Origin of the sequence: Daejeonella sp., from assembly GCF_036405355.1 — a bacterium.
In the GTDB taxonomy this organism is placed as follows: Bacteria; Bacteroidota; Bacteroidia; order Sphingobacteriales; family Sphingobacteriaceae; genus Daejeonella.
Genome location: NZ_DASWXT010000139.1, coordinates 1 through 57671 on the forward strand (window position 1 = coordinate 1; position 57671 = coordinate 57671).

At 39.9% G+C, this 57671-nt stretch carries 51 protein-coding genes and 5 tRNA genes (1 of these 56 running past the window's edge); 20 read left to right on the forward strand and 36 right to left on the reverse strand.

Going from position 1 to position 57671, the window contains the following annotated elements:
• Positions 1-548 precede the first annotated feature (548 nt).
• The gene (locus VGE44_RS17245) at positions 549-1301 is read left to right on the forward strand and encodes a hypothetical protein (protein WP_331081486.1); all 753 of its coding nucleotides are present in this window, start codon (positions 549-551) and stop codon (positions 1299-1301) included.
• Between the two features lie 51 nt (positions 1302-1352).
• Here the strand turns inward: VGE44_RS17245 and cfa are convergent, their stop codons facing one another.
• A complete protein-coding gene (cfa, locus tag VGE44_RS17250; protein ID WP_331081488.1) occupies positions 1353-2471 on the reverse strand; it encodes a cyclopropane fatty acyl phospholipid synthase in 1119 nt (372 codons plus the stop codon).
• A 618-nt stretch (positions 2472-3089) separates the two neighbouring features.
• Between cfa and VGE44_RS17255 the strand changes: the two genes are divergently transcribed.
• On the forward strand, positions 3090-3419 hold the full coding sequence (locus VGE44_RS17255; protein WP_331081489.1) for a helix-turn-helix transcriptional regulator: 330 nt from the start codon (positions 3090-3092) through the stop codon (positions 3417-3419).
• Between the two features lie 11 nt (positions 3420-3430).
• Positions 3431-4732 carry a type II toxin-antitoxin system HipA family toxin gene (locus tag VGE44_RS17260; protein ID WP_331081491.1) on the forward strand — a complete coding sequence of 434 codons (1302 nt, stop codon included), beginning with the start codon at positions 3431-3433 and terminating at the stop codon, positions 4730-4732.
• 212 nt (positions 4733-4944) lie between these two features.
• Here VGE44_RS17260 and VGE44_RS17265 read toward each other — a convergent pair whose 3' ends face one another.
• The gene (locus VGE44_RS17265; protein WP_331081493.1) at positions 4945-6369 is read right to left on the reverse strand and encodes an MATE family efflux transporter; all 1425 of its coding nucleotides are present in this window, start codon (positions 6367-6369) and stop codon (positions 4945-4947) included.
• A 328-nt stretch (positions 6370-6697) separates the two neighbouring features.
• On the opposite strand from VGE44_RS17265, the gene mdh reads away from it, so the two are divergent.
• The 4 genes from mdh to VGE44_RS17285 are packed head-to-tail and all read left to right on the forward strand — an operon-like array spanning position 6698 to position 9928.
• A complete protein-coding gene (mdh, locus tag VGE44_RS17270) occupies positions 6698-7636 on the forward strand; it encodes a malate dehydrogenase (protein ID WP_305365761.1) in 939 nt (312 codons plus the stop codon).
• Between the two features lie 7 nt (positions 7637-7643).
• Complete coding sequence (locus VGE44_RS17275; RefSeq protein ID WP_331081497.1) at positions 7644-8072, forward strand: retropepsin-like aspartic protease; 429 nt, start codon at positions 7644-7646, stop codon at positions 8070-8072.
• Between the two features lie 53 nt (positions 8073-8125).
• The gene (locus VGE44_RS17280) at positions 8126-9037 is read left to right on the forward strand and encodes a hypothetical protein (RefSeq protein ID WP_331081499.1); all 912 of its coding nucleotides are present in this window, start codon (positions 8126-8128) and stop codon (positions 9035-9037) included.
• Between the two features lie 9 nt (positions 9038-9046).
• Positions 9047-9928, forward strand: a complete 882-nt coding sequence (locus VGE44_RS17285) for a hypothetical protein (protein ID WP_331081501.1) — start codon at positions 9047-9049, stop codon at positions 9926-9928.
• 37 nt (positions 9929-9965) lie between these two features.
• Here VGE44_RS17285 and gyrB read toward each other — a convergent pair whose 3' ends face one another.
• Positions 9966-11924 carry a DNA topoisomerase (ATP-hydrolyzing) subunit B gene (gene gyrB, locus VGE44_RS17290; protein ID WP_331081503.1) on the reverse strand — a complete coding sequence of 653 codons (1959 nt, stop codon included), beginning with the start codon at positions 11922-11924 and terminating at the stop codon, positions 9966-9968.
• 162 nt (positions 11925-12086) lie between these two features.
• Between gyrB and VGE44_RS17295 the strand changes: the two genes are divergently transcribed.
• The 3 genes from VGE44_RS17295 (at position 12087) to VGE44_RS17305 (ending at position 14097) form a co-directional block, all read left to right on the forward strand.
• On the forward strand, positions 12087-12680 hold the full coding sequence (locus tag VGE44_RS17295) for an OmpH family outer membrane protein (protein ID WP_331081505.1): 594 nt from the start codon (positions 12087-12089) through the stop codon (positions 12678-12680).
• A 106-nt stretch (positions 12681-12786) separates the two neighbouring features.
• Positions 12787-13269, forward strand: coding sequence for a nucleoside deaminase (locus VGE44_RS17300; protein WP_331081507.1), 483 nt, complete (start codon positions 12787-12789; stop codon positions 13267-13269).
• Positions 13270-14097, forward strand: a complete 828-nt coding sequence (locus tag VGE44_RS17305; protein WP_331081510.1) for a metallophosphoesterase — start codon at positions 13270-13272, stop codon at positions 14095-14097.
• 211 nt (positions 14098-14308) lie between these two features.
• On the opposite strand, the gene VGE44_RS17310 is transcribed toward VGE44_RS17305, so the two are convergent.
• Positions 14309-14704 carry an RNA-binding S4 domain-containing protein gene (locus VGE44_RS17310; RefSeq protein ID WP_331081512.1) on the reverse strand — a complete coding sequence of 132 codons (396 nt, stop codon included), beginning with the start codon at positions 14702-14704 and terminating at the stop codon, positions 14309-14311.
• 79 nt (positions 14705-14783) lie between these two features.
• Between VGE44_RS17310 and VGE44_RS17315 the strand changes: the two genes are divergently transcribed.
• The 6 genes from VGE44_RS17315 (at position 14784) to miaA (ending at position 20589) form a co-directional block, all read left to right on the forward strand.
• Positions 14784-15602, forward strand: coding sequence for a 2,3,4,5-tetrahydropyridine-2,6-dicarboxylate N-succinyltransferase (locus VGE44_RS17315; protein WP_331081514.1), 819 nt, complete (start codon positions 14784-14786; stop codon positions 15600-15602).
• Positions 15603-15677: 75 nt separating this feature from the next.
• Positions 15678-16796, forward strand: a complete 1119-nt coding sequence (locus VGE44_RS17320; RefSeq protein ID WP_331081516.1) for a glycosyltransferase family 1 protein — start codon at positions 15678-15680, stop codon at positions 16794-16796.
• Entirely contained in the window at positions 16790-17356 is a 567-nt protein-coding gene (locus tag VGE44_RS17325; protein WP_331081518.1) for an L-threonylcarbamoyladenylate synthase, read from the forward strand. The genes VGE44_RS17320 and VGE44_RS17325 overlap by 7 nt, the downstream gene beginning before the upstream one ends.
• 139 nt (positions 17357-17495) lie before the next feature.
• Positions 17496-18908: a CCA tRNA nucleotidyltransferase gene (locus VGE44_RS17330; protein WP_331081521.1), complete on the forward strand. Its 1413-nt coding sequence runs from the start codon at positions 17496-17498 to the stop codon at positions 18906-18908.
• Between the two features lie 74 nt (positions 18909-18982).
• Positions 18983-19630 carry an IS1096 element passenger TnpR family protein gene (locus VGE44_RS17335; protein ID WP_331081523.1) on the forward strand — a complete coding sequence of 216 codons (648 nt, stop codon included), beginning with the start codon at positions 18983-18985 and terminating at the stop codon, positions 19628-19630.
• Between the two features lie 29 nt (positions 19631-19659).
• Positions 19660-20589, forward strand: a complete 930-nt coding sequence (gene miaA / locus VGE44_RS17340; RefSeq protein WP_331081525.1) for a tRNA (adenosine(37)-N6)-dimethylallyltransferase MiaA — start codon at positions 19660-19662, stop codon at positions 20587-20589.
• Here the strand turns inward: miaA and VGE44_RS17345 are convergent.
• The 23 genes from VGE44_RS17345 to VGE44_RS17455 all read right to left on the reverse strand — a co-directional run bounded on the left by VGE44_RS17345 (position 20534) and on the right by VGE44_RS17455 (position 41644).
• Entirely contained in the window at positions 20534-21232 is a 699-nt protein-coding gene (locus VGE44_RS17345; protein WP_331081527.1) for a potassium channel family protein, read from the reverse strand. The genes miaA and VGE44_RS17345 overlap by 56 nt on opposite strands.
• Positions 21233-21547, reverse strand: coding sequence for a DUF3467 domain-containing protein (locus tag VGE44_RS17350; protein WP_331081528.1), 315 nt, complete (start codon positions 21545-21547; stop codon positions 21233-21235).
• Positions 21548-21663: 116 nt separating this feature from the next.
• A complete protein-coding gene (gene rpoC / locus VGE44_RS17355) occupies positions 21664-25950 on the reverse strand; it encodes a DNA-directed RNA polymerase subunit beta' (protein WP_331081530.1) in 4287 nt (1428 codons plus the stop codon).
• A gap of 84 nt (positions 25951-26034) precedes the next feature.
• On the reverse strand, positions 26035-29844 hold the full coding sequence (rpoB, locus tag VGE44_RS17360) for a DNA-directed RNA polymerase subunit beta (protein ID WP_324485505.1): 3810 nt from the start codon (positions 29842-29844) through the stop codon (positions 26035-26037).
• A gap of 150 nt (positions 29845-29994) precedes the next feature.
• Complete coding sequence (gene rplL / locus VGE44_RS17365) at positions 29995-30375, reverse strand: 50S ribosomal protein L7/L12 (protein ID WP_305365742.1); 381 nt, start codon at positions 30373-30375, stop codon at positions 29995-29997.
• A gap of 58 nt (positions 30376-30433) precedes the next feature.
• Positions 30434-30952, reverse strand: coding sequence for a 50S ribosomal protein L10 (rplJ, locus tag VGE44_RS17370; RefSeq protein WP_331081533.1), 519 nt, complete (start codon positions 30950-30952; stop codon positions 30434-30436).
• 2 nt (positions 30953-30954) lie between these two features.
• Complete coding sequence (gene rplA, locus VGE44_RS17375; RefSeq protein ID WP_324485511.1) at positions 30955-31653, reverse strand: 50S ribosomal protein L1; 699 nt, start codon at positions 31651-31653, stop codon at positions 30955-30957.
• 22 nt (positions 31654-31675) lie between these two features.
• Positions 31676-32119: a 50S ribosomal protein L11 gene (gene rplK / locus VGE44_RS17380; RefSeq protein ID WP_324485513.1), complete on the reverse strand. Its 444-nt coding sequence runs from the start codon at positions 32117-32119 to the stop codon at positions 31676-31678.
• 117 nt (positions 32120-32236) lie between these two features.
• Complete coding sequence (nusG, locus tag VGE44_RS17385) at positions 32237-32779, reverse strand: transcription termination/antitermination protein NusG (protein ID WP_305365738.1); 543 nt, start codon at positions 32777-32779, stop codon at positions 32237-32239.
• Positions 32780-32784: 5 nt separating this feature from the next.
• The gene (secE, locus tag VGE44_RS17390) at positions 32785-32979 is read right to left on the reverse strand and encodes a preprotein translocase subunit SecE (RefSeq protein WP_331081538.1); all 195 of its coding nucleotides are present in this window, start codon (positions 32977-32979) and stop codon (positions 32785-32787) included.
• Between the two features lie 17 nt (positions 32980-32996).
• Positions 32997-33067, reverse strand: a tRNA-Trp gene (locus tag VGE44_RS17395).
• A 113-nt stretch (positions 33068-33180) separates the two neighbouring features.
• Positions 33181-34368, reverse strand: coding sequence for an elongation factor Tu (gene tuf, locus VGE44_RS17400; protein ID WP_331081541.1), 1188 nt, complete (start codon positions 34366-34368; stop codon positions 33181-33183).
• Positions 34369-34427: 59 nt separating this feature from the next.
• Positions 34428-34499 (reverse strand) — tRNA-Thr (locus VGE44_RS17405).
• 73 nt (positions 34500-34572) lie between these two features.
• Positions 34573-34645 (reverse strand) — tRNA-Gly (locus VGE44_RS17410).
• A 133-nt stretch (positions 34646-34778) separates the two neighbouring features.
• Positions 34779-34859 (reverse strand) — tRNA-Tyr (locus VGE44_RS17415).
• A 10-nt stretch (positions 34860-34869) separates the two neighbouring features.
• Positions 34870-34942 (reverse strand) — tRNA-Thr (locus tag VGE44_RS17420).
• Positions 34943-35145: 203 nt separating this feature from the next.
• Positions 35146-35487 carry a ribosome hibernation-promoting factor, HPF/YfiA family gene (hpf, locus tag VGE44_RS17425; RefSeq protein ID WP_331081543.1) on the reverse strand — a complete coding sequence of 114 codons (342 nt, stop codon included), beginning with the start codon at positions 35485-35487 and terminating at the stop codon, positions 35146-35148.
• 94 nt (positions 35488-35581) lie between these two features.
• On the reverse strand, positions 35582-36463 hold the full coding sequence (locus tag VGE44_RS17430; protein WP_331081545.1) for a tyrosine-type recombinase/integrase: 882 nt from the start codon (positions 36461-36463) through the stop codon (positions 35582-35584).
• A gap of 69 nt (positions 36464-36532) precedes the next feature.
• Positions 36533-36724: a 30S ribosomal protein S21 gene (rpsU, locus tag VGE44_RS17435; RefSeq protein WP_305365734.1), complete on the reverse strand. Its 192-nt coding sequence runs from the start codon at positions 36722-36724 to the stop codon at positions 36533-36535.
• Positions 36725-36899: 175 nt separating this feature from the next.
• Complete coding sequence (locus VGE44_RS17440; RefSeq protein WP_331081547.1) at positions 36900-38705, reverse strand: ATP-binding protein; 1806 nt, start codon at positions 38703-38705, stop codon at positions 36900-36902.
• 172 nt (positions 38706-38877) lie between these two features.
• Complete coding sequence (locus tag VGE44_RS17445) at positions 38878-40017, reverse strand: acyl-CoA dehydrogenase (RefSeq protein WP_349256861.1); 1140 nt, start codon at positions 40015-40017, stop codon at positions 38878-38880.
• A 170-nt stretch (positions 40018-40187) separates the two neighbouring features.
• Positions 40188-40718: an adenine phosphoribosyltransferase gene (locus VGE44_RS17450; protein ID WP_331081551.1), complete on the reverse strand. Its 531-nt coding sequence runs from the start codon at positions 40716-40718 to the stop codon at positions 40188-40190.
• Entirely contained in the window at positions 40715-41644 is a 930-nt protein-coding gene (locus tag VGE44_RS17455; protein WP_331081553.1) for a helix-hairpin-helix domain-containing protein, read from the reverse strand. The genes VGE44_RS17450 and VGE44_RS17455 overlap by 4 nt, the downstream gene beginning before the upstream one ends.
• Positions 41645-41876: 232 nt before the next feature.
• Between VGE44_RS17455 and VGE44_RS17460 the strand changes: the two genes are divergently transcribed.
• Positions 41877-43640 (forward strand): lysophospholipid acyltransferase family protein, encoded by a 1764-nt coding sequence (locus VGE44_RS17460; protein ID WP_331081555.1) that lies wholly within the window; start codon positions 41877-41879, stop codon positions 43638-43640.
• A 53-nt stretch (positions 43641-43693) separates the two neighbouring features.
• On the forward strand, positions 43694-44905 hold the full coding sequence (locus tag VGE44_RS17465; RefSeq protein ID WP_331081557.1) for a hypothetical protein: 1212 nt from the start codon (positions 43694-43696) through the stop codon (positions 44903-44905).
• A gap of 72 nt (positions 44906-44977) precedes the next feature.
• Here the strand turns inward: VGE44_RS17465 and VGE44_RS17470 are convergent, their stop codons facing one another.
• Entirely contained in the window at positions 44978-46360 is a 1383-nt protein-coding gene (locus tag VGE44_RS17470; protein ID WP_331081559.1) for a hypothetical protein, read from the reverse strand.
• Positions 46361-46442: 82 nt separating this feature from the next.
• Positions 46443-49247 (reverse strand): TonB-dependent receptor, encoded by a 2805-nt coding sequence (locus VGE44_RS17475; protein ID WP_331081561.1) that lies wholly within the window; start codon positions 49245-49247, stop codon positions 46443-46445.
• A 243-nt stretch (positions 49248-49490) separates the two neighbouring features.
• Between VGE44_RS17475 and VGE44_RS17480 the strand changes: the two genes are divergently transcribed.
• Positions 49491-49946, forward strand: a complete 456-nt coding sequence (locus VGE44_RS17480; protein WP_331081563.1) for a DUF6428 family protein — start codon at positions 49491-49493, stop codon at positions 49944-49946.
• 56 nt (positions 49947-50002) lie between these two features.
• Here the strand turns inward: VGE44_RS17480 and VGE44_RS17485 are convergent, their stop codons facing one another.
• The 7 genes from VGE44_RS17485 to rpsT form a co-directional block, all read right to left on the reverse strand.
• The gene (locus VGE44_RS17485) at positions 50003-50515 is read right to left on the reverse strand and encodes a DUF962 domain-containing protein (protein WP_414649347.1); all 513 of its coding nucleotides are present in this window, start codon (positions 50513-50515) and stop codon (positions 50003-50005) included.
• Positions 50516-50594: 79 nt separating this feature from the next.
• On the reverse strand, positions 50595-52157 hold the full coding sequence (gene rny, locus VGE44_RS17490) for a ribonuclease Y (RefSeq protein WP_331081567.1): 1563 nt from the start codon (positions 52155-52157) through the stop codon (positions 50595-50597).
• 214 nt (positions 52158-52371) lie between these two features.
• Entirely contained in the window at positions 52372-52662 is a 291-nt protein-coding gene (locus VGE44_RS17495) for a cell division protein ZapA (protein ID WP_324485546.1), read from the reverse strand.
• A 21-nt stretch (positions 52663-52683) separates the two neighbouring features.
• Positions 52684-52992, reverse strand: a complete 309-nt coding sequence (locus VGE44_RS17500; RefSeq protein WP_331081570.1) for a hypothetical protein — start codon at positions 52990-52992, stop codon at positions 52684-52686.
• A gap of 149 nt (positions 52993-53141) precedes the next feature.
• On the reverse strand, positions 53142-55541 hold the full coding sequence (pheT, locus tag VGE44_RS17505) for a phenylalanine--tRNA ligase subunit beta (RefSeq protein ID WP_331081572.1): 2400 nt from the start codon (positions 55539-55541) through the stop codon (positions 53142-53144).
• Positions 55542-55634: 93 nt separating this feature from the next.
• Entirely contained in the window at positions 55635-56336 is a 702-nt protein-coding gene (radC, locus tag VGE44_RS17510; RefSeq protein WP_331081574.1) for a RadC family protein, read from the reverse strand.
• Positions 56337-56415: 79 nt separating this feature from the next.
• Entirely contained in the window at positions 56416-56670 is a 255-nt protein-coding gene (gene rpsT, locus VGE44_RS17515; protein ID WP_305365718.1) for a 30S ribosomal protein S20, read from the reverse strand.
• A 252-nt stretch (positions 56671-56922) separates the two neighbouring features.
• On the opposite strand from rpsT, the gene VGE44_RS17520 reads away from it, so the two are divergent.
• Positions 56923-57671 carry the 5' portion of a zinc dependent phospholipase C family protein gene (locus VGE44_RS17520; protein ID WP_331081576.1) on the forward strand. The gene runs 214 nt beyond the window's last position, so the window shows 749 of its 963 coding nt (coding positions 1-749); the start codon lies at positions 56923-56925; its stop codon lies off the right edge, out of view.

Sequence of the window (57671 nt, forward strand, 5' to 3'; positions counted from 1 at the left end):
GTTTTATCGAGAATAGGAGGCTGGAAAGGTTATACCTCACAGCGAAAACCCGGAATGACAACCATGTTCAGAGGCTTGACCAAATTCTATGATATTTATAATGGCTGGAACCTACAAAAAGATGTGGGTACACGATAGCTCTATAGCCGGGAGGGCCAATTTCTTTTGTAGGCCAAAAGAAACAAAAGCCTTATTCAATGCCTAGGTGCCTCTGGCCACAAGGCCCCTTCACATTCATAAAACATTCTCGCTGGTCTTGCGGCTTGTGCAATATGAATGCATTCCAGATATGATCCGCAATCCCTATGCTCGGTAATGCTTTTTAAAAGAAAGGGAAACTGTTTTATGAATTTGCTGGCACTGAGGATTGAATCGCCCTTCGGAAGCTTTTATTGGTTATGATTGTTAGCTGGAACAGTGCATGTGGTCACACTTATTCATTAATCAAACACCTCTGATAATGGCAAAGCATTTACCTGTATCTGTCTCGAAAATTAAATCAAGGCATATTATTTGCTTCAAGCTGAACCAATGTAAATCCAATCAGAATGAATACGACCCGATCTATTAGCATCATTGCATTAATACTAATACTAAACAGCTGTGCTTCCCTATACATGCCCAACGTTCCAAATACCCCGATGCTAAGTGCAAAGGATGAAGTACATGCCTCCGGCCATCTGACTTTAAAAGGAAACTTTTCTTTCAACTCAGCCTACGCATTTTCGGACCATTGGGGGGTACTTTTGAATGCTTCTGTAACCAATCAGGAAAGGGCAAGAAAGGAATTTAAACAAAATCTGCTGGAAAGTGGCATTGGCTATTTCACAAAAATCGGGGCCGAGCAAAACCGGATCCTGGAAATTTATGCCGGACTTGGTACTGGAAATTCAGAACGTATTTACCTGACAAACACCAGCAGTGGACTAATTGCCGATGAGACACAGGAGATTAATTTTGGCAAGAAATTCCTGCAGGTCAACTACAGCACGAAGAAAAAGAAAACCCTCAATTTATTCGGAGCAAGGTTCCCCTTAAACTATGGCACCGCATTACGCATCAGCCATATCCGCTCGAACAAATTTCAAATCAACGGACTGAAACAATTACCAGAGGATAATATTTTCTTTGAGCCTGTATTTTTTACCAGAATGGCTGTCAGCAAAAACCTGCAGCTTCAATACAGCAGCGGCAGTAATTTTGGTTTAAAAAACCGGAAATACCTGCAGGCGGGGAATGGGGTATTGAGTATTGGATTGGTTTGGAATATGGGTGGGAATAATGTGGAGAGGGTGGATTGAGCTTGTTTTATAGCCTGTGTGTATTCTTTTTCCCTGCATGGGATTAGATCCTTATCTCACTGCTTGATAAACATTAAAATTTTGTCGTTTAGTTAATACAATATGCCATAGCTGATTATAGCGTGCGCGGAAAGTCGCCGCACTTGCACAGAGGTAATAGCGCCACATGCGATAAAAGGTTTCGTCATAGTCTGCCTTAATGCTACCCCAACTTTCTTCAAATTTTTTGAGCCAGGCCATTAGTGTGGAGTCATAATAAAGACCGAAATTATGCCAGTCTTCCAAAACAAAAAGTCCCTGCCAGGATTTGGACAACTGACTCGCCGATGGAATAACCCCATTGGGGAAAATATATTTATCTATCCATGGGTCGGTAGTTTTGGCATCATGACCACCTCCTATCGTATGAATCAGGAACAACCCATCATCCTTAAGGCATCTGGATGCAACTTCCATATACTCCCTGTAATTACGGTAGCCCACTGCCTCCAACATCGCGATGGATACCACCCTATCAAATTTTTCATTTACATCACGGTAATCCTGTAATCTGATCTCAACAGGAAGACCTTCATTTAATTCACGGGCAAGAATAGCCTGCTGTTCAGATATGGTTATTGCTGTAACTGAAACACCGTAATTTTCAGCTGCATATTTAGCAAAACCACCCCAGCCGCAACCTATCTCTAACACCTTCATGCCTTTTTCCAGTTTCAACTTTCGGCAAATCAAATCAAGCTTGGCCTTTTGTGCTTCCTCAAGATTGTTCGCCTTTTCCCAATAGCCGCATGAGTACATCATCCGTGAATCAAGCATTTTTTCAAAAAGCCCATTACCTATATCATAATGTTTAAAAGCAACCTGCTTCGCCCGACCCTTGCTTTGCAGGTTTTTTAATTTTGCTGCCGCCGCTAAAAAAAGAAAACCATAGTTAAAGATTGGTAATTTTTTATGCAGGCGATGGTGAAATACTTTGAAAAAAAATTGATCCAGAGCTTCACAATCCCACCATCCATCCATATACGACTCACCAAAAGCCAAACTACCCCCACCGACAACCCGCTCATAAAAATTGGAATTATGCACTTGTATATCCCAGGGTTTATCGCCGTTAACTGTAATATCTATACCAGCAAATGCATCCCGAAAAATTTGTTCAAGTGATCTCATGAATTAATCCTTTTTGAGGTCAAAAATATAAATTTCATCAGCATTTTAAATTAAAACATATGAATCAGCTTAAGAAATTCGATTGCTTAAGAGGGTTAAATATTTCTGACTCCCGGATTTGACTAATAAACAAATAAGTATTCTTTGCACAGATCAAACATCGGAACTGATGCAAGGGAATTCAAAATTCTGACCCAATTTGGCGCGATTTGGCCCCGTTTGGCTCATCTCTAAGTACCAGACTTCCGGGGATTTAAAGCAGAATAATAGGAGAAAAATGTACACTTTGTTCGACGAGTCTTCGACTGTTGTTCGACTACGCTTCGACAAAAGGACCTCCCGGTCGAAGAACTGTCGAAGCCGTGTCGAAGAACTGTCGAACACTTCCCGAACACTTCTGCAACACTTCCTGAACACTTCTCGAACACTTCCTGAATCGAATTCAGGATGACAGACTCATTATCACTTAACTTTAAAAGAGCCTAATTGAATTATAAATCATTCATTATTATTAAAATTAGCAATTATTGAATTATATTCCATTCAATATTTTTTATTGCAAATTAAATAATTATATTTGCATGAATTATCATACATTAAATAGATAATTGAATATTTATGACTGAAATATCATACACAAATTATAATTCAATGAGCGATAAGGCTTTGGCCGGGCAGATCGCTGCATTTGTAAAGCACCATCGCCTGGAGCAGAATAAATCGCAGGAGCAATTGGCTACTGCTGCAGGAATCAGTCGCTCGACCTTGAGCCTGCTGGAACGGGGAGAAACCGTTACCATCGCAACCCTGATCCAGGTTTTGAGGGTTTTGGATTTATTGCATATCATGGATGTGTTTACCGTTCAGCAGAGTATTAGTCCGCTGGCACTTGCAAAAATGGAACGGAACAAGCGTAAACGTGCAGGTGGAAGAAAACTGAATCCTTAATCTGTAGTGCAATGAATGTAGCGGAAGTAAAAATTTGGAATGAATTAGTCGGGGCTGTTGCCTGGGATGAAAAAAACGGGCTGGCGAGTTTTGAATATGAGCCTAAATTTAAAAAACTGGGCTGGGAACTTGCTCCACTAAAAATGCCGCTTAATTCAGGCAGGAGTGTGATTAGCTTTCCTGAATTGCGCCGGAATAAAAACACTGAACACGATACCTTCAAAGGGCTGCCCGGCTTGCTGGCCGATGTATTGCCTGATAAATATGGAAATCAGCTAATTAACCTTTGGCTCGCACAGCAAGGACGGCCTCAGGACAGTATGAATCCTGTCGAAATGCTTTGCTTTATAGGCAGCAGAGGTATGGGCGCTCTGGAATTTGAACCAACAAGCCTGAAAGAGAACGTCAGAACCTTTTCAATTGAAATTAATAATCTGGTAGATATTGCCCAGAAAATGCTATACAGCAGGGAGTCCTTCGCGACAAATCTGCAGAAAGATGAAGAAAAAGCGGTCCTTGAGATCTTAAAAATTGGCACTTCTGCCGGTGGTGCCCGCCCCAAAGCGGTTATTGCCTATAATGAAAAAACGGGAGAGGTAAAATCAGGACAAACGCGGGCTCCACAGGGATTTGAACATTGGCTGATCAAACTGGATGGGGTGAGTGATGTGCAATTGGGAGCAACAAAAGGCTACGGCCGCGTGGAAATGGCTTATTATAATATGGCCATTGCCTGCGGCATTGACATGATGCCCTCTATGCTTTTGGAAGAAAACGAGCGGGCACATTTCATGACCAAACGATTTGACCGGGAAGGCGGAGAAACAAAACATCATATTCAAACTTTTTGTGCGCTGAAACATTTTGATTTCAACCTGGTCAGCAGCTTTAGCTACGAACAGTTATTTCAAACCATGCGCGAGTTGAAACTGGATTATCAGGCTATGGAGCAATTATTCAGAAGAATGGTATTCAATGTGCTCGCCCGGAATTGTGATGATCATACGAAGAACTTTGCTTTCAGGCTAAAAAAGGAAGGCAAGTGGGAACTGGCTCCGGCCTATGATATTTGCCATGCCTACCGTCCCGGAAGCGATTGGGTGAGTCAGCATGCCCTGAGTATCAATAATAAACGGAAGGATATTTCAAAAGAAGACCTTCTCATTATTGGTGAATCGATCAAATGCAAAAAGTCTGCTTATATTATTGCAGAAATAAGTGATACTGTAGGTCGATGGAGGGAGTTTGCAAAAGAGGTGGAAGTGAATAAGACATTGGCAGATGCGATTGGGGGAACCTTGCTACGTTTTTAGTTATCTGTTGTCGGTTATCTGTTGCCGGGGATTGAAGAATCACACTAATCAAAAAAATCACAGTTCAGACTGGAATGACTCGCTAATTGTCTGAACTGTGATTTATATGATTGAAATGATTAGAATGAGAATCTCCCTTTTTAATTTTCAACTCTCCACCAGATAACTAACAGGTCTCAACTGTCAATTATCAACTGTCAATTATCAATTATTTAAACCTTAATCCTCTTCCACTTCCCCCTCTTAAACAACACATACCCAGCAATGGTGATCACGATTTCTGTGACCGGGATAGCAATAAAAACGCCCTGAGGTCCCATTTGAAAAAACTTAGCCAGCAGGTAAGCCAGCGGGATCTGGAAAAACCAGAATCCGAAAAGATTAATCCAGGTTGGGGTCCAGGTATCTCCTGCCCCATTAAAGGCATTTATTAGAACCATACCCACACCATAGAACACATAACCGGCACCGATAATTCGCAAAGCCTGCACCGCAACATCCTGCACACCAGGATCATTGGTAAAAAAAGACACCATAATCCTCGCCCCGGGTATCGATACAACAGATATGAAGATCATGAAGACCACATTATATTTGGCTGTTTTGAAGACCGAAAGCTCGGCACGCTCGATCTGTTTGGCCCCAAGGTTCTGTCCGACGAGTGTTGATGCTGCATTACTCAGTCCCCAGGCCGGAAGCATAAAGAACATGAACAAGCGCAAAGCGGTCTGATAACCGGCTGAACCCTCATCCCCGCCAGTGGTTGCCACCAATTGAGCCAGGAAAATCCAGCTGCAGGATGCAATTACAAACTGCAGAACTCCCGGACCAGATATCTTCAAAAGGGCGACAATCTGTTCCCATTGTGGCTTCAGATAGGCTAGTTTCATTTTCAGGTATCCGCTGCCATCAAACAGATAGTAAAGCTGGTAGCAAACTCCCAGACCACGTCCCAAAGTGGTCGCCATAGCCGCCCCGGTGAGTCCAAAAGCCGGTACCGGACCGAATCCATTGATAAAAATCGGACATAAAATAATATTGGCCAGATTAGCCAGCCAGAGACTTTTCATTGCAATTGCTGCATTTCCGGCCCCTCTAAAAATACCATTGATCAGAAACAAAAGCATAATGAAAATACTGCTGCCCATCATGATCCGGGTAAAGGCAGTCCCATGAGCTGCCGATTCTGCAGAGGCTCCCATCAGCATCAGGATATCAGTGGCATAGATAAATCCGGGGATACTGATTATGGTATTGATCAATATCGCGATCAGAATTGCCTGCATCCCTGCTTTGGAGGCTGCTTTCGGATCTTTTTCTCCGATACGTCTCGCGACCACAGCGGTTGCAGCCATACTGATACCGATCGCAATTGAATAAATGATGGTTAGTACCGATTCGGTCAGGCCAACAGTCTGGATCGCATAGCTGCTATTCTCGAGGTGACCCACAAAATAGAGATCAACCAGAGCAAAGACAGATTCCATGATCATTTCGAGCACCATTGGAATGGCTAGCAAAAGAACTGATAATCGAATGCTTCCCTGGGTATAATCGCGCTCTTCTCCTTTGAGCGATTGTTTTATAATAGATAATATAGCCGGAATATTACCGGAATTTTGTACGGTTTCAGACATGATAAAAGATTGATGATTAAAATAAGATATAAGCAGATAAAATCTGCATAATGATTTTTTGTGGAAGGGGAACCCTAGCGTATACGGAGGGTGGCTACTACTATCATCTTTTTGGCGTTGAAATTGAGAAACAAATATATTATAATTTTCAAATTAGAAACAAAAAACTTACATAACAATCGCTAATAATTTCATAAAAAAGATTGAATTATCTATCTTCGGCTTGTCATTTCAAATATGCTTACAAAGGCGCTTTTGAATACAAAAAAGGCAGATTTTAATTAAAATCTCAAACAGGTCTGATCTCAAATTAAAAACAAATCATAAAATGAAAATTACAGTTGTAGGAGCCGGTGCAGTAGGTGCAACCTGTGCTGATAACATCGCCAGAAAGGAATTAGCAGAAGAACTTATTTTATTAGACATCAGAGAGGGTTTTGCCGAAGGTAAAGCGATCGATATGATGCAGACTTCAGCCCTTTTGGGTTTTGATACAAAGATTAAAGGTGTAACCAATGATTATGCTGCTACTGCTGGATCTGAAGTGGTTGTAATTACTTCAGGATTGCCACGTAAACCAGGAATGACCCGTGAGGAGCTGATTGGTACCAATGCAAACATTGTAAAAAGTGTTACAGAAAACATCCTGAAACATTCTCCGAATACGATCATCATCGTGGTTTCTAACCCTATGGACACCATGAATTACCTTACACTTCAAACTTCAGGTCTTCCAAAGAATAAAATTCTGGGAATGGGTGGAGCATTGGATTCTGCAAGGTTCAAATATTACCTGAGTGTTGAACTGGGTTGTTCTCCTGCAGATCTGAACGCAGTGGTTATCGGCGGACACGGTGATACTACGATGATTCCATTGATCAATCATGCTACCTGGAACAGCATTCCGGTTACTCAGTTATTAACTAAAGAGCAGCAGGAAAGAGTAGTTTCTTCAACTATGGTTGGTGGCGCTACTTTAACAAAACTGATCGGCACTTCTGCATGGTACGCTCCGGGTGCAGGTACAGCAGCAATGGTCGAAAGTATTGTACGTGATGAGAAAAAATTAATCTCTTGTGGTGTTGCCCTTGATGGTGAATACGGACAGAAAGATATCTCTCTTGTTGTTCCGGTTATTATTGGTAAAAACGGATGGGAAAAAATTCTTGACTTCAAACTTTCTGATGCTGAGCAGGCTGAATTTAACAAGAGTGCAGATGCAGTACGGAATATGAATCAGGTTCTAAGAGATTCTAACCTTATCTAAACGCTTAATGAGCGAAACAAGAGTTCCTTTAGAACTTGTAAATTTACACAACGACGGCTTCCACCTATTGGTGGAAGTTGTTGTTTTCGGGCAATCCTTTAATGTGGTGCTCGATACCGGAGCTTCGAAAACAGTTTTTGATAAAACCGTGATCGAAAAGCATATGAAAGATGCTGAATTAATGAGTTCAGAGCTTTTATCTACCGGTTTGGGGACGAACAGCATGGAAAGCCATACAATCATGCTACCTGTTTTGAAGATCGGGAAATTTAAATTAAAGAATTTCGAGGCAGCCGTGCTCGACCTAAGCACGATAAGCCATGCTTATTCAAGCCTGAACCTTCCCCCTGTAATTGGAGTATTGGGCGGGGATATTCTTATGCGTTACAAGGCAATTATCAATTACAAAAAACTACACTTAAAACTTTTTCGTTAAAAGACTGTATTAAAACCAGTTAAAAATCATTAACTTGATTTAAAATAGCTGGTATGAAATGCTTCCTGCTCATTTTCTTATCAATCCTTGCACAGGACATCCTGGCTCAAAACATTAGCGGGAAATGGTTTGGCAAAATCACCCAGGGTCCCGGCGGCTACAGTGAACTCTATGACCTCGAATTAGATCTCAGTCAGAGAAAAAATATATGGGGCGATTCCTACGCCTTTAAAGATAATTCGGTCCGGATACGCATAGGCTTATCTGGCAAATTCGATCGGGACAGCATCAGACTTTATGAGAGTATCGAATGGATACGGGAAGATTTCGTCCCATGGGATTGGGTTGCCTGCGTAAAAAAATTCGATCTTGCCTATCGCAGTGATGGTGCTTATGAATATCTCGAGGGAACATGGAACGGGATCAGCAAGGATGATCCAAACGAAGCTTGCATCCCAGGTAAAGTTATCCTATCCCGAACCATTGAAGGTCTCAATAAATTTCTTGAACAACGTAAAGACTCAGTAATCAATACTATTGCTCATAATCCCGAAACGGCAGCTCCTGTTTTAGTAGATTTCAACTCGAATTTTCTCGAAACTGAACCTAAAAAAGTAACGGAAATCGACGTTTACAATGCTGATCTGCAGATTCAGTTATTGGACTACATGAAACCGGATAATGATACGGTATCGGTTTACCTTAACCGGGAGATTCTGGCAAAAAACGTTCAGATCTCAAAAAGGCCGGCCCTCATCAAATTCAGGATTGATAAGCGGATTGTGCTTCATGAATTGCTTTTATATGCGGAGAATCTTGGACTAATACCTCCAAACACCTCAGAACTTATTTTAATTGACGGCGAAACCAAACACAGGGTGATGATCGTATCTGATAAACAAAAAACTGCAGCGATTTATTTAAGATATAAACCGGCAGAAAATAAAAGAAAGACGAGTAAATAAGGATTGCTTATGAAATACCTGCTCATACTTTTCACAATATTTGCTTCAATCTCAGGTTTTGCCCAGGATTTTAAAGGGGTATGGCTTGGCTATATGGACACCGATCTTCAGCATATAAGAACCCTGAATGTGAATTATATTTTGCATGTGAAGGAGCAGGACAATAATATAGTCAACGGGAAGGCCTACATCTACCGTGATAATCCACTCAGGGCCGAAGGTATTCTGGACTTTATCGGCGTGATCAATAAAGGTAGCCTGAGGATAAATGAACTAAAGATATTGCACTCCAAAATACCAAGTGACACTGCCCGGTTTCTATGTATCAAAGACCTTAAACTTAACCTGAGCAAGGAGGAAGGTATTGATAACCTGACCGGTACCTTCACCGGCGCTGGTGAAAATTCATTACCCTGCTATCCCGGAAATGTGTATCTGCAACGCTTTACGGATGCAAACAAGCAGAATATACCTCAAAACTACCTGACCAGTATTTTGCTGGATGCCAGGGATCCAAATGTATTTCTCCAAACCAAACTAGCCCGGCCGATTGTAATTGAGATTACTGAAAATGTAGTCAGGCTGGAACTAAAGGATTATTTGCGGGAGGATGGAGATATTATATCTGTCTATCATAACCGAAGGCCATTTATCAGAAATCAGCTGATTGTGAATAAGCCTACAAACCATACACTTCGCTTAAACAGAAACCAGGAACTGCATGAAATTATTCTCTATGCCGAAAATCTGGGTAAGATCCCTCCTAACACTTCCAATCTGAGAATTTATGATGGAGTTAAGGAACATCAGGTTTTGATCAGATCGACCAAGGAAGTTAGTGCTGTGGTCTATTTACGATATGCCCCTGAACCAAAAAGCCCTCCACAATAAGTGAAGGGCTTTTTTATCTTCTTAATCCAGAATTGAATTAAATATCAATACGTGCGTATTTGGCATTTTTCTCAATAAACTCACGTCGTGGTGCAACTTCGTCGCCCATCAGCATTGAGAATATATGATCACATTCTGCTGCATTTTCAATCGTAACTTTTCTCAGGGTACGGGTTTCAGGATTTAGAGTGGTATCCCATAATTGTTCTGCATTCATCTCTCCCAAACCTTTGTAGCGCTGAATGTTGACGCTCTCTTCTTTTCCTGCACCTTTCAATGCCTGTACTGCTGCATCACGCTGATCATCATTCCATGCATATTGAAACTCTTTACCCTTTTTTACAAGGTAAAGTGGCGGCGCTGCGATATAGATATATCCAAATTCAATCAGAGCCTTCATATAACGGAAGAAGAAGGTCAGAATCAGTGTAGTAATGTGGGAACCATCCACGTCAGCATCCGTCATGATGATAATCCTGTGGTAACGAAGTTTCTCCATATTCAATGCCTTGGCGTCTTCGGCTGTACCAATACTAACTCCCATGGCCGTGAACATATTCTTGATCTCGTCGTTCTCATAGATCTTATGCTCCATTGCCTTCTCTACGTTAAGGATCTTACCCTTTAATGGAAGAATAGCCTGAAAATTCCGATCCCTGCCCTGCTTGGCTGTTCCACCCGCAGAGTCTCCCTCCACCAGGTATAATTCGCAAGCTGCAGGATCATTATTTGCACAATCGGCGAGTTTTCCCGGCAAACCGGAACCACCCATAACCGTTTTACGCTGAACCATTTCGCGGGCTTTGCGGGCAGCTGCTCTCGCTGTTGCTGCCAGAATCACCTTATTGACTATCATTTTAGCCTCACGCGGGTTTTCTTCAAGGTAATTACCAAGAATTTCACCAACAGCAATGTCCACAGCCCCCATCACCTCATTATTTCCTAATTTGGTTTTGGTTTGCCCCTCAAACTGAGGTTCCTGAACTTTCACTGAAATTACCGCTGTTAATCCCTCACGGAAATCATCACCGGTAATTTCAATTTTCATATTCTTCAGCATGCCTGATTTCTCGGCATAGGCTTTCAGCGTACGGGTCAAACCACGACGGAATCCGGCTACGTGAGTGCCTCCTTCATGGGTGTTGATGTTGTTTACATAAGAATGGACATTCTCGGTATAGGTATCATTGTACTGGAGTGCCAGTTCTACTGGAATTCCCTGTTTAATTCCCTCTACATAAATAGGCTCAGGAATTATAGAAGTACGCATTCCGTCAAGGTATTTGACAAACTCTTTCAAACCACCTTCAGAATAGAATTCTTCTTTCAGGAAAGTGCCATCATCGGTAGTTTCACGCTCATCAACAAGCGATAAACGGATACCTTTATTCAGATAAGCCAGTTCTCTCAAACGGGCTGCAAGGGTATCAAATTTGTATTCAGTGGTTAAGGTAAAGATCTCTGGATCGGGCTGAAAATTAACAATCGTACCGGTCCTGTCGCTTTCACCTATAACTTTAACATCGAACAGGGGCTTTCCACACTCATATTCCTGTGTAAATATTTTACCATCACGATGAACTACAACTTTTAATGGCTTTGAAAGTGCGTTCACGCAACTTACACCAACACCGTGCAAACCACCGGAGACTTTATAAGTGTCCTTATCAAATTTACCTCCGGCATGAAGAACAGTCATAACTACTTCTAGCGCCGACTTCTTTTCTTTGGTATGCATGGCGGTAGGAATTCCACGGCCATTATCTTCAACTGTAATAGAATTCCCCTTGTGTATAGTTACATTTATATCAGTACAGTAACCTGCGAGAGCCTCATCAATTGAATTATCTACAACTTCATAAACCAGATGATGGAGACCTTTAAACCCTGTATCACCGATGTACATGGACGGGCGTTTTCTAACCGCTTCCAATCCTTCTAATACCTGTATATTATCCGCTGAATAATTTGATTTGTCTTCTGTTTCTTCGCTCATATATGATTATTACAACAAAGATCAAAAATAACCATTTTAGCTGGATTTTGCTACATTGTGGATAAATTAACGAGGCTTTTCTTTAGCCCGTTTGCTTCCTAAATTAAATGGTTGAGAAAATGATACGAAAGTTTATATTTGCTTAAATTTTTATTAAAAATTATGAAGAAATTAATAACAAGCATCAGTAAAATAGCAGTTATTTTAACACTATCGGCGATAGTAGTATCCTGTAATAAAGAACAAACTAAAAGTACTGGAAATACTGCCTCAAGCTCAGCAGCTGCTGCAGAAGGCATCGTATATGTCAATTCAGATTCCCTATTAAGTAATTATGACTATTACAAAGCGGTTAGAGATAAATTTCAGGAAAAATCAAAGAAAGCACAAGCAGATCTTACTGCAAAAGGAACTGCTTTTCAGCGTGAAGTTGCTGCCTATCAGCAAGGTGCAGCCAATTTAAGTGCTGAACAAAGGGCTACAACTGAAGAGCGTCTGGCAAGAAAGCAGCAGGAACTTGCTACCTATAATCAAAATGCAGGTAATGCTCTGGCAAACGAAGAAGCCGCTGAAAATGACAAATTATACAATAAAGTATCTGATTATCTGAAAGGATATGCTAAGTCAAAAGGCTATAAAATTGTACTTACTTATTCAAAATCAAACCCGGCAGTATTATATGCAGACGAGAGTCTGGATGTAACCAAGGCTGTTGTTGATGGTTTGAATGCAGATTATAAAAAAGAAAAAAAATAAGGATAGTTTAAAAGCTTCTTTTTCTTAAAAACCCCGGTCAATCGCCGGGGTTTTTATTTTTCAGAATAATTTGAAGATGAAAGGATTTTGAGGATATTGAACGAGTATGTCAGCGACCGAACTACACAATAAATTCATGCGTATAGCCATCAGGCTTTCTGAACAAAACGTTAGCAAAGCACTGGGTGGTCCCTTCGGTGCTGTGATTGTTAAGGACAATAAAATAATTGCCAGAAGTGCAAACAAAGTAACTCTCACAAATGACCCGACTGCCCATGCAGAAGTCTCTGCTATTAGACTGGCCTGCCGGAAGTTAAAGACCTTCGATCTGAGCGGCTGTGTGATTTATACAAGCTGCGAACCCTGTCCGATGTGTCTCAGTGCAATCTATTGGGCACAAATTGACTCTATTTATTACGCAAATACAAAGAAAGATGCCGCAAGCATCGGATTTAATGACTCTTTCATTTATGATGAGATAGCAATGAGCAAAGAGAAGCGAAAAGTAGCAATGCATCAGATAATGCACAGGGAAGCAAAATCAGCATTCGAACTCTGGGAGCATTCTGCAATGAAAACAAACTATTGAATGAAGAAAATCAGTAGAAGGAAATTTATCTGGGGCGGTATCGGACTTATTACGAGTGTGACCGCGATTGATGCCTTTTGGTATGAAAAGGCATTTATCGAACTTAATGAATATTATTTGGGGAATGCAAGTCCGGAAGGCAGCAACCTGAAAGTCCTTCAAATCTCTGACCTTCACCTCCGCAGGATCCAGCCTAAACACATTGAACTTGCTGCTCTTGTCAACCGTATAAAACCTGAACTAATTCTTTTTACCGGGGATGTGATCGACCGGAATAAAAGTTTAAAAAGCCTGGACAAATACCTGGCTCTGTTTGATCCGGCTATTCAAAAAACCGCAATCCTGGGGAATTGGGAATGCTGGAAGGTTCATCCGCTCGAACTTCTTGAAGTTTATAAAAAACATAATTGCGAATTAATTGTCAACCATTCCTTCCTTTATACATTCGGGAATACTACAATTTCAGTTTCGGGGATGGATGACCTGATCGCGGGGCAAGCAAATTTCAATATGGCAATGGAGTTTTATCAAAAATCAGATTATCATGTAGTGATGACTCATTGTCCGCAGCACCGGGACATCATTAAAACTCAGATGAAAGATGTCCCGATAGATCTAATGCTTTCGGGGCATACCCATGGCGGACAACTTAAACTGTTTGGATTTGCCCCTTTCCGGCCATATGGCAGTGGCAGATATGTTAGCGGATGGTACCGTGACGAATTACCACACTTGTACGTTTCGAGAGGCATTGGCACAAGCGGAGTCCCAATCAGGCTCGGATCAAGGGCAGAGGTGACGGTGTTTAATTTTGAGAGAAGGGTCTGAGGATTGTGATTATTTGGTTATCTGTTATAACCGTCATCCCGACGCAGGAGGGATCTCAAACCTATTAGAATGAAAACCCTAAATTAATTATGATCTGTTTTTGGACTTAAAATCAGTCTTATGAAGGTCGCCTTTTATATCAGCAGATCCCTCCTGCGTCGGGATGACGTTCAAAAAGGCGAAATCTCAATTGTCAACTGTCAATTGTCAACTAATTATCGAACCATCCCTCCTGCAAATCATCAATCTCCCGCCTGTCCTTTTTGGTTGGCCGGCCGGTGCCTCTGTCCCTGCTGAGGTTAGCGGTATGAAACATTGATTTATAGGCTTGAGTATCTTCAACTGGGGTCAGGTCTTTGTAAAAATTAACGGCGGTTTTAGCATCTACCCTTCTGTCCAGGAGTGCGACAACTTCAATAATCTTCTTATCACTACCCTTCTGCACAGTATAAACCTCTCCTACTTTTACAATATGGGAGGCTTTCAGATTATTTCCGTCGAGCTTTATTCTTCCTGCCTTACATGCTTCTGTTGAAATACTCCGGGTTTTAAAGGCGCGGATAGCCCATAAATATTTGTCGATGCGTAATTTTTCAGATCCCTGCATCCTTCAAAATTACGTAAGAATTGACGAAAGGATGGAAAATTTGGCAGAAAAATCCTTTAATTTGCTTTAAATTAAAAGTATGATTACCGAATATAAAAAACTAATAGAAAGTGCATGGGAGGATCGTACTCTCATCAATTTCAAAGAATACAGAATTGCGATTGAAAGTGTGATTCAGCATCTGGATAAAGGTGAAATCAGGGTTGCCGAACAAATCGGTGATCGCTGGCATGTTAACGACTGGGTTAAAAAGGCAGTGATTCTTTATTTCCCGATCCGTGAGATGAAAGAGATCGAAGTGGGACCATTTGTATTCCACGATAAGATGAAATTAAAAACAGATTACAAAGAAACCGGGGTCCGGGTTGTTCCGCATGCTATTGCACGTTATGGTGCGCACCTTGCAAAAGGGGTAATCTTAATGCCATCTTATGTAAATATCGGGGCTTATGTTGATGAAGGCACCATGGTTGATACCTGGGCAACAGTTGGTTCGTGTGCTCAGATTGGAAAGCATGTTCACCTGAGTGGTGGCGTTGGAATTGGTGGTGTTCTGGAGCCTGTACAGGCCTCTCCGGTAATCATTGAGGACAATTGCTTCATTGGTTCCAGAGCGATTGTTGTAGAAGGTGTACACGTTCAAAAGGAAGCTGTTTTAGGAGCAAATGTTGTTCTTACTGCTTCAACCAAAATCATTGATGTTGCGGGTGATGAACCAGTCGAATACAAAGGTTTTGTTCCTTCCCGTTCAGTAGTTATTCCGGGTTCTTATACCAAGAAATTCCCTGCGGGTGAATATCAGGTACCCTGTGCACTAATCATTGGTCAGCGTAAGGAATCAACAGATAAAAAAACATCTCTTAATGATGCCCTGAGAGAGAATAATGTAGCGGTATAAACCCTGCATTCAAGCTTTTTTAAATTAAAAAAAGGATGATTTATACTCATCCTTTTTTAGTTTTAATTCAATAAGATGAAGATAGGCTTTGATGGTAAACGTATAACCCAAAACTTCACCGGCTTAGGCAATTACAGCAGGTATGTGCTTAAAGTTTTGGCAGAATACTATCCGGATAACCAGTATCAGGTCTTTGCTTCTAAAGCTTCACTGGCAGCTGAGGGACTCGGAAAATTTAGTTCCATAGAATTTAAATATCCGGAAAAACACTTTTCCAATAGCTATTGGAGAAGTTTCGGTATTGTTAAAAATCTTAAAATTGAAGAAATAAATCTTTATCATGGTTTAAGTAATGAGATCCCATTCGGATTGAGAAAGCAGGGAATTCCCTCGGTAGTGAGCATTCATGATCTTATTTATTACCGGTTTCCACAGTACTATCCCTGGTTTGACAGAAAGATCTATGAATATAAAATGCGCTATGCTTCCGATCATGCCGATAAGATCATAGCAATCAGTGAAAGAACAAAATCTGACCTGATTAATCTCTTTAATGTTGATCAGAACAGGATTGAAGTGATCTATCAGAACTGCGATCCTATATTCCGGAATAAAATTACCGATTCAGAAAAACAAAGGATACGATCTCTCTACTATTTACCTGAGAACTACCTCCTGAATGTAGGTACCATTGAAAGCAGGAAAAATGCTTTACTGACTGTTCAGGCGATCAGGGAACTTGATACAAATATTCAACTGATTATCATTGGGAAAGATACCCCTTATGCTGTGAAGGTGAGGGATTATGTCAATAAACATGGCCTCAATAATCGGGTTCGTTTTTTAAAAAACGTGTCATTTAATGACCTTCCTGGAATCTATCAGATGGCTGACCTGTTCCTGTTCCCATCAGAATATGAAGGGTTTGGAATACCGGTGGTAGAAGCTTTAAGCTCAGGAATACCTGTCGTTGCTGCAAAAGGCTCCTGTCTGGAAGAGGCGGGTGGAGCAGGAAGTATTTATATTAGTCCGAAGGATAGTTCGGCACTTGCAGATCAGATTAAGAAGATCTTAAATGATCCAGGAATAAGACAAAACATGATCAAAACCGGACTGGAACATCTGGAACAGTTCTCAGACCATAAAATTGCCGGGCAGTTAAACAACTTATATCAAAACATCATTAAATGCTAAAAGACGAAGTAAATAAAGCTTTTGAAGTTTTAAAAAATGGGGGATTAATCCTCTATCCTACCGATACGATCTGGGGAATTGGCTGTGATGCTACAAATCCTGAAGCTGTTGAAAAGGTTTATAAACTAAAAGGCCGTGCAGAAGAAAAAAGTCTGATTGTCCTGCTCGACAGCGACAATAAACTTCAGAGTTATATCAAAGATGTTCCTGAAGTCGCATATGACCTGATTGAATATGCTGAGAATCCGCTGACCATCGTTTACTCAGGGGCCAAAAATCTCGCACCTAACGCCATTGCAAAAGATGGCAGCATTGGTATCCGGATAGTGAAACACGAGTTCTGTCAGCAATTATTGCAGCGCTTCAGAAAACCGGTAATATCAACTTCGGCTAACCTGAGCGGCAACCCTTCTCCGGCGACTTTTGATGACATTGATGAGGCAATACTGCAAGGTGTAGATTATGTGGTTAACTGGGAACAGGAAGACAGGAAAGAAAAAAAGCCATCAACTATTATGAAGCTTGAACCGGGTGGCCTCTTTTCATTCATTCGAAAATAATTCAACAAGAATACTATAATTGAACCCCGAATCTTCTTCATTTTTTGAAAATTGCAATAATATGCTGTCCTTTGCGGATAGATTATTACCTGCTCAGATCGTCTCCATTTTCAATTTGTATGCTCCGGTCTGAATCAATATGAAAAAACACCTCCAACATCCGATATTTAAGAAGCTTAGTGAACTGGCAGATGCTACAGGCACTGAAATCTATGTAATTGGGGGCTATGTAAGGGATATTTTCCTGAACCGGCCATCAAAAGACATTGATATTGTGGTCATCGGCAATGGTATCAAATTCGCCGAAGCCGCAGGAAAACTATTGGAAACCAAAGTTTCAGTGTTCAAGAATTTTGGCACTGCCATGCTCCGTTATGGAGATCTGGAAATCGAATTTGTAGGAGCCAGGAAAGAATCCTATCGCCTCGAATCCCGAAAACCAATTGTCGAGAATGGCACACTTGAAGATGATCAGAAACGACGCGACTTCAGCATTAATGCGATGGCTTTGGGCTTAAATACCGCAAACTTTGGTACTTTATTAGACCCATTTGATGGTGTTAAAGATCTGGAAAATAAGCTGATTCGCACACCCCTGAATCCGGTTGAGACCTTTTCAGACGATCCTTTAAGGATGATGAGAGCAATACGCTTCGCTACTCAGCTTGATTTTACTATTAGTGAAGATGCTATTGAAGCTATCAGAAAGAACTCAGAACGAATAAAGATAGTATCTGCCGAGCGGATTACGGATGAGTTAAACCGGATTATTCTGGCGAAGAAGCCATCCATTGGTTTTATTTATTTATTCGATACGGGCTTACTGAAACATATTTTTCCACAAATGGCTGATCTTCAAGGTGTTGAAGTCATTGCAGGAAAAGGACATAAAGATAATTTCTACCATACCCTGCAGGTTTTAGATAACCTTGCCGAAAATACCGAAGATCTCTGGCTGAGATGGGCAGCGATTCTGCATGATATTGCCAAGCCTGCTACCAAACGCTTTGAGCCAGGCCACGGCTGGACATTTCACGGGCACGAGGACAGAGGTGCCCGAATGGTTCCAAAAATTTTCGCCCAGCTTAAATTACCACTAAATGAAAAGATGAAACTGGTACAAAAATTAGTACAACTTCATCTCCGTCCAATTGTACTGGCACAGGATGTGGTTACTGATTCAGCCGTAAGACGCTTGCTATTTGAAGCGGGAGAAGAAATTGATGGGCTTATGCTACTCTGCAATGCTGACGTTACGACCAAAAATGAATACAAAATAAAAAAATATCGAAGCAACTTCGATCTGGTAAAACAGAAACTTAAAGATGTTGAACAAAGCGACCAGCTCAGAAACTGGCAGCCTCCGGTAAGTGGTGAAGATATTATGCAGGCTTTCAATATAAGTGCTGGCAGGGATGTAGGAATCATTAAAACACAGATCCGCGAAGCAATTCTGGAGGGTGAAATTAAGAACTCAAAGGAAGAAGCCTATGAATATATGCTGGAGAAAGGCAAGGCATTAGGACTTAACCCTGTTAAATTAAAACCATAATTTTCTTAAATAGCTGAATAAAAATCTTTAAGCACATAATCAAATAGTATTTTTGTAAATAATAAAACAAGAACATGGCAATATATAGATTCAGGGTTTCTTTTGAGGATTATGATGATATCGAACGCGATATTGACATTAAATCAAATCAAACATTTGAAGACCTTCACCGGGCTATCCACCAATCGACAGGATATCAGGTTGAGGCCTCTTCCTCCTTTTATGTAAGCAACGATCAGTGGATAAAGAATGAAGAAATTGCCTTTTTACCTAACCAGAGGAAGGTAAATAATGGGGTAGCCTTAATGGGTAATTCAAAACTCAGCAGTTTTATTGATGACCCGCATCAAAAATTCTATTATACCTATAATTTCGACAGGCCCTTCGACTTTCATGTTGAACTGGTTAAAATAATTCTGAGTGATGAGCCGGGAAAAACATATCCATGTGTTGCCCGTAGCATTGGCGAAGCTCCCAAAATTACAGGCAGTGGAATCATTCCTACTGCAGCAGCAACAGAGGTATCTGAAGAGTTTGATTTCCTGAATGAACTTGATTTCCAGCCTGAAGACACTGAAGATCTGGAGCAAATGAGTGATATGGGAATCAATACCGGCGAAGAAGCTGCAGAGGAGGAAGAAGAGGAAAAAGATGAGTTTATGGATGAATTCTCTGATAATGAAGGTTATGATGCTGATGATCTTCAAAAGGATGAATATTAATCAGTAATCAGCCTTAAACCGGAAGCTGTATGAGCAAAACACTGATCGTTATTGCAGGTCCGACAGCAGCAGGAAAAACCGCACTGGCTATCCAGATAGCGAAACATTTCAAGACTGAGATCATATCAGCCGACTCCAGGCAGTTCTACCGGGAAATGAGTATTGGTACCGCCAAACCTTCAAAAGAAGAATTGGCGGCTGTCAGACATCATTTAATCGATAGCCATTCAATAAAAGACTTCTTTAGCGTCGGTGATTTCGAAAAGAAGGTGATCAATCTTCTAAAAGAGCTATTCAAATCCCATGATCAGGTAATCCTCGTGGGTGGCTCCGGATTATTCATCAATGCAGTATGCAATGGCTTTGACGAATTGCCTGTAGCATCAGAAGAAACCAGATCCAGGTTAAATCAGCTTCTTGATGAGAAGGGCATTGAACATCTGCAGGAGAAATTAAAAAAAGCTGATCCTGCGTATTATGCAGAAGTCGATATCCACAATCCGCAACGCTTAATACGCGCGCTTGAAGTCTTCGAAACCTCAGGAAAACCATTTTCTTCTTTTCGCACCAACATCCCAAAAAAGAGAAATTTCAATATCATTAAACTGGCGATTAGTCCGAACCGGGGGAAATTATACGAACAAATCAACCTCAGGGTTGATCAGATGCTTGAAAATGGATTACTTAAGGAAGTGGAGGGACTTAAGGAATACAGGCATCTAAACGCTCTGAATACCGTTGGATATTCAGAAGTTTTCGAATATTTCGATGGAAAACTGTCAGAAGAAGAAGCAATCGATAAGATTAAACAAAATACCCGAAGGTTTGCAAAAAGGCAGATTACCTGGTTCAAAAAATCAGAAGATATCAAGTGGTTTGATCCACAGGAGTCTGGTTCTATTTTTAACTATCTTGATGATGTGATATCCTCTCTCCGGAACGGGGACCAAAAAAATTAAAGAACAGGAACAGAAAAGCCATCGTACTCAGGGTCTGAATCATCACCAGGATCTTTCCCTGTTCATTAGCAGGATGAAAATCCCCATAACCTATCGTAACACCGGTTATAAAACTGAAATAGAGAGCATCAACCCAACTTTGAACCGGCTGATTCAGGTAATTACCGGCAGCATAGATAACCCCAAAAGATGCAATTACTTCAATAAAATTAAAGAATAGCAAAATGATTGAGCGATTAACCATTTTATCATGGTCATGCTCGGGGAGGAATATCTTGTGGAAAATGTGTAAAAAGGTCTCGACAAGCAGATAGATATTTAAAATGTAAAGTCCCAAATGATTCCACAGGCTGAAATAAAGCATAATGAAAGGCACCAGTGTTTTGAAGATCACATAAAATTCGCCAACGAGTTTTCTTTTGTATAGCGTCGAGTTTTTGGTCAGGTAATCAATATAAATACCCGGAAAGAAAATCTTTGAACCTACCAGAAACAACCTGAGTATTCGTTCTATACCAAAATCAGCATAATGAGTACTATCCCATACATTTTGGATCTTCGTAAAATGGTGAGTATGTGCAGGAGATTTTGAATTCCCTGAATTCTGATTACCAAAAACGAGCTTATTTAAACGATTTCTCACTTAGGCCTGTGCTGTTGGACCACCAAAGTTCAATGGGAATCCGGGTTGCTCTGTATTGATCTTTATTCTGCCGTGCTGGGCTTCAAATTTTTCAATATTTTCTTCAAGAGCAATCATAAAACGCTTGGCATGTTCAGGGGTTAATACGATTCTGGATTTGACCCTTGCTTTTGGAACACCAGGCATTACCCTGATAAAATCAAGCACAAATTCTGAGTTTGAATGGGTTATAACAGCCAGATTGGAGTAAATACCTTCTGCAACTTCTTCAGAAAGTTCGATATTTAACTGATTTTCTACGTTTTGCTCTTCCATAACTCAAAGTTATAAATTATACATTCAATTTTTATCAATAAAAAAAGTCCTCTCGGTTGAGAGGACTTTTTTTTTCAATATCCGGCTTTTGCCTTTTAGCTTTATGCTTTCAGCTTTTAAGCTTCTGCTTCTTCCAATTTCGAAGCCATCAATTTATCGTATTCTTCCTGAGAACCAACAATGATACGCTCGTACTGTCTCAATCCTGTTCCTGAAGGAATCAGGTGACCTACGATTACGTTTTCTTTCAGACCCAGCAGGTTATCACGTTTACCACTGATAGCAGCCTCGTTTAACACCTTAGTAGTTTCCTGGAAGGAAGCTGCAGAGATGAATGACTTGGTACCTAATGATGCACGGGTAATACCCTGAAGCATTTGACTTGAAGTTGCTGCGATTGCATCGCGGGTTTCAACAAGTTTCAGGTCTTTACGCTTCAATACTGAATTCTCATCTCTCAATTTACGTACAGAAATGATCTGACCAGCTTTCAGGTTTGGAGAATCTCCAGGCTCAGTAACTACTTTCTTATCATAGATTTCATCATTCTCCAGTTGGAAATCCCAACGATCAACAAGTTCTTTTTCAAGGAAACGGGTATCACCGGCATCCTCAATCATCACTTTCTGCATCATTTGGTGAACGATGGTTTCAAAGTGCTTATCATTGATCTTCACACCCTGTAAACGGTAAACTTCCTGTATACCGTTTACCAGATATTCCTGAACTGCGGCAGGGCCTTTAATTGCAAGAATATCAGCAGGTGAAATAGAACCGTCAGACAATGGCATACCGGCTTTTACAAAGTCATTATCCTGTACAAGGATGTGTTTTGACAATGGAACAAGGTATTTCTTAATCTGTCCGTCTTTTGATTCAATAGACATCTCACGATTACCACGTTTAACACCACCTAAGGTTACAACACCATCGATCTCAGTAACAACTGCAGGATTTGATGGATTACGTGCCTCAAATAACTCGGTTACCCTTGGTAAACCACCTGTAATATCCCTTGTTTTTCCTGTAGAGCGTGGAATCTTTGCAATAATTTGTCCGATTTTAACTTTTTCGTTCTCTTCAACTGCAATGTGTGCTCCTACCGGAATGTTATAACCTTTCAGACCATTACCTTTCTTATCCGCAACACGTATAACCGGATTCTTGGTCTTATCACGGGTATCAATAATAACTTTTTCTCTGTGACCGGTTTGCTCATCAGATTCTTCACGGAAGGTAACACCTTCGATGATCGCCTCAAATTCAGCTTTACCTTCAAATTCAGAGATAATAACCGCATTATATGGATCCCAGCTACAAATCTTGTCGCCTTTAGATATTTTAGCACCATCCTTCACATACAAAAATGCTCCGTAAGGGATGTTGTTTGACATGATCATTTTCTTGGTTCCCGGCTCAACGATCCGGAACTCACCTGAACGGCCCAATACAACTTCAAGAGTTCCTTCAGGAGTATCATGGCTTACAGTTCTCACGTTTTCGAACTCAATTACACCGTCAAATTTCGCATTGATCTGAGATTCAGCAGCAATGTTAGATGCTGTACCACCCACGTGGAAAGTACGAAGCGTTAACTGTGTTCCAGGCTCACCGATTGATTGTGCAGCAATTACACCTACAGCCTCACCCATTTGCACACGTTTACCGGTTGCAAGGTTACGTCCGTAACATAATGCGCAAACACCACGCTTGCTTTCGCAGGTCAGTACCGAACGAATTTCAATTCCTTCGAGTGGTGAACTTTCAATTTTAACTGCTACATCCTCTTCAATATCCTCACCTGCAGAAACTAATAGCTCTCCTGTTAACGGATCATAAACATCATGCAAGCTGGTTCTACCTAAGATTCTGTCGTATAATGGTTCAACAATATCCTCGTTATCTTTCAGAGCAGTTGTATAAATACCTCTCAAAGTACCGCAATCAGTTTCACCAACGATCATATCCTGAGCCACATCATGCAAACGACGGGTTAAGTAACCCGCATCGGCAGTCTTCAATGCTGTATCGGCCAAACCTTTACGTGCACCGTGGGTAGAAATGAAGTACTCCAATACCGACAATCCTTCTTTAAAGTTGGATAAGATTGGGTTTTCTATGATCTCACCTCCTGAACCTGATTTCTGAGGCTTAGCCATCAGACCACGCATACCGCAAAGCTGACGAATCTGCTCTTTGGAACCACGGGCACCAGAATCAAGCATCATGTACACCGAGTTAAAGCCCTGATTATCGCTTGAAAGCTGATTCATCACATTAGCCGTTAAACGGTTGTTGATACGGGTCCAGATATCGATAATTTGGTTATAACGCTCGTTATTGGTAATGAATCCCATGTTATAGTTGTTCATTACTTCCTCAACCTCTTTACTTGCCTGGTCAATTAAATGAGCCTTTTCAGCAGGGATATTCAAATCCTGAAGGTTGAACGAAAGTCCTCCCTGGAATGCCATCTGGAAACCTAGTTCCTTGATATCATCGAGGAACTGTGCCGCCCGGGCCATACCGGTTGCTTTAACTACATCACCAATAATGTCACGAAGTGACTTTTTGGTCAGCAATTCATTAATATATCCTACTTCAACAGGCACTCTCTGGTTAAATAACACACGGCCAACAGTAGTATCGATTAGTTTATTAACAATAGAACCATCTTTCTCTTTCACATTGGCTTTAACCTTAATGAAAGCATGAAGATCAATTTTACGCTCATTATAAGCTATAATTACTTCTTCAGGTGAATAGAATATCTGATCCTGTCCTAATACAACACGTCCTTCGTCAGTTCTGCGGCCTTTAGTAATATAATAAAGACCCAAAACCATATCCTGCGAAGGTACGGTGATAGGAGTACCGTTGGCAGGGTTCAGAATGTTGTGTGAAGCAAGCATCAGCATCTGGGCTTCCAGAATTGCAGCATTACCCAAAGGTAAATGCACAGCCATCTGGTCACCGTCAAAATCCGCGTTGAATGCAGTACATACCAATGGGTGTAACTGAATTGCCTTTCCCTCAACCAGTTTTGGCTGGAAAGACTGGATACCCAAACGGTGCAATGTAGGAGCACGGTTTAATAATACCGGGTGACCTTTCAATACATTCTCAAGGATATCCCAAACGATAGGATCTTTTTTGTCTACGATCTTCTTTGCAGATTTAACCGTCTTAACCACTCCTCTTTCGATCATCTTACGAATGATAAATGGTTTGAAGAGCTCAGCTGCCATATCTTTTGGCAAACCACACTCATGAAGTTTCAGGTTTGGTCCGACAACAATTACTGAACGTGCTGAATAATCCACACGTTTACCCAATAAGTTTTGACGGAAACGTCCCTGCTTACCTTTAAGAATATCTGATAAAGATTTTAACGCACGGTTACCTTCAGTTTTTACCGCATTTACTTTACGTGAGTTGTCAAATAATGAATCAACTGACTCCTGAAGCATGCGCTTCTCATTACGTAAAATTACCTCCGGAGCTTTGATCTCGATCAAACGCTTCAAACGGTTGTTACGGATAATTACACGACGATAAAGATCATTCAGATCGGAAGTCGCGAAACGGCCACCCTCGAGTGGAACAAGAGGCCTCAACTCTGGTGGAATAACCGGAACGATCTTAACGATCATCCACTCAGGATTATTCTCAATACGGGTATTTGCACCACGGAAAGCTTCAACAACCTGCAGGCGTTTTAAGGCCTCAGTTTTACGTTGCTGTGAAGTTTCAGTTGCTGCCTGATGACGAAGGTCATAAGACTGCTGATCAAGGTCTAAACGGCCTAAAAGATCCTGAAGAGCCTCAGCACCCATCTTAGCGATAAATTTCTCCGGGTCTTTATCATCCAGGTATTGATTTTCTTTTGGAAGTGAATCCAGTATATCCAGATACTCTTCTTCTGTCAGGAAATCCATTTTCTGGATACCATCTGCTTCTTTAATACCAGCCTGTATTACTACATAGCGCTCATAATAAATGATCAGATCAAGCTTTTTGGTTGGTAACCCCAAAAGGTAACCAATTTTGTTTGGTAATGAACGGAAGTACCAGATGTGTGCAACAGGAACCACAAGATTGATGTGTCCCATACGCTCACGGCGCACTTTCTTTTCAGTTACCTCAACCCCGCAACGGTCGCAGACAATACCTTTGTAACGGATACGCTTGTATTTACCGCAATGGCATTCGTAATCCTTCACAGGACCAAAAATACGCTCGCAGAATAAGCCATCACGCTCTGGTTTGTAAGTCCGGTAGTTGATAGTTTCCGGTTTTAACACCTCACCGCTTGAACGCTCCAGAATAGATTCAGGAGAAGCAAGACTAATGGTTATCGAGGTGAAATTACTTTTGATTTTATTATCTTTCTTGTAAGACATAGCTTTTTTTTAGTTGTAAGTCTTAAGTTGTAAGTTGTAAGTAAATCGGTCGAAACTTATTACTTACAACTTATAACTTATAACTTAATCCAATGTGATATCTAAACCTAAACCTCTTAATTCATGAACCAATACATTGAATGATTCAGGAACTGATGGGGTTGGAAGGTTTTCACCTTTAACAATCGCTTCGTAGGTTTTTGCACGGCCCACAACATCATCAGATTTAACAGTAAGTATTTCCTGAAGAATGTTAGCAGCACCGAATGCTTCAAGAGCCCAAACCTCCATCTCACCGAAACGCTGACCTCCGAACTGGGCTTTACCACCCAAAGGCTGCTGCGTAATCAATGAATATGGTCCGATTGAACGAGCGTGCATCTTATCATCAACCATGTGACCCAGTTTCAGCATATAAATAATACCAACTGTTGTCTGCTGATCGAAACGATCTCCGGTTAAACCATTGTATAGATAGGTTCTTCCTGATTTAGGAATTCCTGCTTTATCTACCCACTCTTCAACCTCATCATGTGATGCACCGTCGAAGATCGGAGTAGCGAACTTCATTCCAAGTTCTTTACCGGCCCATCCCAATACTGTCTCATAGATCTGTCCAAGGTTCATACGTGATGGTACACCCAATGGATTCAACACGATATCCACAGGAGTTCCGTCTTCAAGGAAAGGCATGTCTTCATCACGAACGATTCTCGCAACGATACCTTTATTTCCGTGACGTCCGGCCATCTTATCACCTACTTTCAGCTTACGTTTCTTAGCAACATAAACTTTAGCCATCTGAACAATTCCCGATGGAAGCTCATCTCCTACACTGATTGCAAACTTATCACGTTTGTAAGCACCAAGCTCTTCATTAAGCTTAATGTTGTAATTGTGAAGCGTTTGTTTGATCAGCTCGTTTTTGTCGTCATCAGTTGTCCATTTAGTTGGATTCACATTAGCATACTCAAGCTCAGTAAGTATCTTCTGGGTGAATTTCACTCCTTTAGCTACCAGTAGTTCTTTGTACACATTGAATACACCCTGTGAAGTTTTACCATTCACAATGACGAACAATTTCTCAATCAAGGTATCTTTCAATTCCTTAACTGCCTTATTATGTTTAGCATCTAATTTCTCAATCAGTGCTTTCTCTTCCTGCTTTGTTGTTTTCTTAGCGCGGGAGAATAATTTAGTATCAATAACAACTCCGTGAATTGAAGGAGGAGTTTTAAGGGACGCATCTTTCACATCACCAGCTTTGTCACCAAAGATCGCACGTAAAAGTTTTTCTTCCGGTGAAGGATCAGACTCTCCTTTTGGAGTGATCTTGCCAATCAGAATATCACCTTCCTTAATCTCGGCACCTACACGGATAATTCCGTTCTCATCAAGGTCTTTTGTAGCCTCTTCAGATACGTTAGGAATATCAGGAGTTAACTCCTCCTCTCCACGCTTGGTGTCACGAACTTCAAGCTCAAATTCTTCAATATGCAGTGAAGTGAAGATATCCTGAGATACCACACGTTCAGAAATAACAATCGCATCCTCGAAGTTGAATCCCTGCCAAGGCATGAATGCTACTTTCAGGTTTCTACCCAATGCTAATTCTCCATCCTGAGTTGCATATCCTTCACAAAGAACCTGTCCTTTTTCAACTTTCTGACCTTTTTTAACGATAGGTTTCAAATTGATACAGGTACTCTGGTTCGTTTTCTTGAATTTGATCAGTCGGTATGATTTAACCTCACCTTCGAATGATACAAGAACATCGTCCTCATTTCTTTCGTAACGGATACGGATCTCATTCGCATCTACATATTCCACAACACCGGTACCTTCTGCATTGATCAGGGTACGTGAATCACGGGCTACTCTGCCTTCAAGACCTGTACCAACAATCGGAGCTTCCGGACGCAGTAATGGAACTGCCTGACGCTGCATGTTCGATCCCATCAATGCACGGTTAGCATCATCATGTTCCAGGAATGGAATTAATGAAGCCGCAATTGAAGTGATCTGGTTTGGTGCAATATCCATCAAATCAAGCTTTTTAGGCTCAATTACAGGAAAATCACCTTCGTAACGTGCTTTAACATGCGGAGTTTCGAAATTACCTTTATCATCATAAACCGCATTGGCCTGACCAATAGTTTTACCTTCTTCATCTTCTGCAGAAAGGTAAATTACAGGTTCTTCGACAACAACACGACCATCCTCAACCTTACGGTAAGGAGTTTCGATAAAACCAAGGTTGTTGATCTTTGCATGAACACATAAAGAAGAAATCAAACCGATATTCGGACCTTCAGGAGTTTCAATGGTACATAAACGACCATAGTGAGTATAGTGAACGTCACGAACCTCAAAACCCGCACGCTCACGTGAAAGACCACCGGGGCCTAATGCTGAAAGACGACGCTTGTGTGTAATCTCGGCAAGCGGATTGGTTTGATCCATGAACTGTGATAACTGATTCGTTCCGAAGAATGAATTGATCACAGAAGATAATGTACGTGCATTAATCAGATCGGTTGGAGTAAACACCTCGTTGTCACGGATGTTCATTCTCTCGCGGATTGTACGGGCCATACGGGCCAGACCAACGCCGAACTGTGCATATAACTGCTCACCTACTGTACGAACACGACGGTTTGACAAGTGATCAATATCATCCACCTCAGCTTTAGAATTGATCAGTTTGATCAGGTACTTAACGATGGCAATGATATCCTGTTTTGTTAAAACCTTAGTTTCAATAGGAGTTGCTAATTTCAATTTACGGTTAATGCGGTAACGACCCACATCACCCAAATCATATCTCTTGTCTGAGAAGAACAAACGGTCAATAATACCGCGGGCTGTTTCTTCATCAGGTGGTTCAGCGTTACGAAGCTGACGATAGATATGTTCTACCGCTTCTTTTTCTGAGTTAGAGGTATCTTTTTGTAAAGTATTATATATAATAGTATAATCACCGCTGTTTACTGCATCATCTTTAGTTAGGATGATCGTTTTTACACCAGCTTCAATGATCATATCGATATGCTCGTCTTCAAGGACAGTTTCACGTTCCATAATGATCTCATTACGATCAATAGAAACAACTTCACCGGTATCTTCATCCACAAAATCTTCCACCCACTTCTTAAGAACCCTGGCGGCAAGTTTACGGCCTACAGCTTTCTTTAAACCGGATTTACTGACTTTTACTTCATCAGCAAGTTCGAATAATTCAAGGATGTCTTTATCAGAATCATAACCGATTGCACGTAAAAGTGTGGTAACCGGGAATTTTTTCTTACGATCGATATAAGCATACATGACGTTATTTACGTCGGTAGCAAATTCAATCCAAGAACCTTTAAATGGAATTACACGGGCTGAATATAATTTGGTTCCGTTTGTATGACGGCTCTGGCCGAAGAATACACCCGGTGAACGGTGCAATTGAGATACAATTACACGCTCAGCACCATTGATAACAAATGTACCTTTAGGAGTCATGTAAGGGATAGTTCCCAAATACACATCCTGTACTATTGTTTCAAAGTCTTCGTGTTCAGCATCATTACAAGACAAGCGAAGCTTGGCCTTCAGAGGAACACTGTAGGTTAAACCACGCTCGATACATTCGTGTATATCATAGCGCGGCGGATCAATGAAATAATCAAGAAATTCCAGAACGAATATGTTTCTTGAGTCAGAGATCGGAAAGTTCTCAGAGAAAACTTTAAACAAACCTTCCTGATGGCGGTTGTCTGAAGTTGTTTCAAGCTGAAAAAATTCTCTGAAAGATTGCAGTTGAACATCCAGGAAATCGGGATAGTCCATCACATGCTTACTGGTAGCAAAATTTACTCTTTCGTTGTGCTTAATTTTGTTTGCCAAGGGATTGAGAATTTAGTTTAGTAAATAAACTGTGTCCTGTTCATCCGCCCGGGGCGGGTATGTAGGTCTAACATCAAATGGGTATAATACAAATGGCAATAGACCCCGATGAAAATCGGAGTCTAAGGCCATAATCTTTATGAGTTAAGATTACTTAATCTCAACAGTTGCTCCAGCTTCTTCCAGTGCTTTTTTCAATGACTCAGCTTCTGCTTTATCAACACCAGTTTTAACTTCTTTTGGTGCTCCGTCTACTAAATCTTTAGCTTCTTTCAAGCCTAAACCTGTAAGGTCTTTTACCAATTTCACAACTGCTAGTTTAGAACCACCAGCTTCTTTCAGGATTACATCGAAAGCTGTTTGCTCTGCTGCTGCTGCAGGAGCGTCACCGCCACCAGAAACTGCTGCTACTGCCACTGCTGCTGCAGCTGGCTCGATACCATACTCATCTTTTAATATTTGAGCTAATTCGTTAACTTCTTTTACTGTTAAGTTTACTAATTGCTCAGCAAACGATTTTAAATCTGCCATTTTATTTTAATTTTAAAATTCTGTACTTGAATAATTTAATCGAACTCTAAGGTGTTCGTTACCCTCTTTCTTGTAATGTTTTAACAATTCCTGCAAGCTTATTACCACCTGACTGTAAGCCGGAGATAACGTTTTTAGCAGGAGATTGAAGCAATGCAATGATGTCTGCCACCAATTCTTCCTTAGATTTAAGGTTAATCAGGGCATCTAACTGATTATCGCCAATGAATACTGCTGAATCAATATATGCAGCTTTAAGTACCGGTTTATCACCTGATTTCCTCAATTGTTTGATCAGTTTAGCCGGAGCGTTTGCTGATTTTGAGAATAATATAGATGAAGATCCTTTAAGTACGTCAAACATTTCGCTAAAATCACCTTCAGAGGCTTCCATAGCCTTTCTGATTAGTTTATTCTTAGCAACCTGCATTTTGATATCGTTTTCGAAACATTTGCGGCGAATATCATTTACTTTTGCTACAGACAGGTTTGCAGTATCGGTAATGTAAAAATTACCGTACTCAGCAATCGTCTCTGTTAAAGCAAGAACAACTTCGTGTTTTTCTTCTTTTCTCATGATTAGATTCCTGCTACTGATTTAGTTTCAATTTCTATTCCCGGACTCATTGTCGACGACATGTGTATGCTCTTGAAATAAGTTCCTTTTGCTGCTGAAGGTTTCAATTTAGAGATCGTCTGAATTACTTCAAGTGCGTTCTCATAAATTTTATCAGCATCGAAAGATACTTTTCCGATAGAAGCATGAATGATTCCTGTTTTATCAACTTTGAAATCGATCTTACCACCTTTAACATCAGTTACTGCTTTACCCACATCAGTGGTAACAGTTCCCGACTTAGGGTTTGGCATCAGGTTTCTTGGACCTAAAACACGGCCAAGTTTACCTACTTTTGCCATAACACTAGGCATGGTAATTATGATATCAACGTCAGTCCATCCACCTTCTATTTTGGCAATGTATTCATCCAGACCTACGTAATCTGCTCCTGCTGCTTTAGCTTCTGCTTCCTTATCAGGAGTGCAAAGAACTAATACACGAACAGTTTTACCGGTCCCATGAGGAAGATTTGCAATACCACGTACCATTTGATTCGCTTTACGCGGATCTACGCCTAAGCGTACATCCAGGTCAACCGAAGCATCAAATTTAGTAGTTGTGATATCTTTAACCAGAGCCGAAGCCTGGGTTAAAGAGTATGCTTTCCCAACCTCAATTTTGGAATGTGCCAATTTTTGATTTTTTGTTAATCTAGCCACTTCTTAAACTGATTTTGTATAATTAATTGTTCCAGGGTGCATCACCGCTAACGGTAATTCCCATACTGCGTGCTGTACCAGCAACCATTTTCATGGCTGACTCGACAGTAAATGCGTTCAAGTCGGTCATTTTATCTTTGGCAATGCTTTCAACCTGATCCCAGTTTACACTGGAAACCTTTTTACGGTTAGGCTCTGCAGAACCACTCTTTAAACCTGTTACTTCCAGTAATTGGATAGCTACAGGTGGAGTTTTGATGATAAAATCGAATGACTTGTCGACATAAACAGTGATTACAACCGGTAAAACTTTACCTGGCTTATCTTGGGTACGCGCATTAAACTGCTTGCAAAACTCCATGATGTTCACACCTTTTGCTCCCAATGCGGGACCAACTGGTGGAGATGGATTAGCAGCGCCGCCCTTGATCTGTAATTTTATTAAAGCACCGACTTCTTTTGCCATTTTTATTGATTTGTTTTTAACTCAATGTTAGTAGTGGAAGCTATGTAACATTTAAGACCTTTTAAGTTATAAGTTGTAGGTTGTAAGTGTCGTATGCGACTTACAACTTATAACTTACTACTCCTTCTCGACTTGCATATAATTCAACTCAAGTGGTGTTCTTCTTCCGAAGATCTTAACCATTACCTTAAGTTTCTTTTTCTCTTCATTTACCTCTTCGATAACGCCAGTAAATCCATTGAACGGACCATCCATCACCTTCACATTCTCACCAACATAATAAGGTACATTCATTGATTCGCCCTGTTCGGCCATTTCGTCAACCTTACCTAAGATCCGGTTAACTTCAGCAGCTCTCATTGGAACGGCATTACCCCCCTTATCGCCAAGGAAACCAATAACACTATTGATTCCTTTTATTACGTGCTCGAGTTCTCCGTCAAGCGCAGCTTCGATAAGAACATATCCGGGATAGAAGTTTCTTTCTTTTGCAATCTTCTTACCATCCTTCATCTGATAGTATTTCTCCATCGGAATCAGAACCTGAGGTAAAAGATGCGCAATTCCCAGACGATTAACTTCTGCCTCGAGGTATTGTTTTACTTTTTTCTCTTTGCCGCTGACAGCTCTAACTACATACCATTTTAATTGATCGCTCATATGAATTATGCCAGAGATTTATAAAACATCTTTAATGCATTACCGGCGGTTTCATCCATTGCTAATATCACAAGTGAGATAATAATGGAAGCAATCAATACCAATACAGCTGAATTCTGTAACTCTATCCATGTTGGCCAGGTTACTTTCTGAGTCATTTCTGTATACGATTCTTTTAAAAACTCTACTACGTTAGCCATCTTCTATTTAGCATAAGCACGGGAACAAGGATTCGAACCCTGATCAAAGGTTTTGGAGACCTCTATTCTACCATTGAACTATTCCCGTCTATTAAAACTGTGTTTACAGACTGATCTGTAAACTAAGCCCGTGTATTATAAGAAAACATAAGTCCACAATAAAGGGACTTATGTTATCCAATTAACCTTTATAAGAAATTGTTATTTTACAATTTCAGTCACCTGTCCGGCACCTACTGTTCTACCACCCTCACGGATTGCAAAACGAAGTCCTTTTTCCATTGCGATTGCGTTGATCAATTTTACACTGATTGTAACGTTATCACCTGGCATAACCATTTCTACTCCTTCAGCAAGAGTGATCTCACCTGTAACGTCTGTTGTACGGAAGTAGAACTGTGGACGGTATTTGTTGAAGAATGGAGTGTGACGTCCACCTTCAGCTTTTGACAATACATAGATCTCAGCTTTGAAGTCAGTATGTGGAGTTACTGAACCTGGCTTACAGATAACCATACCACGACGGATATCAGTTTTCTCAATACCACGTAACAATAAACCTACGTTATCACCAGCTTCACCTCTGTCTAATATCTTACGGAACATCTCAACACCAGTAACAACTGATTTTAAGTTTTCAGCACCCATACCTAAGATATCAACTGCCTCACCTGAGTTAATTACTCCTCTTTCGATACGTCCTGTTGCAACAGTACCACGACCAGTGATCGAGAATACATCTTCAACCGGCATAAGGAAAGGAAGTTCAGTCAAACGTGGAGGAATTGGAATATAGCTATCTACAGCATCCATTAATTCCATGATCTTAGCAACCCATTTTGGATCTCCGTTAAGACCACCTAATGCAGAACCCTGAATTACAGGAATATCATCACCAGGGAATTCGTAGAAGCTTAATAGTTCACGGATCTCCATCTCTACTAATTCAAGTAATTCAGGATCGTCAACCATATCAACTTTATTCATAAATACAACCAATGAAGGTACACCTACCTGACGTGCAAGAAGGATGTGTTCACGAGTTTGTGGCATAGGACCATCAGTAGCAGCAACTACAATGATTGCACCATCCATTTGAGCAGCACCAGTAACCATGTTCTTCACATAATCCGCGTGACCTGGACAGTCAACGTGAGCATAGTGACGAGAAGCGGTTGAATACTCCACGTGGGCAGTATTAATGGTGATACCTCTTTCTTTTTCTTCCGGAGCAGAGTCAATTGAATCAAATGAACGTGCTTCAGAAAAGCCTGCATCAGATAACACTTTAGTGATAGCTGCTGTAAGTGTAGTTTTACCGTGGTCAACGTGACCGATTGTACCGATATTTAAATGCGGCTTACTGCGGTCAAATTTTTCTTTTGCCATTTTGTTTTATACTTATTATTAGGTTAATTTTATTATTGTTCTAATTTAATTCAATGCTGAGCCAACGATGGGACTTGAACCCATGACCTCTTCCTTACCAAGGAAGTGCTCTACCGCTGAGCTACGTCGGCTTTTAATTTGCTCTCAGGCTCATCACCTTTATCCATTCACTTTAGATGAACCAAAGAAGGTAAAAAACCTTTGAGCGGAAGACGAGGTTCGAACTCGCGACCTATAGCTTGGAAGGCTATCGCTCTACCAACTGAGCTACTTCCGCAAATCAATTCGATAATTAGCAAATGAGCAAATTAGCAAATTGGGCAACATTCCTTAACAAAAACTCAGCTGTTCTGATAAACCACTGATTCAATTTGCTAATTCTCAAATTTGCTAATTTGCAAATTTGGTTGTGGGGGGGGAAGGATTCGAACCTTCGAAACCGAAGTAACGGATTTACAGTCCGTCCCATTTGACCGCTCTGGAACCCCCCCAACATTTCTGAGCCTCCTATCGGGATCGAACCAATGACCTACTGATTACAAGTCAGTTGCTCTACCAGCTGAGCTAAGGAGGCGAAATGTATAAACCTTTAAACTATTAATAACTTAAAGAACCTTTTCCAGCTCAGGTTGGCTATCAATATTTATAACCCCCTCTGAAATGGACTGCAAATCTACGAAAATTTAAGGTCGGACAAAATTTTTTACAAAAAAAAATCGGCAGTCCATTTGACTGCCGAAAAAGGCCCTAATAATTAGAGCTTTAGAAAAAAAGAAATTATAAAATTTCGTCTGATAAACTTACCTCTTTATGGTTACTAAGTCTTGAACGAACTTTTTCCTTGTGTTTGTCAAGCTGCCTTCTGAGCGATTCCATTGCCTTATCTGTAGCCTCTTCAAAACTCTTACACTGCTCTTTTGCAAAGAGGTCATTCCCTGGAATTGCCAGTTTTATCTCTGCAATCTTATTTGCTTCATCTTCTGTTTTCTCTAATCTGAGGTATACATCCCCGCCAATTATCTGATCATAAAACTGATCCAGCTTGTCTGCTTTCTTCTGTATAAAATCCAGCAATTTAATATCTGCTGTAAAATGGATCGATTGCACTCTGATTTTCATATTGCCTCCTTTTTGTTTATATAAAATTAAGATAATTGCCCCGGATAAACGGGGATATTGTGTTATAGTTTGGTCAAATTATTTCCTAAAATAGCTATGCTTTGGGATGAGCCTGTTTGTAAATAGCTTTCAACTTTTCTACCGAGTTATGGGTATAAACCTGCGTGGCCGCCAGACTGGAATGCCCGAGCAACTCCTTTATAGCATTTAAATCAGCTCCCCTGTTTAATAGTGATGTTGCAAAGCTATGTCTCAAAATATGCGGACTTTTTTTATCGTGCGTTGAAACAGTAGACAAAACTGTCCGAACCGTTCGGTACACAAACTTTGGATAAACATCCCTTCCATTATCTGTAACGATCAAAGTCTTGCTTTTGTTATTAAAATTTTGACTTAATTTTTGAAATTTATAATCTGCAATCAGTTTTGCGAGAGAACTGTGGACAGGTATAATCCGCTGTTTATTCCGCTTACCCAAAACCCTGATCTGCTGACCATAATTATCGACATCTTCATCTTTGAGTCCTACGAGTTCTGCAAGCCGTATACCTGTACCATACAGCAGTTCGATAATCAACCGATCCCGCAATCCTGAGAAACCATCGCTAAAGTCAAACCCTCCATCTAAAAGTGTGTCCATTTTCTGTTCTGTAACAAAAACTGGCAGGCGTTTTGGGATCTTAGGAGCCCTTACCTGCGTCATTGGATTAGCTTTGATTAAATCATTCCTCTGCAGGAATTTATAAAATGAACGAAGACTTGAAATCTTGCGATTAATAGTTTTTGCTTCATTGCCCTGATCCATTAACGCCACCATCCAGCTTCGTACCTGCTGGTGTGTCACAATTAATAGCTCTGATTCGGATAAGGCTAAAAAAACAAGGAATTGATTAAGATCTTTCTGATAGGCTATAACGGTAAGTGGAGAGAACCGTTTTTCAAATTGCAGGTATTGTATGAATTGCTCTATAAACATCAAAAACTATTTGCATATCCAACGAATTGAATATACAAATAGTTTTTGAATATATCTAAAAAAGAAAAATTAAACAGATTCGATGTTCAATCCTTGCTTATAAATAGCTTTCTTAACCTGAGTACGGCGGGTAATTGATTTCTTTTCGTAGGCCTGACGGCTGCGAAGTTCTCTTAATACACCGGTCTTTTCGAATTTCTTTTTAAAGCGCTTAAGTGCTTTATCTAATGATTCGCCGTCTTTTACATTAATAATGATCATAATATACAGATACCCCCTTTCGGTTTTGGACTGCAAATCTACAAAAAATATTGAAAAATGATATTTTAGAAAATAAAAAAATAGTTCATGCTGTTTTAAAGAGGTTAAGTATTCCCCCAACCAAAGTATTCAGAAGAACAAAATTAACAAAGCAAGGTTGGCGAAGAATTAAATCCTATTTTGAAATTAACCTCGACAGATTAATTAGTTTGTTTTTCAGTTCAGTAGGATTAAATGGTTTTGACACATAATCGTCTAATCCGGCAAGTTTAATTTTGTTATAAATATCGTTGGCGACGGAGGCAGTCAGAGCTATAATATAAGGAGCTTCAGGCTTATCCTCATAAAATGAAATAATCATTTTTGAAGATTCATAGCCGTCCATTACAGGCATATGAATATCCATCAAAATAATATCGTAAAATTTCCCCCTAGCCATTTCATATGCCTCCAATCCATCTAAAGCAAAGTCAGCTTTTATATCCCAGCTTGCTAAAAGCTTTTTCATTAACAGGATATTCATCGCATTATCTTCTGCAACAAGAATATTCAGCCAGCTAATGTCCTCATTTGCAAGCACATTAGCTTCCAGAAGTGAATTAACCGTCACATCATTAGAAACGGCTCTTTGATACTTTATTTCAAATTTAAAGGTAGTCCCTACACCAACTTCACTTTTTAACTCAATATAACTGCCGTGAAGATCCAGAAGCTGTTTGGTAATTGCCAATCCAAGGCCGGAGCCACCAAATTTTCTGGTAATTTTATTGGATGCCTGTGTGAAAGGCTCAAAAATAATTCCTTTCTGCTCTTCACTGATACCAATTCCCGTATCTGAAACCGCGAAAGCCAGTGTTACATTTTCCTTATCCAAATCAATCAGTTCCACAGATAGTCCAATTTCACCTTTTGAAGTAAATTTGATTGCATTTCCTGCAAGATTGAACAATATCTGTAAAAGCCTGGTAGGGTCTCCTATTACAGCAATATCCTTTAAACTATTGTCAAGTCCCAGCCTGAAGGAAAGCCCCTTTTCATCCGACTGATATTTCAGACCACTATGAATCCGCCCAATCAGTTCAGCAGGATAAAAGCCGATCCTCTCCATTTCAATTTTACCATAATCTAGCTTGTTGAAATCGAGTATGTCATTAATGAGTGCCAGAAGACTCTCTGCTGAAAAATGTAGTACTTTCAAATTTTCAGCCTGATCTTCCCTGGGATTATCTGCCAGCAGAACATGGCTCATTCCAATCACCGAATTTAAGGGTGTTCTTAACTCATGCGACATGGTTGATAGAAAATCTGACTTTGCTTTGGACGAATTTTCTGCCATTTCTATCGCAGACTTTAACTGTTCATTCAATGCCTTCTCTTCAACCTGTGATTTCTCGAGCCGGGAAATGGCATCATGAAAACCTTTTAGAAAATGATAATTCACAAAGATCAACTGAAAGAAGTTGAACATCATTACAGCGATAAATATTGGTTCACTCGTTTGCTGACCATTTATGAAGGCATCTGATTCATTTGCACCCTTCACAAAGAAATAAACGAAAACCGGAACCAAAGTCAGAATTGAGTAGATTATCCCGAAACGATTGTCAAGCAAATAGAAACTTATCGTCATCGCAAGCAGAATGTATTGTATAGTTACAATACTTATCGCATTCCCAATCACAAATATATTTGACCAGACCAGAAAATTCAGAATTAAAATAGCTGTATGTGCAGCAGGTCTGTGATTATGATATAGTAATATTTGCCTTAATCCATAAAAAAGCAGACCCAACACCACTAGTATTCGCAATAACTGCATTGGTGGTCCATCAATAAGGTAAATAACGGTAAGCGATAATGAAAACAATATCGAAATCGACATCATGTAGAACAGAATGTGAATTCTGGCCTTCTTTACAGGATCAATAATGTCTGACAGTACGGATTTAATAAGATTAATCCCTTGAATTATAAACTTCATCAGGTTGGTGAAATTGCAAATTTCTTTTGAATAAAGTATTTCTATCTATCAAAAATAATGAAAATAATCCCCTAAAATCCGGCTCAGTTCACCTGATAAGAAACAAATCAAAACCTCCACCAAATACAAATTGCAGTGTTTAGTTCACATAATGAAGTTTAATATGAAAATTCTATTTAAGAATCTCTCTGGCTATTACTATTTTCTGAATTTCGGAAGTACCCTCCCCTATAGTACATAGTTTGGAATCCCTGTAAAATTTCTCTACCGGAAAATCTTTCGTGTAACCATATCCCCCAAAAATCTGAACAGCCTCTGTTGCAGTTCTGACACATACTTCAGATGCAAAATATTTTGCCATTGCAGATTCACGGGTAACATTTTTTCCACGATTTTTAAGATCAGCTGCCTGCATGATAAGCAATTCTGCTGCTTCAACCTCTGTGGCCATATCCGCAATTTTAAATGAGATACCCTGAAAACTGGAAATTGGCTGACCGAACTGATAACGTTCCTTTGAATAAGAAACTGCTGCCTGCAAAGCTCCTTTTGCCATACCTAAGGACAATGCTGCAATAGAAATCCTTCCACCATCAAGCACGTACATAGCCTGTTTAAAACCTTCACCTTCCTTACCCAACAGATTTTCTTTCGGAACACGGCAGTTGTCAAATATGAGTTCGGTTGTTTCAGAAGCCCGCATCCCAAGTTTGTTTTCTTTTTTACCATGGGAAAAACCGGGAGTTCCCTTTTCAATAACAAGTGTTGAAATTCCTCTGGAATCACCCTTTTCTCCGGTTCTAACCATCACAACGGCCACATCACCAGATTTACCATGGGTTATCCAGTTCTTTGAACCATTGACTACATAATAATCGCCATCAAGAACTGCTGTAGTATTCATCCCCATTGCATCAGAACCGGTATTTGCTTCGGTTAAACCCCATGCTCCTATCCATTCTGCAGTAGCCAGCTTAGGTAGCCAGCGAAGCTTTTGCTCATTATTGGCAAAGGCCAGTATATGTCCGGTACATAAAGAATTATGTGCTGCAACAGAAAGTCCGATAGATCCGCAGACTTTTGAAATTTCAGTTATGATACTGACATACTCGAAATAGCTCAATCCTGACCCGCCATATTCTTCAGGAACAAGGACTCCCATCAATCCCAGTTCACCAAGTTTTTTGAACGTTTCTATAGGAAAGGTTTGGGCTTCATCCCATTCCATGACATGCGGACGGATATGTTTTTCGGCAAAATCACGTACCATAGTAATAATCATCTGCTGATTTTCAGATAAACTGAAATTCATCCCGGCTGATTCGGGTGCTATAATTGATTGCATAAAATAATTTGGTTAGTTTACAAGTATAGCAATTATAGTACCCTTTTCAGCCCTGGAAAATTGAAATGAGAACAGAACAAAACGGTTTCCGGTTCAAATATTTCGGACATACAGCAGGAATAGTACTTCCTCAGAAATTATTTACAGGAAACCAATGTGATAATATTTTCGGAAACTACTTGGAGCTTTTCTCTGGCATTGAGAAAATCAAGGCTGATCACAAAAGCATAGCCGGCAACCTCCCCATCTAATTTTTGAACCAGACGTGTAGCAGCACTCACAGTTCCGCCTGTTGCAAGCAGATCATCGTGTATCAGCACCCTTTGCCCGGGATAAATTGCATCCGCATGTAATTCCAGTACCGCCGATCCATATTCCAGCTCACACGGTTCTTCTACAGTCTTGAAGGGCAGTTTTCCCTTCTTTCTGATTGGCACGAATGGAATACCAAGTTTATTCGCGAGCATCAGCCCGAATAAAAAGCCTCTGCTTTCGATACCAGCAATCACATCTATCTTAATACCATCCAGCCGGTTCACAAATTCATTGATAACCTCGCTGCAAAGACTGGCATCTTTCAATATTGGAGTTATATCCTTAAAAACGATACCGGGCTTCGGAAAATCAGCAATATCTCTTATGGCATTTTCCAGTTTAGTACTAATCATGGGCTTAAAACAATGTATGGTTCAATTTTACGGATAATTTCCTCATTCAGTATCGCAATTTTCATTAATTCATCAATAGATTTAAAGGATCCATGCTGTGAACGGTATTGAATGATAGCATTCATCTGTTTATAAGTTAAATAAGGATGCCTTCTGATTTCGTCAAAAGTAAATGTATTCAGATTAATCTTAGTGATTAATCCGGCATTTACCTTAATTAAATCTTTTAACTGATCGTATTTGACAGAATCCATTCCATATACTTCCAGCAATTGTTCTTTACGGTAAAAGCCACCCAAACGCTTCCGGAAACGGATTATCCTGGATGCAAAAGCCGGACCTATCCCATGAATACTTTCAAGCTCAATTGAATCCGCTGAATTCAATTCAATAATGGGTGCAATATTGCGGAACGGGATGTCCTCCGGCTTGTAATTTGCTTTGAAATTCTTTGAATCTTTCAGTGAAGTGGCATTGCTAATCCGAACAAAAGGTTCGAGCAATTTATATTGTTCAGGAGATATCGAATAAATTCGCCTTAAATCCTCCTTTTTGAAAAACCTGCCACCCTTCAACTCGTAATTTCGAATTACCCTGATCTGCTTAACTGACAATCCAAGCTGTAGCCAACGCTGATCACTGAGTCCGTTAGGATCGAATTCAAAATACACTGGCTTTACTAAACTCAGCTCCTGATCACTCCCGCCCTTCTTTTGTTCCCGTTCTCTTTTGGTAGCCAAAGCTCTGAACCGCTCTGCCTCAATCCTAAAACTCTCAAAATCATATTTCTCATCTTTAACAAACAAAGGATATAAATAAGGAATTATTAAAATAAGTAACATAAGACTAAATAGCACAAAAATCCCGTTCAATTCTTTTTTAGAAAAACTAAAGTATGACCTGAGCAGATTTTTGAAACGATACATAACCTGATTTAAATCGACAAAAGCAATTATAGATCTGCATTGCTTTAGATTACCGTGAAGATATTTAACGGTATTGGGGGATCAAGTAAGTCACAGATATAACATAAAAGTAATTCAAATATTTTGATTATCTAATTCCGGATTCCAGATATTTGCAAAAAAAATCTGTTAACAAATCAGTACATTGTGGTTGAATAAAAATTCAAATCTGAACAATCCCATCGGTTTTCAAATGAAAATTATTACCAAAGAAGAATTTTCCAGAGCGACCAAACTCAACAAAATATACATGCCGGGATTGGCTTCCATATTGATGGAAGTAATGAAAATCAATGAGGTTAATAAGGTCTTTCAAAAAGCTGAGCACCTTAGCGGAATAAGCTTTATAGACAAAATACTGCAGGTTATTGGGATAAAAGTTGAGTTTGATGAAAAAGAGCTTAAAAACATACCCCCAAATGGCGCTTTTATTGCCATTGCTAATCACCCATATGGTGGAATTGAAGGACTTATTTTATTGAAGATCATGTTCATGATGAGGCCGGATTCCAAACTCATGGCTAATTTTTTATTGAAAAAAATTCCAAATCTAAGTGAGCACTTCATCGCTGTAAATCCTTTCGAAACAATAGAACATTCATCCAGCATTAGTGGTATCAAACAAAGCCTGGAATTACTTCGTTCAGGTACGCCAATAGGGATATTCCCAGCGGGCGAGGTTTCAACATTTAAGGCTGATACCCAGCAAATCACTGACAGGCAATGGCATCCGGTGGTTGGAAAATTAATTGCCAAAGCGAATGTGCCAGTTGTTCCAATTTATTTTCATGGCAATAACGGACTTCTTTTTAATCTTCTCGGTTTTATCCATCCCACATTAAGAACTGCAAAATTACCATCAGAGCTTTTCAATAAACGTGGGCACACCATCAGGCTAAGAATTGGGAAAGCAATCTTACCATCCGATCTGAATTATCAGCAAGACCCTGCAAAATTACTCGATCTCCTGCGGGCTAGAACTTATGCATTGGGTGCCAGACTTGAAAATCAACGAAATATATTTAATCCGCGTAATATATTCAAGGTAAAGAAAACACCGCAATCCATTGTCCCGGCAATTGAAAATCAGAAACTTGAGAAAGAGGTAGAAAGCCTCGCTGAATATAAGATCTGGACAGAAAAAAATTATGAGATTTATATTTCACCTTGTTCGGCTCTCCCTAATATCATTCAGGAAATAGGCAGACTCCGGGAAATAACTTTCAGGGAAGTTGGCGAAGGCACCAATAAGCCGACAGATTTAGATGAATATGATATTTATTACAACCATTTATTTATTTGGGACAAAGAAAGCAAAATGATCGTCGGTGCCTACCGAATTGGAAAGGGAGATGAAATCTTTTACAGTTTCGGGAAAAGAGGCTTTTATCTGAATGAACTTTTTAAAATCAGGGAGGAATTTTATCCTGTTTTACAACAAAGTCTGGAATTAGGAAGATCCTGGATCCGTAAAGAATACCAGCAAAAACCACTCCCCTTGTTCCTGCTCTGGAAGGGGATTTTGAAGTACCTGATTGAAAACCCGCAATATCGATACCTGATAGGTCCGGTAAGCATCAGCAATAACTTTTCCAGACTATCCAAATCGCTTATTGTTGATTTCATTAATAAAAATCATTTTGATCATGAATTGGCAGAATATGTCAGACCCCGTAAAAAATTTAAGCTTGATTTTTCAAAAATTGATAAAGACCTGCTACTGGAATCACATGAATCACTTAAAAATCTGGACAGCCTGATTTCAGAGATTGAAAGCTCTCAAATAAAGGTTCCTGTACTGTTAAGGCAATATCTGGCCTTAAATGCGAAGCTCATTAGTTTCAATATTGATCCTAAATTTTCTGACTGCCTCGATGGTTTTTTAGTAGTAGATTTTAGGAAGATTCCGGAAGAAATGCTGGGAAAACTGAGTAAAAATTTCGAAAAAGAAGGATAAGTATATTAATTTAACATTATTTCTATGTAAATTTAATGTTAAGTAATTACTAAATGAATTCCTCTGCTGTTAAATTAAGCTTTAAACTGCTCCTGATACTCTTCCTGATTGTATCGTCTGGCAGGGCTCTGGCCAATAATTTCAGCTTTGAATTCTACAGCGGAACTTTCAATTTCGAATTAGATCCAGGATCAGAAATTGATTTTTCAGGCCCCCTTTCTTCAACTGCAGTTCAGAGTTTTTACCATAAATTGGACCAGAGCAAATATCAACCCTTACTGAATTCTTTGCTTGCTTATAAGGAAAAGCATCAGTTAAACGACTGGATCTATTATCAGCTCATCCGTAAAACTGCTCAATTAATAAGTCCTAAGGCTGAAAATTATCATCGATATACGCTGTATAAATGGTTTTTATTAAGCAAATCAGGCTATGATGCCAGGTTGTCCATTGGAAATAATCGTATTATATTCTATGTCAGAAACGATGAAAACATTAATGATATTCCCTTTTTCAGCATAGAGGGTAACAAATATATGTGCCTCAATTACCATGATTATGGTAAAATTGATTTCGAAAAAGACAAGGTTTACCCTGTAAATGTGGATATTCCTGAAGCTAAAAATGCATTTTCGTATAAGGTAACCCGAATGCCCGATTTTAAGCCGGAATCTTATAATGAAAAGGAAATTCAATTCAGCTACCGGTCCAGGCCCTATCACTTCCAGGTGAAATTAAACCCGGAAGTTGAAAACATCTTTAAGAACTATCCCGGAGTTGATTTTGAATCATATTTCAATATCCCATTAAGCCGTGAAACCTACCACTCCCTGATCCCGATGTTGAAGAAAAATATTGAAGGAATGAATCAGAAAAAAGGGGTTGATTATCTGATGCGGTTTACAAGATATGCTTTTTTATATCAGACAGATGAGAACAATTTTGGAAAAGAGAAACGTCTTTCACCTGAACAAACCTTATTCTCAAAGTATAGCGATTGTGATGATCGTGCAGCCCTATTCTTCTACCTTGTTAAGGAAATATATAACCTCCCAATGATTGCACTACTGTATCCTACGCATATCAGCATGGCAGTACAGTTCGACAAAGCACAGGGTAAATCAATTATCTATAAAGGCCAGAAATATTCGGTTTGCGAACCTACTCCCCAGGACAGGGACTTAAGGATCGGGCAAATTGCTGCAAATCTGGAAGGTCTGAACTACGAGGTTGTCTATCAGTATAATCCTTCGGAAGGTAAATAATCCAACAGGAATTCTATAAATAAAAATACCCGCTAATTGCGGGTATTTTTATTTATCTCAGCTCAGGGAATATTAATATCCGTTAGCGCCTTTTGTAAAGTTAAAGTTTGTCCATCCGGCCATCCAGTTAGTAGTGCTAAATGCACCGCGATAAGTAGTACTGGTAAAGAATGTATTTGTAAGATCACCGGCAAATGCAGCTCCTGTTAATGCTGGTGAACCAGAAGCAGGAAGCAAGTTTGGTGATGTTAAGTTAAAAGGATCTGTAAGTTTAGCATCAGCAGCTGCAGCAAGAGTGACAGTCGCACTTCCTTCAGCTTTAGTTTTTACAGCATCAGCAGTTGCACCGGCAACAGTTACTGATCCGATTCTGTAGGTCGAAGCATTTGCATGCAGCAAATTGTTTTTGAATTCTGAGGTTGTGGTAGTACCTACCAGGCTATTATAAGTAGCATCAGACTCTAAAGATAAACCACCTTTCATCCAGCCAATTAATACTGAGTTGTTCAACACAAAATTCGTAGCTCTTCTGAAACGATTTGCATAGTTATGGTTCTTTGATGCTGTATTATCAACATTAGGCCCAACAAAAGTGAAGTTAGAAAGTACCGGACGGGTTGCTGGTGTTGCATTTGTACCTGTTCCGTCATTATCACACTCGATACCATTACCTGCATCTCCCGGATCAACTACCGATGGGTCTCTCAATGCAACTCCAAACTGAATTCTTCCTGAATATCCGAAATCAAAATCAAAATCATCATCAGCAGTAGCATATGCTACTAAATATTTTGCATTTACAGTTCCACCAAATATCTCGAATGCATCATCATTACCATAGGCAACCTGAACGTACTCGATCGTAGTACCAGAACCTACACCACCCAAAGTCAGACCATTGATCTCAGAGTTTGGTTGTGAAGCAATACCCGCGAATTCAATACGCACATATTTCAAAGTTCCGGAATTGTCATTATCAACAGTACCACCAAAATTCTTACCAACACCACCTTCTATCGTTGGTTCAGTAGACCGATTGGTCTTTGCTTTTCCTAAGATGATGATACCGCCCCAATCTCCTGGATTACGTTGTCCAACAGCTTTACCTGAGGTGAACACAATTGGTTTTGCAGCAGTACCCATTGCATTGATCTTAGCACCCCTTTCAATAATTAAGGCTCCTTTATCAGAAACATCACTTTTTATAGTTGCACCTGCAGCAATGTTAATTTCACTTCCATCTTCAAAATAAACGTAACCTTTCAAAGTAAAATTACCTTCTGGTACGTTTAAAATTGTATTCTTGTAAACACCGGAAATAACTGCTCCATTTTGCAAGGTCAATGTTTGTTTTGCATTAGGATCTACAATAGGATCAGTATTAGAACTCTTTTGGCAGGAAGCAGCTAGAACAGCTACTGCCAGAACTAAAGTCTTAAATTTCAATGATTTCATATTATTATCTTTTTATTTATTACAAAATTAGGATCGGAATGTTAGCTCAGTTTTAAGTCTATATTAATTTGTCTAACAAAATTTACTTCTTGTTATTACCAAGTCCGAGGTTGTATGAAAATGACAGGGATACATTAGATCCTAACCTGGATGAATTGATCAGTCTGTCGACTGCCGCTCCTTCATATGCCATTTTAGAATTTCCGGTACTATTCTGGTAAAACACAGTGCTTTGATTCAGAATATCCCCTATGTTAAGCTTAATCTCCGCCTGAGATTTGAGGACTCTTTTACTAACCTGGAAATCAAGTACATCTCTCGCATTTTCATAGATATCCGGATAGCCCTGATAACCTACAAGGAAAATTCTTTGACCGATACGGTTATAAACCGAAGTGAAAGTAAGCGCTGTTTTAGGTGAGAAATATTGCAAACCGGCATTAACAAGATAAGGAGATTGACCCTGTAGTGGACGATCGATTCCTACCCCTTTAACTTTTGAGTCGATATAAGAAGCATTTGCAAACGCTGTCAGATTATTTAACCATGCTTTGTCTCCCAGGAATGATAATTTCTTCCGAACATCCAGTTCAAGGCCCAGAGATGTTGCCTGATCTGCATTCAGGTAATTGATTCCTCTGACAACTGGTGTAGAGTTTGAATTTACCCGCTGCTCAATTGGATCATTGAAATTTTTGTAGAAGGCTGAAACAGTAAATGTTTCGCCAGCAGACGGATATAACTCATATCTCAGATCCCCATTAAAAATCTTCGCACGTTTCAGATTAGGATTTCCGGTCACTGAAGTCTGACTGATAAAGTCATAATAGTTAAATAAGGCTAACTCTCTGAATTCAGGCCTTGAAACAGTCTGAGATCCTGATAAGCGGATATTTGATTTTGCATTTAGGCTGTAAGTTAAATTTGCAGAAGGAAGTACATCGAAATTATCCTGCTTCGCCGCAATTGCCTGCCCTGAAAAATCAATGGCATTTAAAGTTTGGGCAAACTGTTCGAAACGGGCGCCATAAGATATTCTGAATTTTTCTCCAAACTTATTATCCATCATCAGAAAACCTGCATTAAGGTCTGAATTGGCATCGTAACTATCTGTATTGTTCGAAAATTCACTTAAAACGAATCCGTTTTCACTAATATTTGCCGGTGCAAAAATCTCTTCTTTTGGCAAACTGGTGTACGATTTTTCGAAAACTGAAGGTCCTACGAATTGATAATTGAAGATACGCGCACCAAAATCACGTTGCTTGTATTGCTTTAACACACCAACTTTAACAGTTGATTGCTGTTCGAATAACTTTACAGGGATCGAAATAGCAGCCTGAGCACCATAGGTATCCTCCTCAAGATTAGAAAATAACCTTCTGGTATTTCTATCGATCAAACGGAATGGCTCCTGCGTTCCCAGTGAACGGCGGTAATCCATAGAACGTTGATCAGGCTGATCCCGCTCAACCCGTGCATAATTTAAATTCCAGGTTAATTTGAATTGCTTCTTACCTAATTGATGCTCTCCTTCCAATTGAGAATTCAAAAGGCTTTTAGTTGTCAGATCTGAAACATTAAGACGAACATCCTGAATATTATCAGTTGTAAAACCGGTTCTTGAAGTATAATTATCTTCGAAAGAGCGATTGTACATATTCTTAAAGGCAATCTTATTTCCGCCTTTGATGTAGGCAAGGTTCGCAAGTACGCCAAGATTGCTGCTAAACTTTGAAATATTTTCGGAGTACTCATAAAAAGGCGTGCCTGAAAATTCGTAATCCTTTCTTTCTGCGAAAGCCCTGTTTTGAGAATTCCGATAACTCAGGGAAACTACATTACCAAAAGATCCACCATTTTTAAGTTCCTTTCTCTTACCCCAGGTTAGCTGGTGGTTTTGAGAAGGAATAGCCATTGGACTAACCTCAGCATAAGAATTCTTTACCTGCGCTGAATATTTTGCCTTATCTGCATTTGACAAAGGGTTATAAGCCTGGAATGAACCCGGAAAACCTGCCGGAAGCTTACGACTGCCATCATCAAAGCCAAGAAAATCATATTTATTTCTGGCATTTGACGTAAAGTCTTTAAAAGTTGACTGATTATTGTACCCAAAACTAACCGATGCATTCAGGAAGTTCTCCTCAGGAACATCACGGGTGATTACCTGAATCACTCCTCCAGCAAAATCTCCGGGAAGATCAGCAGAAGCTGTTTTATTTACCACAATCCTGTCAATTAAATTTGCAGGAATGATATCAAATGAAAAAGCCTTTCTGTCGGGCTCTGATGAAGGTAATACAGCATTATTTAAAATAGATGAATTATACCTGTCGGCAAGCCCCCTGATAATCACAAATTTATTATCCTGAATACTTGCACCACTCACACGCTTCAATACCTCTGAAGTATTACGATCGGGAGTTCTTCTGATCAGTTCAGAGGTAATACCACTGGAAATACTAATACTATTCTTTTGCTGCGCATATAATGCACTAATGCTTTCCTGCCTTACTGTTGCAGTAATAACCACTTCTTCAAGTGCAAGAGAACTAGCCTCTTCCATAATCACATCAAGAGTTGTAGTTTTACCTGCCAGTACTTCAATATCAGTAATATTCTTTGCCTGATATCCTATATAAGAGAAGCTCAGACTATATTTACCAGGGTTAAGATTCCCCAGAGTATATCTGCCTTCAATATCTGTAGATGCCCCTAATGTGGCTCCGGTAATTTTAACTGTCAGACCAATTAATGTTTCACCGGATTTCGAATCAGTTACTCTACCTGAAATTTTTCCTGCCTGCTGACTAAAAGTAGTTAGCGTACCTAAAATTAATAGTAGACTGATGCTTAAGATTCTAACAATAACGTTGTGTTTCACTTTGTTGCGTTTTAATTTCTACAAAAGTATTACCGCAGTGTTAACTCATGATTGCTTTTACATTAACCCTGATTAACCAATAGATCAATTTTGTGTTAAGTATGTTAATTGAATGTTAAGTACAAAAGCCCAAACCCTGTTAATCCTCTCATCGAGTCGATTTTTCAGAATAAATTTTAAAATGTCAAATATTAATCGTAATATTGCGATATAATAATTTACTGAACATTTAACACAAGAGCGATGAAACTATCAGAAATTAAAGAGCATTTAAGCAAAGTTGAAACTGTCACATTTGAACTTGAAAACGGGGACTTTGTACCAGAACACTTCCATGTTACCGAAGTTGGAATTATTAGCAAAAATTTTATTGACTGCGGAGGTACGGTCAGGAATGAAAAGGTGGCTAATTTTCAATTATGGGATGCCAACGATTTTGACCACCGGTTAAAGCCGCAAAAGTTATTAAATATCATTGCACTTTCCGAAAAAGTATTGGGAATGGAGGATCTCGAGATCGAGGTTGAATATCAGAGTGAAACCATCGGAAAATATGAACTTGGATTTAAAGGCAGCAATTTTGTGCTTTTGTCGAAGCAAACAAACTGTCTTGCACAGGATAAATGTGGCATACCGGCTGAACAGTTGAAAGAAAATACGAAAACTGCATGTTGCACACCTGGAGGTGGATGTTGTTGATTTTGGGGAATGGGGATCCGATAGCTATCGGGTGGGAAATTGGGAATAGAAAATGGTTAATAGGGAATGCCTGCTTTCTTAAAAATGAAATGAAGCAGCCATATTGGTCCGATGAGTAGGAATTTCAGATCATCAAAAAAAGAGGGCTTTTTACCTTCAATTTTATGGCCGATGAATTGTCCGATCCAGGCGAGCACAAATATTGCCAGACATACCTGCCACATTTCAGGCCAGCCTGAATTCTTTTCCAGTTTCTCGAGGCTCACAATGCCGGCAGAGAAGATCATGATGATGAGCAGCATCGCATAAGATAGTACAGGAGAAAGCTTGTAATAAAAATAGATCGAAAAGGCAATTAAAAAAGACGCAAAGTTCACATAGCCGTTGTATCTGCCAAGAAATTCGAGGTGTGGAAATGGAATTGCCCATATTAAACCAAAGAGGCTGAATACAATCAGAGGAACACAGATCCAGTGAATAATTTCATTGGTATGATTCTGATGACTCTCCGAATACTTATCAAAGTAGATATCCACCTTCCGGGGCTGAGTTTGTTTTTGCATATCCATTGGAGTTATAAGTAGTAAGTTATAAGTTTTACGAACAACTTACAACTTATTACTTACAACTACTTTTTATTAATTACAACTACTTTGCGTAAGCAACAGAACGTGTTTCACGAATAACAGTCACTTTGATCTGTCCCGGATAAGTCATTTCTGTTTGGATTCGGTTTGAAATATCAGCAGCTAAAATCTCTGCCGCCGCATCACTGATTCGTTCACTTTCAACCACTACCCGCAGTTCTCTTCCCGCCTGGATTGCAAAAGTTTTTTCAACACCAGGATAAGATAATGCAAGCGACTCAAGTTCTTTCAGACGTCTGATATAACTTTCTACCACTTCCCTTCTCGCTCCCGGCCTTGCACCTGAAATCGCATCACAAGCCTGAATAATCGGAGAGATCATCGAGGTCATTTCAACTTCATCGTGGTGAGCACCTATCGCATTACAAACTTCAGGATGTTCCTTATATTTCTCGGCCAGCTGCATTCCTAAAATCGCGTGCGGCAATTCAGGGTTATCATCAGGAACCTTACCTATATCATGCAGCAATCCGGCCCGCTTAGCCATTTTCACATTCAGACCAAGTTCTGCTGCCATTGTTGCACAGAAATTAGCAACCTCACGTGAGTGCTGCAAAAGGTTCTGTCCGTAAGATGAACGATAGCGCATTCTGCCTACCATTCTGATCAGTTCGGGATGCAATCCATGGATACCAAGGTCAATCACTGTACGCTCACCTATTTCAACAATCTCATCTTCGATCTGTTTTTTCGTTTTGGCAACTACTTCTTCGATCCGGGCAGGATGGATACGACCATCAGTAACCAGACGATGCAGGGCAAGCCGGGCTATTTCACGTCTTACAGGATCAAATCCGGAAAGGATAATTGCCTCTGGAGTATCGTCAACGATAATTTCGATTCCAGTAGCAGCTTCAAGCGCACGAATGTTACGGCCTTCACGTCCGATAACCCGACCTTTTATCTCATCATTCTCGATATTAAAGATTGAAACCGTATTCTCAATTGCACTTTCTGTGGCTGTACGCTGAATGGTCTGAATAACTACCTTTTTTGCTTCTTTGTTCGCAGTAAGTTTGGCCTCATCTACAATATCCTTGATCTGGATCATTGCCTGGGTACGGGCTTCTTCACGCAGGGAATCAATCAGTTGGTTTTTAGCATCTTCTGCAGATAAGCCTGCAATAGCTTCCATTTGCTGAATGTGTTGATTTTTCAAAGCATCAACATCCTCCTGCTTCTTTTTAGCCAGTTCAATCTGCTTTTCCAGATTCCCTTTAACTGCTGCTAATTCCTCCTCCTTCTTAGTCAGATTATCCAGTTTTTGATTAATGGACTGTTCTTTCTGCTTGATTGAATTCTCCCTCTGATTGATCGCATTGTTCTTGCTGTTGATCTCCTGCTCATGCTCTGCCTTCATTTGCAGAAATTTTTCCCTTGCTTCAAGGAGTCTATCCTTTTTCAGGATTTCAGCATTGGTTTCAGCATCCTTTAAAATCTTTTTTGCCTTATTCTGGGCACCCATTTCCTGGTTCCTGAATAACTTCCTTAAAAGAAAGCGCCCGATTACTATTCCCGCACCCAGACCAAGTAAAACGTAGAGCACTATTTGTATTATGTCCATAATTTCTGTTTAAATAAAAAACCGCAACTAAATCTTAAGCCTCATGTACTGTATAAGCTTCATTCATTAGGTTTAGAGTATTGGTCATGATCAGGTGCAAGCAAATGATCTACCTTTTAACTCTTCTAATACTGAATTGTTAAGCTTAAAATAGTGAAACTCAAAAATTTAACTGCGGTTAAATCTTTATTGCCCTATGTTAAAAAGAACGATATTACTTAGAAAAAAAATCTGTCAGCAGCTGATCCAGTTGATGAACTTTTTCTGTTACATCCGTATCTTCATGCATTACTTTCCGTTCCGCTTTCAGCGTAGTTGTAGCGTAATGCAATACGCACATTGATAACAAATCCTGTTTATCCCGAACCGCATAATTGTCCTGATATTCTTTTATGCGGTCATTTATTACTTTGGCTGCCCTTCTAATTATTTCCTCTTCTTCAATATTTACCTTTAAGGGGTAAACTCTGTCAGCAATATTTATTTTTATGGAGATTTCTCCCATTTGAGCTTAGTTCACTAAGTATTACCTTTTTAGCAATACAATACACTTATCTATTTCGCGTACAAATTCGGTAATTTTTTGCTTTATGTCAAGAGTTTTTTCACTCAAGCCCAATTCAGTTGGCTGAATACCCTCTAAAGAACGTGCCAGGGTCATTACACGAAGCTTTTCCTCCAGTTCAGTTTTTTTTATTTCACGGCTTTCGAGCGATAGTTTTAAAGAATCATTCTCAAGTTTCAATAAATCATTCTCCTCCTGCAAAGCAGCACAAAGGTCAATTAACCTGCTGGTTTTATCAATTACCTTACTAAGCTGATCTGTAACTGTCATTTGAATTGTAAGTATTATTTATAAGTTTCTACGATAGTTCTACAAGTATAAAACTACACAGCCAGGCTGAAAAATCAATCTAAATAAAGCTGACTCACAATCATAACTAAATCCTTTTAGCTTTAGTCTTTTAGCTTTAAACTCAATCCCTACTTTCTTATCTCCGCTCCCGCCTGCTTCTCGAAATTAAGAATTAATTTCTGCATGATTGCGTCAATTTGCTTGTCTGTTAAAGTTTTTTCCTCATCCTGTAGCAGGAAGCTAAGGGCATACGACTTTTTACCTTCCGGAAGCTTATCCCCCACATACACATCAAATACATTAATTTCCTTCAAAAGGCCCCTTTCAGTCTTCTGAGCAATCTGCTTTAGTTGCTCGAAGCTAATGTCCTTATTCAGTAACATAGACAAATCCCTCCTGACTGAAGGAAATTTCGAAACCTCGGCATAGCTTATTTTATTGTTTCTGACTGAACGTACAATTAAATCCCAATCAAAATCGGCATAAAATACCTCTGAACTTACATCCAGTTTTTTTAATGATTTTTTAGAAACTGCACCAAATTCAACAAGTACCTTTTCCCCTTTACGGTAAGAGATTCCCGATGAAAGTTCAGGATTTGTTGTTTCTGAGCTGGCTAATCCTTTAATATTTAATCTGCCAATAATCAGATCAACCGCCGACTTCAAATTATAAAAATCTGAATTAATGGATTTTGAATTCCAGCTTTCAGCATTTTTTGAACCGCTTAGAAAAACAGAAAGTCGCTGGTTCTCTTTGTAAGCATCCTGATCAAGATTATATACCTTACCAAATTCATAAAATTTGAGATCAGAATTTCTTCGGTTCTGGTTATAGGCTATCGCTTCGAGTCCGGAAAACAGGAGATTCTGACGCATAACATCCAAATCACTGCTCAGAGGATTCAAGATTCTGACTGCCCTTTCAGGCTCGGCAGAATAGCTCAATTTAGTCAGGGAATTACTGAGTATCTCAAAAAATCCATTTGCAGACAATAGGTCAGCAATCTGATTCTGTAAAACTTCCTTATCAGGCTTTATTGTAGTGTTCAGCGATGCCCGGATCTGAGATGGTATCTCTACATTATCGTATCCATGAATCCTCAGAATCTCCTCGATGATGTCAACCTCACGTGTCACATCAACTTTATAAGCAGGAACTTCCAGCTTCAATCCTTCAGAATCTTCTGAACTGATTTTAATCCCTAAGCCCAACAAAGTAGCACGTATCTCATCGGTTGGGATTGTCTTTCCTATCAAACGGCTCACATTGTTAAATGATATCTCCAAAGAGAATGGTTTTGCCGGGGATGGATAAATATCTGATATTTCTGAAGATATTTGTCCGCCGGCCAGTTCCTGAATCAGAATAGCAGCACGTTTAAGGGCTGTGACTGTCATATCCGGATCCGTCCCCCGCTCAAATCTGAAAGATGCATCGGTTTTTAATCCGTGTCGTTTGGATGTTTTTCTTACCGAAACCGGATTGAACCAGGCACTTTCCAGGAATATTTTTGTTGTAGATTGTTTTACCCCTGAGGATATTCCACCAAAAACTCCGGCAATACACATTGGCTCTTCAGCATTACAAATCATCAGATCATCTGCAGATAATTTCCGATCAACATCATCCAGTGTCCGGAATACAGTACCTTCTGCTAATTTCTTAACCAGAACTTTGTTTCCACTAATTGCATCTGCATCAAAAGCATGCAAAGGTTGTCCGAGTTCATGAAGTACAAAATTGGTCACGTCAACCACATTATTTATAGGGCGAACACCAATGGCATTCAGTTTATCTTTCAGCCATTCGGGCGATTCTTTGACACTTATTCCACTGATGCTTAATGATGAGTAACGCGGACTGGCATCCTGATCTTCAACAATAACTGCAATATTCAAATCCTGATTCTGCACTTTAAATCCGGATAAATCAGGCATGATGACCGGAATTTTAAGATAGGCTGCAAGATCACGTGCAACGCCCAAATGGGAAGCTGCATCAGCTCTGTTAGGCGTTAATCCAATCTCGAAAACAAAATCATCCTGAAGATTGAAGTAATCTTTTGCTGCCGACCCAATAATCGCATCGGTATTCAGTTCCATAATTCCGTCATGATCATGACCTAAACCAATCTCATCCTCAGCACAGATCATACCTTCTGAAACCTCTCCCCGGATTTTTGATTTATTAATTTTAAAAGGCTCACCACTAATCGGATGAACTGTTGTATTTACTGTTGCGACAACCACCTTTTGTCCCGCAGCAACATTATTTGCCCCGCAAACGATCTGAAGATCCTCTCCAAGGCCAACATCTACCCTGGTTACTTTAAGCCGATCTGCATTAGGATGCTGTGTGCATTCTTTAACATAACCAATCACCAAACCTTCCAGTCCGCCGGGAACAGTCTGAACCTTCTCCAGACTCTCCACCTCTAACCCGATATTGGTCAGAATAAGGGATAATTCTTCCGGGGTTTTGCTTGTTTGAATGAATTGCTGCAGCCACTTATAAGAAATCTTCATGTTCAAAAAAATAAAGGTCAAAGATAGTAAGAGATATGAGAAATGAGATAGGAGATTTGAGATATGGGAATAGGAAATGGGGAATGAGAAGAATTAATCCAGCAGACCCTCATCAGCAAAACTAAGAAAACCATGATCGGTAATGATCAGATGATCGAGGACAGGGATATCCAAAAACTGCCCCGCCGACTTTAATTTACGCGTAAGCTCGAGATCTGCCTGACTGGGTTTCAGATTCCCTGAGGGGTGATTATGCGTCAGAATAACTGAAGCTGCATGATTCTCCAACGCAATATTAAAAATTATTTTGGGATCAGCGATAGTTCCGGCCTGACCGCCCTTACTAACCAAATGCCTGGATATGATCCTGTTGGCCCGGTTCAGCAGCAGAATCCAGAACTCTTCATGATTCAGATCTTTATATTGAGATGCTATGGATTGATAAACATCTATGCTTGTACTAACCTGAACCAATTGTGCACTTACTGTATCCTTTCTGCGGCGACCCAGCTCAAGGGCGGCAATAATGGTAATGGCTTTAGCTTCTCCAATCCCTTTGAATCTCGAAAGGTCGGCAATTCCAAGCCGGGCGAGTTGGTTCAGATCGTAGTCACAGGAGTAAAGAATACGTTTACTAAGCTCTACTGCACTCTCATTCACGTTACCAGATCCGATCAGAATAGCAATAAGCTCTGCATCACTCAGACTCCGTCTGCCCTGATTTGAAAGTTTCTCCCTCGGACGGTCTTCCTCTGCCCAGGCCTTGATGCTTATCTTATGGTCATATGGTTCCATAATTAAATTTATGGAAACACTATAAAACAAAAAAGGGGTACTGATTAAACGGTACCCCTTTTTCAAATATCTTCAAAGACTATTTTAATCCGTTAACAAATTTTGTCAGTTTAGATTTATTATTAGAAGCTTTGTTTTTGTGGATGATGTTCTTTTTAGCCAAACGATCAAGCATTGAGATCACTTTACTCAGAAGCGGAGTCGCTTCAGACTTGTCAGTAGTAATACGTAATCTTTTGATTGCGGATCTGGTGGTTTTCGCCTGATAGCGATTACGTAAACGCTTAGCTGCGTTTGATCTAATTCTTTTTATCGATGATTTATGATTTGCCATTTCTTAAGCTTAATATTCCGTCCTTCTTTTAAGGACTGCAAATATATGCCGATTATTTCAAAATACAAAGTATAAATTAAAAAAAGAAGGATTTCTGATTCAGTGAATTAAAAAACGTAAAAATTAGCTTTATTAAGCTCATTTTAATTATTGAAAAACCGTTCAATAAACATTCTGACCGTTTAATAAATTGATCAGAACCTGAGAAAATAAAAAATTCAAATTAGGCTGCGAACACATCATCCCTTAGAGATGAAGAAACCTATTCTTATACTTTTGTGCCTCGTGGTTTGGATATCCTGTATCTCCTGGGGATTTTTTGCACACCAGAACATCAATCGAATGGCGGTTTTTATATTACCGGGTGATATGATCCGCTTTTACAAAAACAACATCATGTATATCAAAGAGCATGCAGTTGATGCTGACAAACGCCGCTATTCAGACACCGCAGAGGCTCCCAGGCATTTTATTGATGCTGACCGCTATGGCAAAGATCCATTCGACAGTATTCCTGAAAAATGGGCGGATGCAGAATCAAAATTTACGGCTGAACGGCTCATTGAAAACGGCATCGTCCCCTGGCAAATTGAAAGGACCTATTACTCACTGGTAAAAGCTTTCAGGGAACGTGATTCCATCAGGATCTTGCGACTCTCGGCAGATTTGGGGCATTATGTTTCGGATGCTCATGTTCCCCTCCATACCACAGAAAATTATAACGGGCAATTAAGTGGTCAGACAGGGATTCACGGATTCTGGGAAAGCCGGCTTCCTGAGTTATTCTCAACAGAATACGATTTTATTACTGGTCCGGCAAAATACCTGGAAAATCCCTTAAAAGAAGCCTGGAAAATTATAAGAAACAGTCACAGCTTTCTGGATTCGACCCTTTTGATCGAGGCCAGACTCAATAAAAGTATGGCTTCTGATCTGAAGTTTTCATTCAGTGAGCGAAAGGATAAAGTCGAAAGACAATATTCAAAGGAATATGCCAGAGC

Bases quoted from the DNA above. Each gene is read 5' to 3' on its own strand.
- VGE44_RS17245 (WP_331081486.1), top strand. From the start codon at position 549: ATGAATACGACCCGATCTATTAGCATCATTGCATTAATACTAATACTA.
- cfa (WP_331081488.1), bottom strand. From the start codon at position 2,471: ATGAGATCACTTGAACAAATTTTTCGGGATGCATTTGCTGGTATAGAT.
- VGE44_RS17255 (WP_331081489.1), top strand. From the start codon at position 3,090: ATGACTGAAATATCATACACAAATTATAATTCAATGAGCGATAAGGCT.
- VGE44_RS17260 (WP_331081491.1), top strand. From the start codon at position 3,431: ATGAATGTAGCGGAAGTAAAAATTTGGAATGAATTAGTCGGGGCTGTT.
- VGE44_RS17265 (WP_331081493.1), bottom strand. From the start codon at position 6,369: ATGTCTGAAACCGTACAAAATTCCGGTAATATTCCGGCTATATTATCT.
- mdh (WP_305365761.1), top strand. From the start codon at position 6,698: ATGAAAATTACAGTTGTAGGAGCCGGTGCAGTAGGTGCAACCTGTGCT.
- VGE44_RS17275 (WP_331081497.1), top strand. From the start codon at position 7,644: ATGAGCGAAACAAGAGTTCCTTTAGAACTTGTAAATTTACACAACGAC.
- VGE44_RS17280 (WP_331081499.1), top strand. From the start codon at position 8,126: ATGAAATGCTTCCTGCTCATTTTCTTATCAATCCTTGCACAGGACATC.
- VGE44_RS17285 (WP_331081501.1), top strand. From the start codon at position 9,047: ATGAAATACCTGCTCATACTTTTCACAATATTTGCTTCAATCTCAGGT.
- gyrB (WP_331081503.1), bottom strand. From the start codon at position 11,924: ATGAGCGAAGAAACAGAAGACAAATCAAATTATTCAGCGGATAATATA.
- VGE44_RS17295 (WP_331081505.1), top strand. From the start codon at position 12,087: ATGAAGAAATTAATAACAAGCATCAGTAAAATAGCAGTTATTTTAACA.
- VGE44_RS17300 (WP_331081507.1), top strand. From the start codon at position 12,787: ATGTCAGCGACCGAACTACACAATAAATTCATGCGTATAGCCATCAGG.
- VGE44_RS17305 (WP_331081510.1), top strand. From the start codon at position 13,270: ATGAAGAAAATCAGTAGAAGGAAATTTATCTGGGGCGGTATCGGACTT.
- VGE44_RS17310 (WP_331081512.1), bottom strand. From the start codon at position 14,704: ATGCAGGGATCTGAAAAATTACGCATCGACAAATATTTATGGGCTATC.
- VGE44_RS17315 (WP_331081514.1), top strand. From the start codon at position 14,784: ATGATTACCGAATATAAAAAACTAATAGAAAGTGCATGGGAGGATCGT.
- VGE44_RS17320 (WP_331081516.1), top strand. From the start codon at position 15,678: ATGAAGATAGGCTTTGATGGTAAACGTATAACCCAAAACTTCACCGGC.
- VGE44_RS17325 (WP_331081518.1), top strand. From the start codon at position 16,790: ATGCTAAAAGACGAAGTAAATAAAGCTTTTGAAGTTTTAAAAAATGGG.
- VGE44_RS17330 (WP_331081521.1), top strand. From the start codon at position 17,496: ATGAAAAAACACCTCCAACATCCGATATTTAAGAAGCTTAGTGAACTG.
- VGE44_RS17335 (WP_331081523.1), top strand. From the start codon at position 18,983: ATGGCAATATATAGATTCAGGGTTTCTTTTGAGGATTATGATGATATC.
- miaA (WP_331081525.1), top strand. From the start codon at position 19,660: ATGAGCAAAACACTGATCGTTATTGCAGGTCCGACAGCAGCAGGAAAA.
- VGE44_RS17350 (WP_331081528.1), bottom strand. From the start codon at position 21,547: ATGGAAGAGCAAAACGTAGAAAATCAGTTAAATATCGAACTTTCTGAA.
- rpoC (WP_331081530.1), bottom strand. From the start codon at position 25,950: ATGTCTTACAAGAAAGATAATAAAATCAAAAGTAATTTCACCTCGATA.
- rplL (WP_305365742.1), bottom strand. From the start codon at position 30,375: ATGGCAGATTTAAAATCGTTTGCTGAGCAATTAGTAAACTTAACAGTA.
- rplJ (WP_331081533.1), bottom strand. From the start codon at position 30,952: ATGAGAAAAGAAGAAAAACACGAAGTTGTTCTTGCTTTAACAGAGACG.
- rplK (WP_324485513.1), bottom strand. From the start codon at position 32,119: ATGGCAAAAGAAGTCGGTGCTTTAATAAAATTACAGATCAAGGGCGGC.
- nusG (WP_305365738.1), bottom strand. From the start codon at position 32,779: ATGAGCGATCAATTAAAATGGTATGTAGTTAGAGCTGTCAGCGGCAAA.
- secE (WP_331081538.1), bottom strand. From the start codon at position 32,979: ATGGCTAACGTAGTAGAGTTTTTAAAAGAATCGTATACAGAAATGACT.
- tuf (WP_331081541.1), bottom strand. From the start codon at position 34,368: ATGGCAAAAGAAAAATTTGACCGCAGTAAGCCGCATTTAAATATCGGT.
- hpf (WP_331081543.1), bottom strand. From the start codon at position 35,487: ATGAAAATCAGAGTGCAATCGATCCATTTTACAGCAGATATTAAATTG.
- VGE44_RS17430 (WP_331081545.1), bottom strand. From the start codon at position 36,463: ATGTTTATAGAGCAATTCATACAATACCTGCAATTTGAAAAACGGTTC.
- rpsU (WP_305365734.1), bottom strand. From the start codon at position 36,724: ATGATCATTATTAATGTAAAAGACGGCGAATCATTAGATAAAGCACTT.
- VGE44_RS17440 (WP_331081547.1), bottom strand. From the start codon at position 38,705: ATGAAGTTTATAATTCAAGGGATTAATCTTATTAAATCCGTACTGTCA.
- VGE44_RS17445 (WP_349256861.1), bottom strand. From the start codon at position 40,017: ATGAATTTCAGTTTATCTGAAAATCAGCAGATGATTATTACTATGGTA.
- VGE44_RS17450 (WP_331081551.1), bottom strand. From the start codon at position 40,718: ATGATTAGTACTAAACTGGAAAATGCCATAAGAGATATTGCTGATTTT.
- VGE44_RS17455 (WP_331081553.1), bottom strand. From the start codon at position 41,644: ATGTATCGTTTCAAAAATCTGCTCAGGTCATACTTTAGTTTTTCTAAA.
- VGE44_RS17460 (WP_331081555.1), top strand. From the start codon at position 41,877: ATGAAAATTATTACCAAAGAAGAATTTTCCAGAGCGACCAAACTCAAC.
- VGE44_RS17465 (WP_331081557.1), top strand. From the start codon at position 43,694: ATGAATTCCTCTGCTGTTAAATTAAGCTTTAAACTGCTCCTGATACTC.
- VGE44_RS17470 (WP_331081559.1), bottom strand. From the start codon at position 46,360: ATGAAATCATTGAAATTTAAGACTTTAGTTCTGGCAGTAGCTGTTCTA.
- VGE44_RS17480 (WP_331081563.1), top strand. From the start codon at position 49,491: ATGAAACTATCAGAAATTAAAGAGCATTTAAGCAAAGTTGAAACTGTC.
- VGE44_RS17485 (WP_414649347.1), bottom strand. From the start codon at position 50,515: ATGGATATGCAAAAACAAACTCAGCCCCGGAAGGTGGATATCTACTTT.
- rny (WP_331081567.1), bottom strand. From the start codon at position 52,157: ATGGACATAATACAAATAGTGCTCTACGTTTTACTTGGTCTGGGTGCG.
- VGE44_RS17495 (WP_324485546.1), bottom strand. From the start codon at position 52,662: ATGGGAGAAATCTCCATAAAAATAAATATTGCTGACAGAGTTTACCCC.
- VGE44_RS17500 (WP_331081570.1), bottom strand. From the start codon at position 52,992: ATGACAGTTACAGATCAGCTTAGTAAGGTAATTGATAAAACCAGCAGG.
- pheT (WP_331081572.1), bottom strand. From the start codon at position 55,541: ATGAAGATTTCTTATAAGTGGCTGCAGCAATTCATTCAAACAAGCAAA.
- radC (WP_331081574.1), bottom strand. From the start codon at position 56,336: ATGGAACCATATGACCATAAGATAAGCATCAAGGCCTGGGCAGAGGAA.
- rpsT (WP_305365718.1), bottom strand. From the start codon at position 56,670: ATGGCAAATCATAAATCATCGATAAAAAGAATTAGATCAAACGCAGCT.